Annotated in this window: 70 protein-coding genes, 1 rRNA gene, 1 pseudogene and 2 other annotated features (1 of these 74 only partly in view); of the genes and pseudogenes, 2 read left to right on the top strand and 70 right to left on the bottom strand. The window is 43.0% G+C overall.

What is annotated here, in order from left to right; translation table 11 throughout:
- The 3 genes and pseudogenes from ACY8D0_RS21560 to ACY8D0_RS21550 form a co-directional block, all read right to left on the bottom strand.
- A protein-coding gene (locus ACY8D0_RS21560; RefSeq protein ID WP_462412584.1) for a hypothetical protein crosses the window boundary here: on the bottom strand, positions 1-189 show its 5' portion. Its footprint begins 42 nt before the window's first position; only the first 189 of its 231 coding nucleotides appear in the window; it begins with the start codon at positions 187-189; its stop codon lies off the left edge, out of view.
- Between the two features lie 352 nt (positions 190-541).
- Positions 542-1,000 (bottom strand): annotated as a pseudogene (locus tag ACY8D0_RS21555) (ATP-dependent DNA ligase); the annotation flags it as partial.
- Between the two features lie 186 nt (positions 1,001-1,186).
- The gene (locus ACY8D0_RS21550; protein WP_462412583.1) at positions 1,187-1,441 is read right to left on the bottom strand and encodes a terminase small subunit; all 255 of its coding nucleotides are present in this window, start codon (positions 1,439-1,441) and stop codon (positions 1,187-1,189) included.
- 474 nt (positions 1,442-1,915) lie between these two features.
- Here ACY8D0_RS21550 and ACY8D0_RS21545 point away from each other — a divergent pair, with 474 nt between their 5' ends.
- Together ACY8D0_RS21545 and ACY8D0_RS21540 are read left to right on the top strand one after the other, a co-directional pair.
- Entirely contained in the window at positions 1,916-2,149 is a 234-nt protein-coding gene (locus ACY8D0_RS21545) for a tyrosine-type recombinase/integrase (RefSeq protein WP_462412582.1), read from the top strand.
- 73 nt (positions 2,150-2,222) lie between these two features.
- Positions 2,223-2,501, top strand: a complete 279-nt coding sequence (locus ACY8D0_RS21540; RefSeq protein WP_462413148.1) for a tyrosine-type recombinase/integrase — start codon at positions 2,223-2,225, stop codon at positions 2,499-2,501.
- A 115-nt stretch (positions 2,502-2,616) separates the two neighbouring features.
- Here ACY8D0_RS21540 and rpsI read toward each other — a convergent pair whose 3' ends face one another.
- The 67 genes from rpsI to rrf all read right to left on the bottom strand — a co-directional run.
- The gene (gene rpsI, locus ACY8D0_RS21535) at positions 2,617-3,009 is read right to left on the bottom strand and encodes a 30S ribosomal protein S9 (protein ID WP_462412581.1); all 393 of its coding nucleotides are present in this window, start codon (positions 3,007-3,009) and stop codon (positions 2,617-2,619) included.
- A gap of 19 nt (positions 3,010-3,028) precedes the next feature.
- A complete protein-coding gene (rplM, locus tag ACY8D0_RS21530; protein ID WP_042454011.1) occupies positions 3,029-3,466 on the bottom strand; it encodes a 50S ribosomal protein L13 in 438 nt (145 codons plus the stop codon).
- 393 nt (positions 3,467-3,859) lie between these two features.
- Positions 3,860-4,597: a tRNA pseudouridine(38-40) synthase TruA gene (gene truA / locus ACY8D0_RS21525; RefSeq protein WP_462412580.1), complete on the bottom strand. Its 738-nt coding sequence runs from the start codon at positions 4,595-4,597 to the stop codon at positions 3,860-3,862.
- Positions 4,598-4,609: 12 nt separating this feature from the next.
- Positions 4,610-5,407: an energy-coupling factor transporter transmembrane component T family protein gene (locus tag ACY8D0_RS21520; RefSeq protein ID WP_462412579.1), complete on the bottom strand. Its 798-nt coding sequence runs from the start codon at positions 5,405-5,407 to the stop codon at positions 4,610-4,612.
- A complete protein-coding gene (locus ACY8D0_RS21515) occupies positions 5,404-6,273 on the bottom strand; it encodes an energy-coupling factor ABC transporter ATP-binding protein (RefSeq protein ID WP_462412578.1) in 870 nt (289 codons plus the stop codon). The genes ACY8D0_RS21520 and ACY8D0_RS21515 overlap by 4 nt, the downstream gene beginning before the upstream one ends.
- Positions 6,249-7,088, bottom strand: a complete 840-nt coding sequence (locus ACY8D0_RS21510; RefSeq protein WP_462412577.1) for an energy-coupling factor ABC transporter ATP-binding protein — start codon at positions 7,086-7,088, stop codon at positions 6,249-6,251. The genes ACY8D0_RS21515 and ACY8D0_RS21510 overlap by 25 nt, the downstream gene beginning before the upstream one ends.
- Before the next feature lie 379 nt (positions 7,089-7,467).
- On the bottom strand, positions 7,468-7,830 hold the full coding sequence (gene rplQ, locus ACY8D0_RS21505; protein ID WP_462412576.1) for a 50S ribosomal protein L17: 363 nt from the start codon (positions 7,828-7,830) through the stop codon (positions 7,468-7,470).
- A 68-nt stretch (positions 7,831-7,898) separates the two neighbouring features.
- Positions 7,899-8,843 (bottom strand): DNA-directed RNA polymerase subunit alpha, encoded by a 945-nt coding sequence (locus ACY8D0_RS21500; RefSeq protein WP_462412575.1) that lies wholly within the window; start codon positions 8,841-8,843, stop codon positions 7,899-7,901.
- 168 nt (positions 8,844-9,011) lie between these two features.
- Entirely contained in the window at positions 9,012-9,401 is a 390-nt protein-coding gene (rpsK, locus tag ACY8D0_RS21495) for a 30S ribosomal protein S11 (RefSeq protein WP_042453998.1), read from the bottom strand.
- A 23-nt stretch (positions 9,402-9,424) separates the two neighbouring features.
- Entirely contained in the window at positions 9,425-9,790 is a 366-nt protein-coding gene (gene rpsM / locus ACY8D0_RS21490; RefSeq protein WP_462412574.1) for a 30S ribosomal protein S13, read from the bottom strand.
- Between the two features lie 20 nt (positions 9,791-9,810).
- Positions 9,811-9,924: a 50S ribosomal protein L36 gene (rpmJ, locus tag ACY8D0_RS21485; RefSeq protein ID WP_000868344.1), complete on the bottom strand. Its 114-nt coding sequence runs from the start codon at positions 9,922-9,924 to the stop codon at positions 9,811-9,813.
- 37 nt (positions 9,925-9,961) lie between these two features.
- On the bottom strand, positions 9,962-10,180 hold the full coding sequence (infA, locus tag ACY8D0_RS21480) for a translation initiation factor IF-1 (RefSeq protein ID WP_007085268.1): 219 nt from the start codon (positions 10,178-10,180) through the stop codon (positions 9,962-9,964).
- A gap of 277 nt (positions 10,181-10,457) precedes the next feature.
- Complete coding sequence (locus ACY8D0_RS21475) at positions 10,458-11,108, bottom strand: adenylate kinase (RefSeq protein WP_462412573.1); 651 nt, start codon at positions 11,106-11,108, stop codon at positions 10,458-10,460.
- 58 nt (positions 11,109-11,166) lie between these two features.
- Complete coding sequence (gene secY / locus ACY8D0_RS21470; RefSeq protein WP_462412572.1) at positions 11,167-12,462, bottom strand: preprotein translocase subunit SecY; 1,296 nt, start codon at positions 12,460-12,462, stop codon at positions 11,167-11,169.
- Complete coding sequence (gene rplO, locus ACY8D0_RS21465) at positions 12,462-12,902, bottom strand: 50S ribosomal protein L15 (protein WP_462412571.1); 441 nt, start codon at positions 12,900-12,902, stop codon at positions 12,462-12,464. The genes secY and rplO overlap by 1 nt, the downstream gene beginning before the upstream one ends.
- Positions 12,903-12,935: 33 nt before the next feature.
- Positions 12,936-13,118: a 50S ribosomal protein L30 gene (gene rpmD, locus ACY8D0_RS21460; protein ID WP_462412570.1), complete on the bottom strand. Its 183-nt coding sequence runs from the start codon at positions 13,116-13,118 to the stop codon at positions 12,936-12,938.
- 13 nt (positions 13,119-13,131) lie between these two features.
- On the bottom strand, positions 13,132-13,632 hold the full coding sequence (gene rpsE, locus ACY8D0_RS21455) for a 30S ribosomal protein S5 (RefSeq protein WP_101645945.1): 501 nt from the start codon (positions 13,630-13,632) through the stop codon (positions 13,132-13,134).
- Between the two features lie 25 nt (positions 13,633-13,657).
- Positions 13,658-14,020 carry a 50S ribosomal protein L18 gene (rplR, locus tag ACY8D0_RS21450; RefSeq protein WP_462412569.1) on the bottom strand — a complete coding sequence of 121 codons (363 nt, stop codon included), beginning with the start codon at positions 14,018-14,020 and terminating at the stop codon, positions 13,658-13,660.
- 32 nt (positions 14,021-14,052) lie between these two features.
- Positions 14,053-14,589, bottom strand: coding sequence for a 50S ribosomal protein L6 (gene rplF, locus ACY8D0_RS21445; RefSeq protein ID WP_462412568.1), 537 nt, complete (start codon positions 14,587-14,589; stop codon positions 14,053-14,055).
- Positions 14,590-14,621: 32 nt separating this feature from the next.
- Entirely contained in the window at positions 14,622-15,020 is a 399-nt protein-coding gene (rpsH, locus tag ACY8D0_RS21440) for a 30S ribosomal protein S8 (protein ID WP_462412567.1), read from the bottom strand.
- 30 nt (positions 15,021-15,050) lie between these two features.
- Positions 15,051-15,236, bottom strand: coding sequence for a 30S ribosomal protein S14 (gene rpsN / locus ACY8D0_RS21435; protein ID WP_009499044.1), 186 nt, complete (start codon positions 15,234-15,236; stop codon positions 15,051-15,053).
- 17 nt (positions 15,237-15,253) lie between these two features.
- A complete protein-coding gene (rplE, locus tag ACY8D0_RS21430; RefSeq protein ID WP_462412566.1) occupies positions 15,254-15,793 on the bottom strand; it encodes a 50S ribosomal protein L5 in 540 nt (179 codons plus the stop codon).
- 26 nt (positions 15,794-15,819) lie between these two features.
- Positions 15,820-16,128: a 50S ribosomal protein L24 gene (gene rplX, locus ACY8D0_RS21425; RefSeq protein WP_462412565.1), complete on the bottom strand. Its 309-nt coding sequence runs from the start codon at positions 16,126-16,128 to the stop codon at positions 15,820-15,822.
- A 40-nt stretch (positions 16,129-16,168) separates the two neighbouring features.
- Positions 16,169-16,537 carry a 50S ribosomal protein L14 gene (rplN, locus tag ACY8D0_RS21420; protein ID WP_462412564.1) on the bottom strand — a complete coding sequence of 123 codons (369 nt, stop codon included), beginning with the start codon at positions 16,535-16,537 and terminating at the stop codon, positions 16,169-16,171.
- Between the two features lie 39 nt (positions 16,538-16,576).
- On the bottom strand, positions 16,577-16,840 hold the full coding sequence (rpsQ, locus tag ACY8D0_RS21415; protein WP_462412563.1) for a 30S ribosomal protein S17: 264 nt from the start codon (positions 16,838-16,840) through the stop codon (positions 16,577-16,579).
- A gap of 23 nt (positions 16,841-16,863) precedes the next feature.
- The gene (rpmC, locus tag ACY8D0_RS21410) at positions 16,864-17,064 is read right to left on the bottom strand and encodes a 50S ribosomal protein L29 (protein ID WP_191275951.1); all 201 of its coding nucleotides are present in this window, start codon (positions 17,062-17,064) and stop codon (positions 16,864-16,866) included.
- Entirely contained in the window at positions 17,054-17,488 is a 435-nt protein-coding gene (gene rplP / locus ACY8D0_RS21405; protein ID WP_462412562.1) for a 50S ribosomal protein L16, read from the bottom strand. The genes rpmC and rplP overlap by 11 nt, the downstream gene beginning before the upstream one ends.
- Positions 17,489-17,490: 2 nt before the next feature.
- Entirely contained in the window at positions 17,491-18,147 is a 657-nt protein-coding gene (gene rpsC / locus ACY8D0_RS21400; RefSeq protein ID WP_042453966.1) for a 30S ribosomal protein S3, read from the bottom strand.
- A 3-nt stretch (positions 18,148-18,150) separates the two neighbouring features.
- Positions 18,151-18,492, bottom strand: coding sequence for a 50S ribosomal protein L22 (gene rplV / locus ACY8D0_RS21395; protein ID WP_042453964.1), 342 nt, complete (start codon positions 18,490-18,492; stop codon positions 18,151-18,153).
- 17 nt (positions 18,493-18,509) lie between these two features.
- Positions 18,510-18,788, bottom strand: coding sequence for a 30S ribosomal protein S19 (gene rpsS, locus ACY8D0_RS21390; protein WP_191275954.1), 279 nt, complete (start codon positions 18,786-18,788; stop codon positions 18,510-18,512).
- Between the two features lie 60 nt (positions 18,789-18,848).
- The gene (gene rplB, locus ACY8D0_RS21385) at positions 18,849-19,679 is read right to left on the bottom strand and encodes a 50S ribosomal protein L2 (protein WP_462412561.1); all 831 of its coding nucleotides are present in this window, start codon (positions 19,677-19,679) and stop codon (positions 18,849-18,851) included.
- 28 nt (positions 19,680-19,707) lie between these two features.
- Positions 19,708-19,992, bottom strand: a complete 285-nt coding sequence (gene rplW / locus ACY8D0_RS21380) for a 50S ribosomal protein L23 (RefSeq protein ID WP_462412560.1) — start codon at positions 19,990-19,992, stop codon at positions 19,708-19,710.
- Complete coding sequence (rplD, locus tag ACY8D0_RS21375; RefSeq protein ID WP_462412559.1) at positions 19,992-20,615, bottom strand: 50S ribosomal protein L4; 624 nt, start codon at positions 20,613-20,615, stop codon at positions 19,992-19,994. The genes rplW and rplD overlap by 1 nt, the downstream gene beginning before the upstream one ends.
- 28 nt (positions 20,616-20,643) lie before the next feature.
- A complete protein-coding gene (gene rplC / locus ACY8D0_RS21370; RefSeq protein ID WP_462412558.1) occupies positions 20,644-21,270 on the bottom strand; it encodes a 50S ribosomal protein L3 in 627 nt (208 codons plus the stop codon).
- A 39-nt stretch (positions 21,271-21,309) separates the two neighbouring features.
- Positions 21,310-21,618 carry a 30S ribosomal protein S10 gene (gene rpsJ, locus ACY8D0_RS21365; protein ID WP_007085291.1) on the bottom strand — a complete coding sequence of 103 codons (309 nt, stop codon included), beginning with the start codon at positions 21,616-21,618 and terminating at the stop codon, positions 21,310-21,312.
- A gap of 399 nt (positions 21,619-22,017) precedes the next feature.
- On the bottom strand, positions 22,018-23,205 hold the full coding sequence (gene tuf / locus ACY8D0_RS21360; protein WP_462412557.1) for an elongation factor Tu: 1,188 nt from the start codon (positions 23,203-23,205) through the stop codon (positions 22,018-22,020).
- 129 nt (positions 23,206-23,334) lie between these two features.
- Positions 23,335-25,416, bottom strand: a complete 2,082-nt coding sequence (gene fusA, locus ACY8D0_RS21355; RefSeq protein ID WP_462412556.1) for an elongation factor G — start codon at positions 25,414-25,416, stop codon at positions 23,335-23,337.
- 48 nt (positions 25,417-25,464) lie between these two features.
- Entirely contained in the window at positions 25,465-25,935 is a 471-nt protein-coding gene (rpsG, locus tag ACY8D0_RS21350) for a 30S ribosomal protein S7 (RefSeq protein ID WP_042453947.1), read from the bottom strand.
- Between the two features lie 41 nt (positions 25,936-25,976).
- Entirely contained in the window at positions 25,977-26,396 is a 420-nt protein-coding gene (gene rpsL / locus ACY8D0_RS21345) for a 30S ribosomal protein S12 (protein ID WP_462412555.1), read from the bottom strand.
- 101 nt (positions 26,397-26,497) lie between these two features.
- Positions 26,498-26,746, bottom strand: a complete 249-nt coding sequence (locus ACY8D0_RS21340) for a 50S ribosomal protein L7ae-like protein (RefSeq protein WP_462412554.1) — start codon at positions 26,744-26,746, stop codon at positions 26,498-26,500.
- Positions 26,747-27,058: 312 nt separating this feature from the next.
- Positions 27,059-30,658, bottom strand: coding sequence for a DNA-directed RNA polymerase subunit beta' (gene rpoC / locus ACY8D0_RS21335; RefSeq protein ID WP_462412553.1), 3,600 nt, complete (start codon positions 30,656-30,658; stop codon positions 27,059-27,061).
- A gap of 102 nt (positions 30,659-30,760) precedes the next feature.
- Positions 30,761-34,321, bottom strand: a complete 3,561-nt coding sequence (gene rpoB / locus ACY8D0_RS21330; RefSeq protein ID WP_462412552.1) for a DNA-directed RNA polymerase subunit beta — start codon at positions 34,319-34,321, stop codon at positions 30,761-30,763.
- Between the two features lie 254 nt (positions 34,322-34,575).
- Positions 34,576-35,175 carry a class I SAM-dependent methyltransferase gene (locus ACY8D0_RS21325; RefSeq protein WP_462412551.1) on the bottom strand — a complete coding sequence of 200 codons (600 nt, stop codon included), beginning with the start codon at positions 35,173-35,175 and terminating at the stop codon, positions 34,576-34,578.
- Between the two features lie 166 nt (positions 35,176-35,341).
- Positions 35,342-35,704: a 50S ribosomal protein L7/L12 gene (gene rplL, locus ACY8D0_RS21320; protein WP_462412550.1), complete on the bottom strand. Its 363-nt coding sequence runs from the start codon at positions 35,702-35,704 to the stop codon at positions 35,342-35,344.
- A gap of 48 nt (positions 35,705-35,752) precedes the next feature.
- On the bottom strand, positions 35,753-36,253 hold the full coding sequence (rplJ, locus tag ACY8D0_RS21315) for a 50S ribosomal protein L10 (protein WP_462412549.1): 501 nt from the start codon (positions 36,251-36,253) through the stop codon (positions 35,753-35,755).
- A 33-nt stretch (positions 36,254-36,286) separates the two neighbouring features.
- Positions 36,287-36,429 (bottom strand) — a sequence feature (ribosomal protein L10 leader region).
- Between the two features lie 59 nt (positions 36,430-36,488).
- The gene (gene rplA / locus ACY8D0_RS21310; protein WP_462412548.1) at positions 36,489-37,187 is read right to left on the bottom strand and encodes a 50S ribosomal protein L1; all 699 of its coding nucleotides are present in this window, start codon (positions 37,185-37,187) and stop codon (positions 36,489-36,491) included.
- A 115-nt stretch (positions 37,188-37,302) separates the two neighbouring features.
- Entirely contained in the window at positions 37,303-37,728 is a 426-nt protein-coding gene (rplK, locus tag ACY8D0_RS21305; protein ID WP_042453928.1) for a 50S ribosomal protein L11, read from the bottom strand.
- A 207-nt stretch (positions 37,729-37,935) separates the two neighbouring features.
- Positions 37,936-38,472: a transcription termination/antitermination protein NusG gene (nusG, locus tag ACY8D0_RS21300; RefSeq protein WP_462412547.1), complete on the bottom strand. Its 537-nt coding sequence runs from the start codon at positions 38,470-38,472 to the stop codon at positions 37,936-37,938.
- 142 nt (positions 38,473-38,614) lie between these two features.
- Positions 38,615-38,797, bottom strand: coding sequence for a preprotein translocase subunit SecE (secE, locus tag ACY8D0_RS21295; RefSeq protein WP_462412546.1), 183 nt, complete (start codon positions 38,795-38,797; stop codon positions 38,615-38,617).
- A gap of 45 nt (positions 38,798-38,842) precedes the next feature.
- A complete protein-coding gene (gene rpmG / locus ACY8D0_RS21290; protein ID WP_462412545.1) occupies positions 38,843-38,989 on the bottom strand; it encodes a 50S ribosomal protein L33 in 147 nt (48 codons plus the stop codon).
- A 112-nt stretch (positions 38,990-39,101) separates the two neighbouring features.
- Complete coding sequence (gene sigH, locus ACY8D0_RS21285) at positions 39,102-39,707, bottom strand: RNA polymerase sporulation sigma factor SigH (RefSeq protein WP_462413147.1); 606 nt, start codon at positions 39,705-39,707, stop codon at positions 39,102-39,104.
- Positions 39,708-39,821: 114 nt separating this feature from the next.
- Entirely contained in the window at positions 39,822-40,331 is a 510-nt protein-coding gene (locus ACY8D0_RS21280) for an NYN domain-containing protein (protein WP_462412544.1), read from the bottom strand.
- A gap of 2 nt (positions 40,332-40,333) precedes the next feature.
- On the bottom strand, positions 40,334-41,080 hold the full coding sequence (gene rlmB / locus ACY8D0_RS21275) for a 23S rRNA (guanosine(2251)-2'-O)-methyltransferase RlmB (protein ID WP_462412543.1): 747 nt from the start codon (positions 41,078-41,080) through the stop codon (positions 40,334-40,336).
- Positions 41,077-41,502, bottom strand: coding sequence for a Mini-ribonuclease 3 (locus ACY8D0_RS21270; RefSeq protein ID WP_462412542.1), 426 nt, complete (start codon positions 41,500-41,502; stop codon positions 41,077-41,079). The genes rlmB and ACY8D0_RS21270 overlap by 4 nt, the downstream gene beginning before the upstream one ends.
- Positions 41,503-41,505: 3 nt before the next feature.
- Complete coding sequence (gene cysS / locus ACY8D0_RS21265; RefSeq protein WP_462412541.1) at positions 41,506-42,903, bottom strand: cysteine--tRNA ligase; 1,398 nt, start codon at positions 42,901-42,903, stop codon at positions 41,506-41,508.
- The gene (gene cysE / locus ACY8D0_RS21260; protein ID WP_462412540.1) at positions 42,884-43,552 is read right to left on the bottom strand and encodes a serine O-acetyltransferase; all 669 of its coding nucleotides are present in this window, start codon (positions 43,550-43,552) and stop codon (positions 42,884-42,886) included. Before cysE ends, cysS begins: the two co-directional genes overlap by 20 nt.
- Positions 43,553-43,790: 238 nt before the next feature.
- Positions 43,791-44,052, bottom strand: a binding site (T-box leader).
- A gap of 44 nt (positions 44,053-44,096) precedes the next feature.
- A complete protein-coding gene (gene gltX, locus ACY8D0_RS21255) occupies positions 44,097-45,554 on the bottom strand; it encodes a glutamate--tRNA ligase (RefSeq protein WP_462412539.1) in 1,458 nt (485 codons plus the stop codon).
- Positions 45,555-45,647: 93 nt separating this feature from the next.
- Positions 45,648-46,127, bottom strand: a complete 480-nt coding sequence (gene ispF, locus ACY8D0_RS21250) for a 2-C-methyl-D-erythritol 2,4-cyclodiphosphate synthase (RefSeq protein ID WP_462412538.1) — start codon at positions 46,125-46,127, stop codon at positions 45,648-45,650.
- 130 nt (positions 46,128-46,257) lie between these two features.
- The gene (gene ispD, locus ACY8D0_RS21245; RefSeq protein ID WP_462412537.1) at positions 46,258-46,947 is read right to left on the bottom strand and encodes a 2-C-methyl-D-erythritol 4-phosphate cytidylyltransferase; all 690 of its coding nucleotides are present in this window, start codon (positions 46,945-46,947) and stop codon (positions 46,258-46,260) included.
- A gap of 27 nt (positions 46,948-46,974) precedes the next feature.
- Positions 46,975-48,063 (bottom strand): PIN/TRAM domain-containing protein, encoded by a 1,089-nt coding sequence (locus tag ACY8D0_RS21240; RefSeq protein WP_462412536.1) that lies wholly within the window; start codon positions 48,061-48,063, stop codon positions 46,975-46,977.
- A gap of 186 nt (positions 48,064-48,249) precedes the next feature.
- Positions 48,250-49,317, bottom strand: coding sequence for a DNA integrity scanning diadenylate cyclase DisA (gene disA / locus ACY8D0_RS21235; protein WP_462412535.1), 1,068 nt, complete (start codon positions 49,315-49,317; stop codon positions 48,250-48,252).
- A gap of 3 nt (positions 49,318-49,320) precedes the next feature.
- A complete protein-coding gene (gene radA / locus ACY8D0_RS21230) occupies positions 49,321-50,703 on the bottom strand; it encodes a DNA repair protein RadA (protein ID WP_462412534.1) in 1,383 nt (460 codons plus the stop codon).
- A gap of 137 nt (positions 50,704-50,840) precedes the next feature.
- The gene (gene clpC, locus ACY8D0_RS21225; protein ID WP_462412533.1) at positions 50,841-53,285 is read right to left on the bottom strand and encodes an ATP-dependent protease ATP-binding subunit ClpC; all 2,445 of its coding nucleotides are present in this window, start codon (positions 53,283-53,285) and stop codon (positions 50,841-50,843) included.
- A gap of 12 nt (positions 53,286-53,297) precedes the next feature.
- The gene (locus tag ACY8D0_RS21220) at positions 53,298-54,371 is read right to left on the bottom strand and encodes a protein-arginine kinase McsB (RefSeq protein WP_462412532.1); all 1,074 of its coding nucleotides are present in this window, start codon (positions 54,369-54,371) and stop codon (positions 53,298-53,300) included.
- Position 54,372: 1 nt separating this feature from the next.
- Positions 54,373-54,924 (bottom strand): protein-arginine kinase activator protein McsA, encoded by a 552-nt coding sequence (locus tag ACY8D0_RS21215; RefSeq protein WP_462412531.1) that lies wholly within the window; start codon positions 54,922-54,924, stop codon positions 54,373-54,375.
- Positions 54,925-54,949: 25 nt separating this feature from the next.
- The gene (locus tag ACY8D0_RS21210) at positions 54,950-55,411 is read right to left on the bottom strand and encodes a CtsR family transcriptional regulator (protein WP_462413146.1); all 462 of its coding nucleotides are present in this window, start codon (positions 55,409-55,411) and stop codon (positions 54,950-54,952) included.
- Positions 55,412-55,806: 395 nt separating this feature from the next.
- Positions 55,807-55,899, bottom strand: a 5S ribosomal RNA gene (gene rrf / locus ACY8D0_RS21205); the annotation flags it as partial.

The raw sequence follows: 55,899 nt of genomic DNA, 5'->3' as shown, positions 1-55,899 counted from the left end.
TCTTACTATGTCTCCAAACATACCCCAAATCTTTTTGGCACGCTCAAGATTTTTATTCTTCACTACCTCTTGTAACTGTGTAACATCATTCAAATCACCGTTTTTATCCTGACTCTCAGGAAGATTATTAATGAAGCCTTTTAATTCATAGATTTGCGTATCAGAATCTTTTACCTGTTCATCCGTCATATTTTTGGTTGTTGTTGCCAGTCTGTGTCAAGTCCTTACCAGCTTGTCCTACATACCCACTTACATCCCCATTAAAGGCGTTACCACTCATTATATTTGTATTATTACTTTGCAAAAAATTCCCTCCCGCTAAAAACTATTCCAAAAGTTGCTAAACGATTGATAGATGGGGACACACTAATAGTAACAAAGCTAGTTGTTTCGCCAGATCAGCAATCGACGGTATACTATGATAAAGCATCTTATCGAGCGTGGAATCGGGTTCATGTTCTTAACATGGGTGTTGTCGAAGATACCGCTCTTTCTTTCTTATGCTCATTTTGATTTTGCTTTTGTAGTAGAATATGAACTTTTATTCCTCCACTATGGACCGATTGTGGAACAAGTTAAGAACTTTTTCCACCTGGCATTTAATTGGCTCGATTAAATTAAGCTTATCATCCTCTGTAACAACATGATGCTGTTGGTATAAATTTTTCCTTTCAGCCGGTTGCATAAACTCCATAATTCCAGCTGGCCTTCCATCCAGAAAGCGCAATAGCAGCCCAAATTGACCTTTTCTAAACCCAGTGATCAATACATCTTCATACTGATAATTAATGACCTTCAGCCATGACTGGCTGCGTTTGCCGACCTCAAAGTGAGATTCTTTTCGCTTTAGCACTATTCCCTCTAAGCCTTGCTGCCAAACTAAATCAAAGTAAGCAGGACCATGGCCTTCTATATATTTAACTTTTGCAAGTAAACCCGTATCATAAGAAATAATCTCCTTCAGAAGCTGCTTCCTATCCGTAAATGGCAACCGTGTAACCGACTTTCCGCTGTATTAAAGAACGTCAAAAAGTACCAATCTATTCCTCATTCATTTCTACAAAACCAAATTGAATTTTACCTAAATCCTATTTTTCTGTTCTAATCTATTAACCGCTTTAAAATCACTGCAATCCAGTATGTCCTTAATGGCAGATAAGCAGACATTCATTCTCAGCATCCATGGCTAACTCGAACAACATGGTAACCACTTTTTCTGCATTGCCGCCAAGCGATCCTGAATACATTCACGCCGTTCTTTTTGGGGTTTATCTAAATACGCCCTGACCTTAACGTTTTTCAACTGTCTCGAGGCCTCTGGATAAGCGCCTTTTTCTGCATATCCCGCCTGTATAGCTGCTTTACCATTGTTAGGTTCTAAATAGATTTTGGCAAATTTCTTTTGCTTTTCGGTGAGATCGTCAACCATCTTCTTAGCCAACCCGTTCACCTCTTTCATCATTCCCCATTATTACATTATCCACCGACCAAGAGCTTTCTGGTGTAAACTAGCATGGTAACCGTTCCGATGTCTTGTTGTATGGTGTGTTTATTTACATTCTAACAATATCACTAAACCTCTCTTGTAGTATTAATAAAGTGATTTTTTTAACTCCCGCTTTGATGAGGGAATTTTTTATCCTCAAAATAATTAATTAAACGAATGTAGATTAACATCTCCTTTGACCCGTCCTGATTGAAATAATCTTGTGTCCAAATTAGGCTGTGAATTACTTCTAAGTTAAATAAGTGCTCTGCAGGATAGTCACCTTGAGGAATGTATGGCAATTTTACAACCAGCTCATCGTAGGTTATCCAATAAGATCTTTGTTCCCTTACCACTTTGTGGATTGCCATTAATGTTCCAGCAGGGAACTCGTCTTGTGACATTATATTGCAGACATAAGGAAATTCCTTGATATTACCAAAAAAAGAATCACTATTCCGAGATTATGTACTTTTTCATCTATTAATATATACGGGTGCCCGTAAAGGTGGATTATTAGCACTTAGTTGGAATGATATTGATTTTGAGAAAGGTTCAATTCGATTATGGAAAACCCTTTTTCAAACTAATGGTATACACCTATTCCAAACACCCAAAACAAAGGAATCAAAGCGTATAATCAGTTTGGATACCCAAATCTAACTTTACTTAAAAAGTGGCGTATAAGCCAAATAGAAGAGAACTTAGCACAAGGAGACATGGCTGGAAATGAGAAATAGTTTTCACAAGAGAAGACGGTACGCCACTTCGCATAGCCTATCTTAATGAAAAGCTCAATATTTTAATTAAGAAGCATAACCTCCATCCTATAACCATCCATGGTTTCCGACATACACATGCATCCCTTTTATTTGAAGCAGGTGCTAGTATAAAGGAAGTTCAGGAACGATTAGGGCATTCTGATTTTCAAATGACAATGAATATCTATACTCACGTAACAGACACCTTAAAAGAGCAAACTGCAAACAAGTTTCAAAAGTACATTGAGCTATGATCAGTGGTCAGAAGTGGTCAAAAAATTTTTCGTGGTCAAAATGTGATCAAAACCACTTTTCAATCATAAAAAAAACCCCCAACCAAATCGGTTGAGAGCCTTTGAAACGTAATAATTAACGTTTTGAGAACTGAGGTGCACGACGAGCGCCTTTAAGACCGTATTTCTTACGCTCTTTCATACGTGGGTCACGAGTTAATAGACCAGCACGCTTTAATGTTGGACGGTACTCAGGGTCAGCTTGCAATAATGCACGAGCAACACCATGACGGATTGCGCCAGCTTGACCAGTGTAACCACCACCGCTTACGTTTACAAGAACATCATAGCTGCTTACAGTTTCAGTAGCAACTAGTGGTTGTCTTACAACAACACGTAATGCTTCGAATGGGATATATTCTTCAATGTCACGACCATTAATAACAATTTTACCTGTACCTGGAACTAAGCGCACACGTGCGACAGAGCTCTTACGACGGCCAGTACCAATGTATTGAACTTGTGCCAAGTTAATTCCCTCCTCTTAATTAACCGCGAAGTTCGTAAACTTCAGGTTTTTGTGCTTGATGTGGATGCTCTGCTCCAGCATACACGTGTAATTTTTTGAACTGTTGACGACCAAGAGAATTCTTTGGAAGCATGCCTTTAACAGCAAGCTCAATCATTTTCTCAGCGTAGTTTGTACGCATTTCAAGAGCCGTTCTTTGTTTTAAACCGCCTGGATGTAAGCTGTGACGGTAGTAGATTTTATCAGTTAATTTTTTACCAGTCAGTTCTACCTTAGAAGCATTAAGAATGATTACATGATCACCAGTATCAACATGTGGTGTAAAAGTTGGTTTGTTCTTACCGCGCAAAATGGATGCTACTTCAGAAGCAAGACGGCCAAGAGTTTTGCCCTCAGCATCGATTACATACCATTTACGCTCGATATTATTGGCATTAGCCATAAATGTTGAACGCATGAGTTTCCCTCCTAGATTTTCAATCCGTAAAGATTATTAGTTCGCACTTTCAAAGCGGTTAGCATTCAAACCTGTTCCGGGGAGTGATCGCTAATGCCCTTGTGCGCTTTGATTTCACTTCAAATATGTTTAATCACGATGAAGACTTTCCGGGGCTTTATCGTGGGATTTAAAACACACACATATAATATAATAAAACCTTTATGCCCTATTGTCAAGAAGATGTTACACCAGGGACAGTTGTTTTTCATTTTCCGCTCGTAATTAGTAGTCCGCTGCAAATTTTATGGCTGGATTCTACAAAATACCGGACGCATTCAACAAAATACATTGGTTATTCAACAAATTTGACGAGTCACCCTACAAATATTGTATATATTTACCAGGTGGTTATTAGTAAAATACCCGCCAAAGATACAGCCCGTGGGCTGGAGCAGTTTTTCCGGCAAATCGACGGTCCTTTTTCTCCAATATGGAAGGAATATCCGACGGCTTCCGTTCGCCCGCCCCAACCTCCAAGAGTGTCCCCACCAGGATTCTTACCATGTTATACAAAAACCCGTTTCCGACAAAGCGCAGCGTCAGCATTTCCCCATCTAATGAAAAATCAATCGTTTCAATGGTGCGAATCTTATCTTCCACCTCTGTCTTAGCAGAACAAAAGCTGGTAAAGTCATAGGTTCCAAGGAAATGGCCCGCTGCCTGTTTCATCGCCTGCAAATCCAGCGGGTAACGGTATAGGTACGCATAGTTGCGCAAAAATGGGTCCCGCTTGCCGGATAAGAGCAGCATGTAGCGATACTCTTTTCCTACCGCATCAAACCTGGCGTGAAACGAAGGGGCAGCCACTTCGACAGAAAGAACCGACAGGTCATCAGGAAGCAAGGAATTCATGGCAGCAGCCCACTTTTCCGGAGGAATCGACAGCGGGGAGTCAAAATGAATCACTTGCCCCTTGGCATGGACTCCCGCATCCGTTCGTCCAGATGCCGATACCTTGACCTCATGGCCTTTATGAATTTTGCTTAACACGTTTTCAAGTTCAGCCTGTACGGTCCGTTGATTCGGCTGGACCTGGTAACCGGAAAAACGGGTGCCATCATAGGTGATAATTCCTTTATACCTTTGCATGAATTTACCTCTTTACGAACGAAATAGGATTAACAGGACGGTTAAAGCGGCGAGAATCAGAATCTGAATCGTATCGGCTGAGCTCCAGCTTAGCTGGCGGTATTTTGTGCGGCCTTCCCCGCCACGGTAACCCCTTGCCTCCATCGCAATCGCCAGCTCTTCAGCACGCTTAAACGAGCTGACAAACAATGGGATTAATAAAGGAATAACCGCCTTAATCCTTTCCTTAAACGGACCGCTGGAAAATTCCACTCCCCGGGCCGCTTGGGCCTTCATAATTTTATCTGTTTCCTGCATCAGGGTTGGAATAAACCGTAACGAAATTGAGAGCATTAACGCCATTTCATGAACAGGAAACCGGACCTTTTTCAATGGGTTCAGCAGCGACTCAAGACCATCGGTAATTTCAATCGGAGTGGTGGTCAACGTCAATAAGGAAGTCATCAGAATCAGGAAGAAAAAGCGGAGTGAAATGAATACCCCCATCCTGATTCCATCTTCATAAATTTTGATGGGTCCCCATTGGTACACCAGGCTGCCTTCCTTCGTGAATAACACCTGCAATAAAAAGGTTAGGACAACAAGCCATAAAACGGGCTTCAGGCCGCCATATAAAAATTTGGCCGGCACCTTTGACAATCCCAATAAGAAAAAAGTATAAATCCCAATAAGTGCATAGGTAATCCAATTATTTGCCAAAAAGATGATACATACAAACAAGAATATGATGATTAATTTCGAACGGGGGTCCATTTTGTGGACAAGGGAATCCGCCGGAACATAACGGCCAAATATCATCTTTTCCATCATGGGCGGACACCTCCGCTTACCATATCTGAAACAGCTGCCGCCAGTTCATCAATCGTCAGGCAAATTTTGCCGAGTTTTCGCCCGGACTTATTCTCAAGATTTAATTGAAACCTGACCACTTCGGGAACATCTAATCCCATCTGCAAAAGTTCTTCCGGTGAAGAGAAAATCTCCGCCGGTGTGCCCTGTTTTTTAACCCTGCCTTGCTGCATGATCACGATTTGATCTGCGTACCTTGCTGCATCTTCCATGCTGTGTGTCACCAGGATCGTCGACAGTTGCCGTTCCTTATGGAGCGAATAAAACATGTCCATAATTTCTTTGCGGCCGCGCGGGTCAAGTCCTGCAGTAGGCTCATCGAGGACAATCACATCCGGGTCCATCGCTAACACACCGGCAATAGCAACACGGCGCATTTGACCGCCTGAAAGGTCAAACGGTGATTTTTCCAGAATTTCTTCAGCCAGCCCTACTTGATTAAGTGCTGTTCTTGCCCGTTCCCTTGCTTCTGCTTCTGATACGCCGAAGTTCATCGGTCCGAACATAATATCCTTTTCAACCGTTTCTTCAAATAGCTGGTGTTCAGGAAACTGGAAAACGATTCCGACCCGTTTGCGGACCGGTTTCAAGTTTTTATTTTTCTGATGGGCTTTGACTTCATATTCACCAATCTTGACCATTCCTTCGGTCGGCTGCAGGAGTGCATTTAAATGCTGCAAAACAGTGGATTTGCCGGAGCCAGTATGGCCAATCAGAGCCAAATACAACCCCGATGGTATATGAATCGTTACATCGGAGATTGCCAAACGTTCAAACGGCGTTCCTGCCTGATAGCGATATTCTACCTTTTCGAGTGAGATGTCCATATCTCTGTCACCAACTCTTCCTCCGATAAATAACGCTTCGGTAAATTTACACCCTGCTGTCTGAGAGCTTTGCCCATTTTAACGGAAAAGGGGATATCCAGCCCTAATTGAACGAGTTCCTCATCCATCGAGAAAATCTCCTCAGGAGTCCCTTCACGATAGACTTTCCCTTTATTCATCACAATCATCCGGTTTGCTTTGGCGGCTTCCTCCAAATCATGGGTAATGGAAATAACCGTCAGCAATTTTTCATCCTGTAAGGCCCTTACCGTTTCCAGTACTTCCTCTCTGCCTCTCGGGTCAAGCATTGATGTGGCTTCGTCAAGTATAATGATGGCTGGCCTTAGGGCAAGGACACCGGCAATGGCAACTCGCTGTTTTTGTCCTCCAGACAGATGGTGGGGCTCTTGATCTAGAAATGCATCCATTTTAACCTTTTTCAAGGAATCTTTTACCCGCTCGACCATTTCCTCTCTCGGAATCCCCATGTTTTCTAAACCAAAAGCCACATCATCCTGAACCGTGGTACCGACAAACTGATTATCAGGATTTTGAAAAACCATGCCGATTTTGCTGCGAATTTCCCAAATCGTCTCTTCATTCAGTTTTGTACCGGAAACAATGATTTCACCCTGCTCCGGAAATTGCAAACCGTTCAGCAACTTGGCCATAGTCGATTTTCCGGACCCATTATGGCCGACAATCGCTAGCCATTCCCCTTCGAATATATCAAAGGAGACATGATCGAGTGCCTTCCTTTGTTGTTCTTCATATTGGAAGGACACTTCTTTCAGTGATACAATCGGCTGTCTCATTGCGGAATTACCTCCCTGCGCTATAGCTCTGCTCTGCTCTACTAATCCTTAAAATACAAAAAAAGCCTGCACCTCTTCCCAGGGCAGTGCTCGTTGGATAATCAACTGCATGAATTTAAAATTTAAATGTTGGGAGAGGTGCATAAGCTAGACGAGACGCAAAACATTTACGAGTAAAAAGGGATTGGGCAGTAAATGTCAAACTTCAAAAGATAAAATCAAAGCCTGATATCTTTAAAAAGTTTCTCCTTCCCTTTGGAGTTACGCTCATCATAACGCTCTTTTTGGCTGCTTTAAATCGACGGATTCTACAGAAAAAGGGCAGAGAACAAGTTTTTGTAACCAAACTGTCCAGTACCCTTGTTGTCTGTTCAAGTTATTAAACTAACTCGATAATAACCATTGGCGCACCGTCACCACGACGAGGTCCAAGTTTCATAATGCGAGTATAACCGCCTTGGCGCTCTTGGTAACGAGGAGCAATATCAGAGAATAGCTTTTGCAAAGCATCTTGACCGTTTTCTGCATTCGCAACTTCATTACGAACGTAAGCAGCTGCTTGACGGCGTGCATGAAGGTCTCCGCGTTTTCCTAGAGTGATCATTTTTTCAACAGTAGAGCGAAGTTCTTTCGCACGAGTTTCTGTTGTTTCAATGCGCTCGTTGATGATTAAATCTGTTGTTAAGTCACGAAGCATAGCTTTACGCTGTGCGCTTGTACGTCCTAACTTTCTGTATGCCATGAAGGGTTCCCTCCTTTTTGAAATCTTTATATGTTTTGGTAAGGCCAGCTACGACTGTTTATTTACAACTAGTCGTCTTTACGTAAGCCTAACCCTAGCTCTTCTAGTTTTGCCTTCACTTCTTCAAGTGATTTACGGCCTAAGTTACGCACCTTCATCATATCTTCTTCAGTTTTATTAGCTAATTCCTGAACAGTGTTGATGCCTGCACGCTTTAAGCAATTGTAAGAACGTACCGAAAGATCGAGTTCTTCAATAGTCATTTCCAGAACTTTTTCTTTTTGGTCTTCTTCTTTTTCAATCATGATTTCAGCATTTTGTGCTTCATCAGTCAGACCGACAAAGATATTTAAATGCTCAGTTAAGATTTTCGAACCAAGTGCAATGGCTTCTTTCGGGCCAGTACTGCCATCTGTCCAAACATCAAGCGTCAGTTTGTCAAAGTTGGCTAATTGACCCACACGGGTGTTTTCAACTTGGTAAGATACGCGAGAAACTGGCGTATAAATTGAATCAATTGGAATAACACCAATTGGCTGGTCTTCACGCTTGTTTTGTTCAGCAGGTGTATATCCCCGGCCGCGTTTAGCAGTTAAACGCATATGAAGATGTCCATTTGCTCCCAAAGTAGCAATATGAAGATCAGGGTTCAAAATTTCCACGTCACTATCATGAGTAATATTATCAGCTGTAACAGGTCCTTCACCTTGAACATCAATCTCAAGAGTTTTCTCTTCGTCAGAGTAAATCTTTAATGCGATTTTTTTAATGTTTAGTATGACGGATGTTACATCTTCCACAACACCTTCAATTGTTGAGAACTCATGAAGCACCCCATCGACCTGAATCGCGGTAACAGCGGCACCTGGGAGTGAAGATAATAGGATACGACGTAAGGAGTTACCCAAAGTGGTACCATATCCACGCTCAAGCGGCTCTACTACGAACTTACCGTACTTGGCATCATCGCTGATCTCAATCGTTTCGATTTTTGGTTTTTCTATTTCGATCATCAAATAACCCTCCTTCAAAACGTCGAAACCTCGACTAGTATTGGACTAATCGAAATTCCCCCATGTATACGTTCCCGTTCTGTGCACAACAACTGGAATAAATAATTTCTGGAAAAATTCATATCATATCCCATTATAGACACATGATAGAAATCTTATACAGAAAAATTACACACGACGACGTTTTGGCGGACGGCAACCGTTATGAGGAACAGGTGTAACATCTTTAATAGCTGTTACTTCAAGACCTGCAGCTTGAAGAGCACGGATTGCAGCCTCACGTCCAGCACCAGGACCTTTAACTGTAACTTCCAAAGTTTTCATGCCATGGTCCATTGAAGCTTTAGCAGCAGTTTCTGCAGCCATTTGAGCTGCGAATGGAGTGGATTTACGAGAGCCTTTGAATCCAAGCGCACCTGCACTTGACCAAGAAATCGCATTACCATGTACATCAGTGATTGTTACGATCGTATTGTTAAAAGTTGAACGGATGTGAGCAACACCAGCTTCAATATTCTTTTTCACACGACGTTTACGTGTATTTGTTTTACGTGCCATTTTTAATTAACCTCCTTTACCGATTACTTCTTCTTGTTCGCAACAGTCTTACGAGGACCTTTGCGTGTACGGGCGTTGTTTTTCGTATTTTGACCACGAACAGGCAAGCCACGACGATGACGAAGACCGCGGTAGCAGCCGATTTCCATTAGACGCTTAATGTTAAGAGAAATTTCGCGACGAAGGTCACCCTCAACTTTTAGCTTGTCGATGATATCACGGATTTTGTTTAACTCGTCTTCTGTTAAATCACGTACACGAGTATCTTCAGAAACACCAGCTTCAGCTAGGACTTTCTGAGCAGTTGGTTTACCAATACCATAAATATAAGTTAAAGAGATAACTACACGTTTTTCACGTGGAATATCTACACCAGCAATACGTGCCATTAAAGTGCACCTCCTATCAATTAACCTTGTTTTTGTTTATGCTTAGGGTTTTCACAGATAACCATTACTTTACCGCGGCGGCGAATTACTTTACATTTTTCGCAGATCGGTTTAACAGATGGTCTTACTTTCATTATCCTAACCTCCTTAATAGTACGGAGCGCAAACAGATTATTTAAAGCGGTAAGTAATTCTTCCGCGAGTTAAGTCATATGGGGAAAGCTCGACAGTTACCTTATCACCTGGCAGGATACGAATGAAGTGCATTCGAATTTTGCCAGAGACATGAGCCAGCACAGTATGACCATTTTCTAATTCTACCTTAAACATGGCATTAGGCAAAGTTTCAATGACTTTACCTTCAATTTCAATAACATCATCTTTGGCCATCGGTCTTTAGCTCCCTTCTCTTATCAGACTAGCGTTTCTGTAACATCATGTAGTGCAAAGCGGGCCATCTTGTGTATGGATGAGCTTGCAACTTTACAATTCTACCATATAACAAGAGTTCTGTCCGCTAGTAACAATTAGAAATTATATACTTTTTGCGGATGAAAAGCCAATTTGCTCCCCACTACATTTTGAAGCGCTGGGAGTGTCCTCAAGATCCGCTCACCAGGTTTTCCGCATGATACCTGCTGCCCTTTAACTAGACTGCAAACAATCATTAACGCAAACCCTCAAGTAATTGCTGAACATCAGCAAAAACCTTTTTAATATCCTGCTGGCCGTCAATTGTACGCAGATAACCTTTTGTCTCGTAAAAAGTCAACAATGGTTCCTGCTGCTTAATATTAACGTCTAATCTGTTTTGGACAGTTTCAGCATTATCATCCGCGCGCTGGTACAATTCACCGCCGCAACGGTCACAAACGCCCTCTTTTGCAGGAGGATTAAACACGAGATGATAGGTTGAACCGCAATCTTTACAGATACGGCGTCCAGTAAGACGCTCCATTAAGATACTTTTATCAACAGTAATATTGATCACATAATCAATCTTCTTAGTTAACTCTTCAAGTAAATTTTCGAGCGCTTCCGCCTGAGGCACCGTTCTTGGAAAACCATCAAGCAAGAATCCTGTTTGGCAGTCATCTTTACTTAGACGTTCACGGACAATGCCAATCGTCACATCATCTGGTACAAGCTCGCCGCTATCCATAAAGGATTTGGCTTTCAATCCCAGTTCTGTACCTTCTTTCATTGCTGCACGGAACATATCTCCAGTTGAGATATGAGGGATGCCGTACTTTTCAACAATTCTTTCAGCCTGAGTGCCTTTACCCGCACCCGGAAGCCCCATTAATACTAAGTTCACACGTGTTCCCCCTCGTGCTAAGAATGGGTTTTAGGGGGCCTTGTGGTCCCCAAAACCTCTATTTTATAAACCCTTTATAGTGACGCTTCACTAATTGCGCTTCAAGCTGTTTATACGTATCAAGGGCAACACCAACAACAATCAATAAGCTGGTTCCTCCGATTTGCGCTGATTGCGGCAGGTTCGCTACTTTTATAAATATCGTAGGAAGAATCGCAATGACCGTCAGAAAGATGGATCCCACAAAGGTTAAACGGTAAAGGACACGGGTTAAATACTCCTGTGTACTTTTCCCTGGACGAATACCAGGAATATATCCGCTTTGCTTTTGCAGGTTCTCTGCAGCTTGTTCAGGATTGACTTGAATAAACGCATAAAAATAAGTAAACGCAATGATAAGTGCCGCATACAGGGCCATCCCGATCGGATGTGTATAATCAAAAACTTTTGTAATCCACAGGGTCACATCATTTGTCGGGAAAAATGATGCAATCGTTCTTGGGGTTACAATAAACGAAATCGCAAAGATAACTGGAATAACACCAGCAGCATTCACTTTCAACGGCATATGCGTCGATTGTCCGCCGACTGGGGTACGTCCTACTGCCACCCGTTTTGCATATTGAATAGGAATTTTACGTACCGCTTGTTGGATAAAAATAACCCCAACAACGATTGCGATGATTGCCAAGACGATTAGAACCATTGTTACAATACGTAAGAATAACTGCTCGCCTGCATTTTCAAACTGCTGCACATAGATCTGATTGAAGGTTGTTGGCATTCCAGCCACAATCCCAGCAAAAATGATAATGGAAATTCCATTACCAACACCGTGTGACGTGATTTGTTCACCCAACCATAATAAGAACGCTGTGCCTGCAGTCAATACAACAGCAATCAAGAAGTACGTTGTAATTCCTGGATTTTCAATCAATTGTCCGTTAGCCAAATTATTAAAGCCATAAGACATACCTAATGCTTGAATGAAGCCAAGAATAACCGTGAAGTAGCGTGTAAATTGCGCCAGCTTACGACGGCCGGCATCCCCTTGTTTGGACCATTCGGTAAACTTAGGTACTACATCCATTTGTAATAACTGGATGATAATCGATGCCGTAATGTATGGCATAATACCCATGGCAAAGATGGAGAATTGTTTTAATGCTCCACCGCCAAAAGTATTAAGAATACCAAACACACTTAATTCATCCTGTGATGCAAGGATATCTGCATTTACATTTGGTACGGGAATAAATGTCCCCAACCGATAAACGACTAACATTAAAAGGGTGAAAATGACCTTTCGACGTATTTCACCCACACGCATAAAATTGGAGAGAGTCTGGAACATTAGATCACCTCAGTAGTTCCACCAGCAGCTTCGATCGCTTCCTTAGCAGCAGAGGAGAATTTATGAGCCTTAACAGTCAGCTTTTTCTCTACGTTCCCTTTTGCAAGAATCTTGATTCCTGCTTTTTCTTTGCTTACCACGCCTGACTCGATTAGAAGTTCTGGAGTAACTTCTGTTCCGTCTTCAAAGCGGTTTAAAGCATCTAGATTAACTACTGCAAACTCTTTACGGTTAATGTTAGTGAAACCGCGTTTTGGCAGACGGCGGAATAAAGGTGTTTGACCACCTTCAAAGCCTACACGTACACCACCGCCAGAACGGGCATTTTGACCCTTATGGCCTTTACCGGCTGTCTTACCTTGACCGGAACCAATACCACGTCCTAAACGTTTGCGTTCACTACGAGAACCTTCTGCAGGTTTTAATTCATGAAGTTTCATTTTGGCACCTCCTTATTCAAGAAAAACAACCTTTTATTGTTCTTTAACAGTTACAAGGTGAGACACTTTGTTAATCATGCCACGAATGGCTGCATTATCTTGGTGCTCAACTGTTTGGTTTAATTTACGTAAGCCCAGCGCTTCAACTGTTGCACGTTGATCTTGTGGGCGACCAATTAGGCTTCGGCTGAGGGTAATTAAAAGTTTGTTTGCCATTTGATTTCCCCCCTTATCCTAATAGTTCTTCTACTGATTTACCACGTAATTTCGCTACGTCTTCAGCACGTTTTAATTGTTTTAAACCATCAATAGTGGCACGAACCATATTGATTGGAGTGTTGGTTCCTAGAGATTTAGAAAGGATATCAGCTACCCCTGCTAATTCTAGTACCGCACGAACAGGGCCGCCAGCGATAACTCCTGTACCTTCAGAAGCTGGCTTTAATAGGATTTCACCAGCACCAAAACGTCCGATTACTTGGTGTGGTACAGTTGTACCAACCATTGGTACTTCCACTAAGTTTTTCTTAGCATCTTCAATTGCTTTACGAATAGCATCAGGAACTTCCTGTGCTTTACCAGTACCGAAACCTACATGACCGTTTTTATCTCCGACTACAACCAGTGCAGAGAAACGGAAACGACGTCCACCTTTAACAACCTTAGCAACACGGTTAACGGTAACTACGCGTTCTTCAAGTTCAAGTTTGTTTGGATCAATACGACGCATCTTGATTTTGTCCCTCCTTTATCTATTAGAATTGTAAGCCGTTCTCACGAGCTGCATCAGCTAATGCTTGAATGCGGCCATGGTATAGGTATCCTCCACGGTCAAATACAACTGCAGAGACCCCTTTTTCAACTGCACGTTTTGCAACTAATTCTCCGACCTTCTGTGCAGCTTCAATATTGCTTGTAGACTCAAGACCTAGGTCTTTTTCGACTGTTGAAGCACTAGCTAGAGTAACTCCATTCATATCGTCGATAATCTGAGCATAAATATGTTTGTTAGAACGAAACACATTTAGACGTGGACGAGCAGAAGTACCGCTTAGTTTCGCACGGACACGAGCATGTCTTTTACGGCGAACTGCGTTTTTATCTTGCTTCGTAATCATTTACGTCACTCCTTTCGTTTACCTACGCGGCATTACTTACCAGTTTTACCTTCTTTACGACGTACATATTCGCCTTCGTAACGGATTCCTTTGCCTTTATATGGCTCTGGAGGACGAACTCCGCGGATATTGGCAGCTAAAGCACCAACACGCTCTTTATCCGTACCTTTAACGGAAATTTTTGTATTGGCAGGCACTTCAATTTCAAGGCCTTCTTCTGGCTCAATTTCAACCGGATGAGAGTAACCAACGTTCAATACAAGCTTTTTGCCTTGTTTTTGAGCACGGTATCCAACCCCGATTAATTCTAGGTTCTTTTCGAAACCTTTGGAAACACCTTCTACCATATTGGCGATCACGGCACGAGTCGTTCCGTGCAGCGCGCGGTGTTCTTTATTATCAGAAGGACGTGTTACGTTCACAACGTTCTCTTCAAGGTTAATTGTGATGTCAGGATTAAAAGTGCGAGTAAGTTCGCCTTTTGGTCCTTTTACAGTAACTGTGCTGTTATTCACAGTCACTGTAACTCCTGCTGGAATTTCAATAGGTTTTTTTCCTACGCGAGACATTTAGTTGCACCTCCATTCATTGAAAAACTCGATTACCAAACGTATGCTAGTACTTCTCCACCGATTTGTTTTGCACGTGCCTCTTTATCTGTTACAACACCTTGAGATGTTGAAACTAGTGCAATACCAAGTCCGTTAAGAACTTTAGGCACTTCTTCGGATTTTGCGTAAACACGAAGACCAGGCTTGCTTATGCGTTTAAGACCAGTGATAACACGTTCGTTATTTGCACCGTATTTTAAGAAGATACGGATAATACCTTGTTTATTATCTTCGATAAATTCAACGTCACGTACGAAACCTTCGCGCTTTAAGATTTCAGCGATTTCTTTTTTGATATTAGAAGCAGGCACTTCTAACTTTTCGTGACGCACCATGTTCGCATTACGAATGCGAGTAAGCATATCAGCAATTGGATCTGTCATGACCATTATTTTTACCTCCTTCCACAAGCTCTAGTTTTACCAGCTAGCTTTTTTAACACCAGGAATTTGTCCTTTGTATGCTAATTCACGGAAACAAATACGGCAAAGCTTAAATTTACGGTATACAGAGTGTGGACGTCCGCAGCGTTCGCAGCGAGTGTACTCTTGTACTTTGTATTTAGGCGTGCGTTTTTGTTTCGCAATCATTGACTTTTTAGCCACGTTTTCGCCTCCCTTATTTACTTTTGGAATGGCATTCCGATTTGAGTTAATAATTCACGAGCCTCTTCATCAGTATTTGCAGTAGTTACAATTACGATGTCCATACCGCGAACTTTGCTGACTTTATCGTAATCAATTTCAGGGAAGATTAGCTGTTCTTTAATACCTAAAGTGTAGTTACCGCGACCATCAAATGCTTTTTTAGAAACACCACGGAAGTCACGAACACGAGGTAAAGAAACAGAAACTAATTTGTCCAAGAATTGATACATGCGCTCGCCGCGAAGGGTAACTTTTGCGCCGATTGGCATACCTTCACGAAGACGGAAGCCTGCGATTGATTTTTTCGCACGTGTAACAAGTGGTTTTTGACCAGTGATAAGTGCTAATTCATCAACAGCATTATCTAATGCTTTTGCGTTTTGAACAGCATCACCAACACCCATGTTGACAACGATTTTTTCAATTTTAGGAACCTGCATTACAGAATTATAATTGAACTTGCTCACTAGAGCAGGAGTAATTTCTTTAACATATTTTTCTTTTAGGCGGTTCATTTAGTGTACCTCCCTTCTTCTTTGAACTATTTATCTAAAACTTCACCGGATTTTGCTACGCGTACTTTTTTGCCATCAACCTCTTTGTATGCTACCCGAGATGGGTTACCGGTTTTAGGATCGATAGGCATAACATTAGATACATGGATTGGAGCCTCAAAGCTAACAATTCCGCCTTGTGGATTTACTTGAGAAGGTTTAGAGTGTTTTTTCACAATGTTTACACCTTCTACAATGACACGGTTATCTTTTGGATAAGCCGACAGGATCACGCCTGTTTTGCCTTTATCCTTACCAGAGATAACTCTGACCTTATCACCTTTTTTTACATGCATCCTTAAAGCACCTCCTTAAAGGCCATTTGGATTATATATATTATAGAACTTCTGGAGCTAGAGAAACGATTTTCATAAAGTTGTTGTCGCGAAGTTCACGGGCAACAGGTCCGAAGATACGAGTTCCACGAGGGCTCTTATCGTCTTTGATAATAACACATGCGTTTTCATCAAAACGAATGTAGGAACCATCCTGACGGCGAACACCACTCTTTGTCCGTACTACAACGGCTTTAACAACGTCACCTTTTTTAACAACGCCACCTGGTGTTGCTTGTTTTACTGCACAAACAATTACATCGCCAATATTAGCAGTCTTGCGGCCTGAACCACCAAGAACTTTAATCGCTAGTACTTCACGAGCACCGGAGTTGTCAGCAACTTTTAAACGTGATTCTTGTTGAATCATGTGTGTAACCTCCCTTCGGAATAAAGCTAATCCGAACCATTAAATAATGACTGCTTTTTCTACAACTTCTACTAAACGGAAGCGTTTGGTAGCTGAAAGCGGACGAGTTTCCATGATACGAACGATATCGCCGACTTTTGCAGCGTTTTGCTCATCATGAGCTTTGAACTTTTTAGAGTACTTAACGCGTTTACCGTAAAGTGCATGCTTTTTATATGTTTCGACTAGAACAGTAACGGTTTTATCCATTTTGTCAGAAACGACGCGTCCAGTATAAACCTTGCGTTGGTTGCGTTCACTCATCAACGTGAACCTCCCTTCATTGATCACTTGTTAAAACTGATTTCTCTCTCACGAACAACAGTTTTCATACGGGCAATCGCTTTACGAACTTCACGAATGCGTGCGGTGTTTTCTAGTTGTCCAGTCGCCAATTGAAAGCGAAGGTTGAAAAGCTCTTCCTTAAGAGATTTTACTTTTTGTTCAATTTCAGCAGTGGTAAGGTCACGAATTTCATTAGCTTTCATTTGATTCACCACCAATTTCTTCACGTTTTACAAACTTACATTTGATTGGAAGTTTGTGCATAGCAAGACGAAGAGCTTCACGGGCAACTTCCTCAGGTACACCAGCAATTTCAAACATGATTCTGCCTGGTTTTACTACAGCAACCCAGCCTTCAGGTGCCCCTTTACCGGAACCCATCCGAACTTCTAACGGTTTTGCTGTATAAGCTTTATGCGGGAAAATTTTAATCCAAACTTTACCGCCACGTTTCATGTAACGTGTCATTGCAATACGAGCTGCTTCAATTTGACGGTTTGTAATCCAGGAAGCCTCTAATGCTTGTAAGCCATATTCACCGAAAGTAATTTCAGTGCCGCCTTTTGAAGTGCCTTTCATGCTTCCACGGTGTGGACGGCGATATTTAACGCGTTTTGGCAATAACATGATTATTTGCCTCCTTCCTCAGATTTCTTCTTAGTAGGAAGGACCTCTCCACGATAGATCCATACTTTAACACCGAGCTTACCATAAGTAGTGTCAGCTTCAGCTGTAGCATAGTCAATGTCAGCGCGAAGTGTATGAAGTGGAACTGTGCCTTCGCTATAGTGTTCTGCACGAGCGATATCTGCACCGCCTAAACGTCCAGATACCTGTGTTTTAATACCTTTAGCACCTGCACGCATTGAACGTTGAATTGCTTGCTTTTGCGCACGACGGAAAGAAACACGGTTTTCTAATTGACGAGCGATGTTTTCAGCAACCAATTTTGCATCAATGTCAGCTTTCTTGATTTCAAGAATGTTGATATGAACACGTTTGCCAGTTAATTGATTTAAAGCTTTACGAAGTGCTTCAACTTCAGTACCGCCTTTACCGATAACCATACCAGGTTTAGCTGTATGGACAGTAACGTTAACACGGTTTGCTGCACGTTCGATTTCGACTTTAGAAACAGAGGCATCTTTTAAGCGCTTTGTGATATATTCACGAACTTTAATATCTTCGTGTAAAAGATCAGCAAAGTCTTTGCCTGCATACCATTTAGATTCCCAATCACGGATGATTCCAATACGCAGTCCGACTGGATTTACTTTTTGACCCACAGATTATCCCTCCTTCTTCTCTGATAGTACGATAGTAATATGACTAGTACGTTTATTGATTTGGCTTGCACGTCCCATAGCGCGTGGGCGGAAACGTTTCAATGTTGGTCCTTCGTCAACGAATGCTTGTGCAACAACTAGATTATTTACGTCCATTTCGTAGTTGTGCTCAGCATTTGCCATAGCAGATTTTAATACTTTTTCTACGATTGGAGAAGCAGCCTTAGGTGTGAGATTTAAAATCGCCACCGCTTCACCAACTTGCTTTCCTCGGATTAAATCAACGACTAAACGTGCTTTACGAGGAGCAATACGGACTGTTCTAGCAACAGCTTTAGCTTGCATTTGGATGCCCTCCTCTCTTAACGTCTTGTTTTCTTATCATCAGCGGCGTGGCCTTTGTAAGTACGACTTGGAGCGAATTCTCCAAGCTTATGACCTACCATATCTTCTGTAACATATACAGGCACATGTTTGCGTCCATCATAAACAGCAATCGTATGACCGATAAATTGTGGGAAGATCGTAGAACGGCGTGACCAAGTTTTAATTACTTGCTTTTTTTCAGTCTCATTTAACTTTTCAACTTTAACCATTAAATGATCATCAACAAATGGTCCTTTTTTTAAGCTGCGACCCATGAAGGAACCTCCCTTCGTGATTGCTCTACGGCTCTTGTCTCGAACCGTAGTACAATCCCGTTATTTTTTACGACGGTTAACAATAAGTTTATCCGATTTATTTTTCTTCTTACGAGTTTTGAAACCAAGAGTTGGTTTACCCCATGGTGACATTGGTGATTTACGTCCGATTGGAGCGCGTCCTTCACCACCACCGTGTGGGTGATCATTAGGGTTCATAACAGAACCACGAACTGTTGGACGTTTGCCTAACCAGCGAGAACGACCAGCTTTACCAATTTTGATAAGTTCATGCTGCTCATTACCAACTTGACCGATAGAAGCACGGCATTCAGAAAGAATGTAACGAGTTTCTCCGGAAGTCAAACGAACTAATACGTACTTGCCCTCTTTACCAAGAACTTGTGCGCTAGTGCCGGCAGAACGTACTAATTGACCGCCCTTACCAGGTTTTAACTCGATGTTGTGTACAACAGTACCGACTGGAATGTTTAATAGTGGAAGTGCATTACCCACTTTAATATCAGCCTCAGGGCCAGACATAACAGTCATTCCAACTTCAAGATTTTTAGGTGCTAGGATATAACGCTTTTCACCATCAGCATAATTGATTAACGCAATATTTGCAGAACGGTTTGGATCATATTCAATAGTGGCAACGCGTCCTGGAATGCCATCTTTAGTACGTTTAAAATCGATGATCCGATATTGACGCTTATGGCCGCCACCTTGATGACGAACAGTTAACTTACCTTGGTTATTACGGCCGCCTCTGCTCTTTAAAGGAGCTAATAGAGATTTCTCAGGAGTGCTAGTTGTGATTTCTGCGAAATCAGATACTGTCATTCCACGACGACCATTAGAGGTAGGTTTGTACTTTTTAATCGCCATTTTGTTTCCCTCCTCTTCTTGTTAGTTTTTAGCTTTCAAAGAATTCGATTTCTTTGCTGTCAGCTGTTAATTTCACAATTGCTTTACGACGTTTGTTTGTATAACCGCCGAATTTACCCATACGCTTAAATTTACCTTTGTAGTTCATGATGTTAACTTTCTCAACATCAACGCCGAAAATTTCTACTACAGCATCTTTTACTTGAGTTTTGTTAGCTCTCACATCTACTTCAAAAGTATATTTTTTTTCAGCAATTAGGTCAGTAGAACGTTCAGTGATAACGGGGCGCTTAATGATATCGCGTGCATCCATTATGCAAGCACCTCCTCTACTTTTTCAACCGCTGCTTTAGTCATGATCAATTTCTCATGATTTACAACGTCTAATACGTTGATTCCATCAGCCGTTACAACCGTTACACCAGGGATATTACGAGCAGATAATGCTACGTTCTCATCAAGGTCTGCAGTAACGATTAATGCTTTTTTCTCAACAGAAAGACCATTTAAAACAGCTTTGAAGTCTTTTGTTTTTGGAGTTTCTACGTTTAAGCTCTCTAACACTAAGATGTTCTCTTCTAGAACTTTAGAAGATAGTGCAGATTTAATAGCTAAACGACGAACTTTTTTAGGCAATTTATAGCTGTAGCTGCGTGGCGTAGGACCAAATACGACACCGCCTCCGCGCCATTGTGGTGAACGGATCGAACCTTGACGTGCACGACCTGTTCCTTTTTGACGCCATGGCTTTTTACCACCGCCGCTTACATCAGAACGATTTTTTACGCTGTGAGTACCTTGACGTAAAGAAGCGCGTTGCATAACGATTGCTTCAAATAATACGTGTTGGTTAGGCTCAATTCCAAACACTGACTCGTTTAGTTCGATTTCACCAACTTGAGAACCAGTTTGGTTTAATAATGCTACTTTAGGCATTCCTTTTTCCTCCTTTCCGAAAAATTAATTATGCTTTAACCGCACCTTTAATTTTTAGTAATGCTTTTTTAGCTCCTGGAACGTTACCTTTGATTAAAAGCAAGTTGCGTTCAGCGTCAACTTTAACAATTTCAAGGTTTTGTACAGTTACTTGTTCTCCACCCATACGTCCAGGCAACAATTTGCCTTTGAATACACGGTTTGGAGCAACAGGTCCCATTGAACCAGGACGACGATGATAACGAGAACCGTGTGCCATTGGGCCGCGTGATTGTCCGTGGCGCTTAATTGAGCCTTGGAAACCTTTACCCTTTGAGATTCCTGTAACATCTACTAAATCGCCAGCAGCGAAAATATCAACTTTGACTTCTTGACCAACTTCATAGCCTGCTAAGTCATCTTCGCGGAATTCGCGAACGAAGCGCTTAGGAGCAGTATTTGCTTTTGCAGCATGCCCTTTTTCTGGCTTATTGGATAACTTTTCACGTTTGTCTTCGAAACCAACTTGAATAGCACTATAGCCATCAGTTTCAACAGATTTCTTTTGAAGAACAACGTTTGGAGCTATCTCAACAACAGTTACCGGGATTAAATTGCCATTCTCTGCAAATACTTGAGTCATACCAATCTTTCTTCCTAAGATTCCTTTGGTCATGTAAGTCACACCTCCTGTAGGTTTAAATGTTTATTTTGATTAAAGTTTGATTTCAATATCAACACCAGATGGTAAATCTAAACGCATCAAAGCATCAACTGTTTGTGGAGTTGGGTTAACGATGTCGATTAGACGCTTATGTGTCCGCATTTCAAATTGTTCACGAGAATCTTTGTACTTATGGACCGCACGAAGGATCGTATAAACAGATTTTTCAGTTGGAAGCGGAATCGGACCTGACACAGCTGCACCTGAACGTTTTGCTGTTTCAACGATTTTTTCTGCAGACTGATCAAGAATTCTGTGATCATATGCTTTCAAGCGGATACGAATTTTTTGTTTTGCCATTATTTTCCCTCCTTTATTCGCCTATTTTTAAAATAGACATACTCTGTGGAAATATCCTTACACACGCGCCATGGCAAAGCGGCCGGGTGTGTCAGCAACCTCCCACATCATCGCAGTCAAAGACCAACATTGTCTATTATACATAAAACACTGGGTAAATGCAACATAAAATTGATTTACATTGTGTTTTAACACTTTTCCTATTATAACGGGTCAGATAAACAATTTCAATAGGGTTATGCATTCTCCAATAATATCCTAATTTATTGGTTTTTATCATACAATTTGGATTACTTATTATATAGAAGAAACACAGTTCACCTTATTAGGGCCATTGTCTTTTTAGCATAAAAAAAAGCAGATGGATCGTCACCCATCTGCTTTTGAAACATTGTTTTATTATTTAATAACAGTTGTGATTGAACCTGAACCAACTGTACGTCCGCCTTCACGAATAGAGAACTTTGTTCCTTCTTCGATCGCAACTGGAGCGATTAGTTCAACAGTCATTTCAGTGTTATCGCCAGGCATTACCATTTCAGTACCTTCTGGAAGAGTAATGATTCCAGTAATATCAGATGTACGGAAATAGAATTGTGGACGGTAGTTTGAGAAGAATGGAGTATGACGTCCACCTTCTTCTTTTGACAATACATAAACTTGAGCTTTGAAAGAAGTGTGTGGGTTAATAGTTTTTGGCTTAGCCAAAACTTGTCCACGCTCAACATCGTCACGAGCCACACCACGAAGAAGGGCACCGATGTTGTCACCAGCTTCTGCAAAGTCAAGAAGCTTACGGAACATTTCAACACCTGTTACAGTAGTTGATTTTGGCTCTTCAGTGAAACCAACGATTTCAACAACGTCGCCAACTTTTACTTGTCCACGCTCTACACGGCCAGTAGCAACAGTACCACGACCAGTGATAGAGAATACGTCCTCAACTGGCATCATGAACGGTTTGTCAGTGTCACGAGTTGGAGTTGGGATGTAGCTATCAACAGCTTCCATAAGTTCATGGATTTTTGCTTCCCATTGTGCATCGCCTTCAAGAGCTTTAAGAGCAGAACCTTTGATAACTGGTACATCGTCACCAGGGAAGTCATACTCAGTAAGAAGGTCACGTACTTCCATTTCTACTAATTCAAGTAATTCTTCGTCGTCTACCATGTCGCATTTGTTCATGAATACTACAAGGTAAGGAACGCCTACCTGACGAGAAAGAAGAATGTGCTCACGAGTTTGTGGCATTGGGCCGTCAGCAGCAGATACTACTAAGATAGCTCCGTCCATTTGAGCAGCACCAGTGATCATGTTTTTAACATAGTCAGCGTGTCCTGGGCAGTCTACGTGTGCATAGTGACGAGCATCAGTTTCATACTCAACGTGTGCAGTAGAGATTGTGATACCACGTTCTCTTTCTTCTGGAGCACCGTCGATTTGATCGTATGCACGAGCTTCTGCTTTACCTTGTTTAGCAAGTACAGATGTGATTGCAGCAGTTAGGGTAGTTTTACCATGGTCAACGTGGCCAATTGTTCCAACGTTAACGTGTGGTTTAGAGCGGTCAAATTTAGCTTTTCCCATTTGAAAAATCCTCCTTTGGATTATAAAGTTTATAAGTATATTTTTAGTGGAAACTGCTATATTGAGGATTCAAAATAACAGTTTCCATTAATACATAGTAGTTATACTTGATAGAAAGCCGAAGGTCAATTATTGGCCTTTATTTTTTTTAATTATTTCTTCAGAAACTGATTTTGGCACTTCTTCGTAGTGATCGAAGTGCATGGAGAATACTCCACGACCTTGAGTACTTGAACGAAGGGCAGTTGCATAACCAAACATTTCTGAAAGTGGAACCATTGAACGTACCACTTGTGCGTTACCACGAGCTTCCATTCCCTCTACCCGACCACGACGAGCTGTAATTTGTCCCATGATATCACCTAGATATTCTTCAGGGATTACCACTTCAACTCTCATCATCGGTTCTAGGATAACAGGCTGACATTTTGAAGCAGCGTTTTTAAGTGCTAAAGAAGCAGCAATTTTAAACGCCATTTCAGAGGAGTCAACATCATGGTAAGAACCATCAAATAGTCTTGCTTTAATATCAACTAACGGATAACCGGCAAGTACACCACGATCTAAAGCATCTCTTAAGCCAGCTTCAACCGCTGGGATGTATTCACGAGGAACAACACCACCGACGATACCGTTTTCGAATTCAAAGCCTTTACCTTCATCGTTTGGAGCGAATTCAATCCAAACGTGACCGTATTGTCCACGGCCACCAGACTGACGGGCAAATTTACCTTCAACTTGTGCGGAAGCACGGAAAGTTTCACGGTAAGCAACCTGCGGTGCACCAACATTTGCTTCAACTTTAAATTCACGGCGCATACGATCAACAATGATATCTAGGTGAAGTTCACCCATACCAGCGATGATAACCTGTCCAGTTTCCTGGTCAGTATGTGCACGGAAAGTTGGATCTTCTTCTTGAAGCTTTTGCAGGGCAGTTGTCATTTTGTCTTGGTCAGCTTTTGACTTAGGTTCTACGGAAAGTTGGATTACAGGCTCTGGGAATTGCATAGACTCTAGGATTACAGGGTTTTTGTCATCACATAGAGTGTCGCCTGTTGTTGTATCTTTTAAACCTACAGCTGCTGCAATGTCACCGGCAAAAACCTTAGAGATTTCTTGACGGCTGTTTGCGTGCATTTGCAGGATACGTCCGATACGCTCACGCTTTCCTTTTGTAGAGTTCTGAACGTATGATCCAGACTCTAAAGTACCAGAGTAAACACGGAAGAACGTTAATTTACCAACATATGGGTCGGTCATAACTTTGAATGCTAGAGCTGAGAATGGCTCTTCATCGTTTGAGTGACGCTCAAGAACTTCATCCGGATCATCCACATCATGACCTTTGATTGAAGGTACATCGAGTGGAGATGGAAGATAGTCGATAACTGCATCCAACATTAATTGAACACCTTTGTTTTTGAAAGCAGAACCACAGATAACTGGATAGAATTCAACATTAACTGTACCTTTACGGATGGCAGCTTTTAACTCCTCAATAGAGATTTCTTCTCCGCCAAGATACTTTTCCATTAATTCTTCATCAAGTTCTGCTACTGCTTCAACAAGCTTTTCATGGTATTCATCAGCTTGTGCGCGGTATTCTTCTGGAATTTCCTTTACTTCAATATCAGTACCAAGGTCATTGGTGTAGAAATGAGCTTTCATTTCTACTAAGTCAATGATGGCTTCGAACTGATCTTCAGCACCGATAGGTAACTGAATTGGGTGGGCATTCGCTTGCAAACGATCATGTATTGTTTTTACAGAATACAAGAAGTCTGCACCGATTTTGTCCATTTTGTTAACGAACACAACACGTGGTACTCCGTAAGTTGTTGCTTGGCGCCAAACTGTTTCAGTTTGTGGTTCTACACCAGACTGCGCATCAAGTACAGCAACTGCACCATCAAGTACACGAAGGGAACGTTCAACTTCTACTGTGAAGTCTACGTGTCCTGGGGTGTCGATGATGTTTACACGGTGACCTTTCCATTGTGCTGTTGTAGCAGCGGAAGTGATTGTGATTCCGCGCTCTTGTTCCTGCTCCATCCAGTCCATCTGGGACGCGCCTTCGTGAGTTTCACCGATTTTATGAATTTTACCGGTGTAATAAAGGACACGTTCAGTGGTGGTCGTTTTACCGGCATCAATGTGAGCCATGATGCCGATATTACGAGTGTTTTCTAAGGAGAACTCTCTTGCCATTTGGTTTTTCTCCTTCCTAGTATGAAAGTATTGGGATTGAAGATGAAATTACCAACGATAGTGAGCAAACGCTTTGTTTGCTTCTGCCATTTTGTGTGTATCTTCACGTTTCTTAACAGATGCACCAGTGTTATTAGCTGCATCCATGATTTCGTTAGCTAAACGCTCTTCCATGGTTTTTTCACCACGAAGACGTGAATAGTTCACTAACCAACGAAGACCAAGAGTTGTACGGCGGTCAGGACGCACCTCAACTGGAACTTGGTAGTTAGCACCACCTACACGGCGTGCTCTAACTTCAAGTACAGGCATAATGTTTTTAAGTGCTGCTTCGAACACTTCCATTGGTTCTTTGCCAGTGCGTTCGCGAATAATATCAAAAGATGAGTAAAGAATAGCTTGAGATTTACCTCTCTTACCGTCAACCATCATTTTGTTGATTAAACGGGTAACCAGCTTTGAATTGTAAAGCGGATCTGGCAATACATCTCTCTTTGCTACAGGACCTTTACGTGGCATCGTATTTCCTCCTTTCAAACAAGCTCTATATTTTTATGATTTTATTTTTTTGCTTTTGGTCGTTTAGTACCGTATTTTGAACGGCCTTGCATACGGTTATTTACACCGGCAGTGTCAAGTGCACCACGAACGATATGATAACGTACCCCTGGTAAGTCTTTTACACGTCCGCCACGGATTAGAACAACACTGTGCTCTTGAAGGTTGTGGCCGATACCAGGAATGTACGCAGTCACCTCAATACCATTTGTCAAACGTACACGTGCATATTTACGTAACGCTGAGTTTGGTTTCTTAGGAGTCATTGTACCAACACGAGTACATACCCCGCGTTTTTGTGGTGAAGATACATTTGTTTGAGATTTTTTAAAGCTGTTATAACCTTTGTTTAGCGCTGGTGATTTTGATTTCTCAGTCACTGATTGACGAGGCTTGCGCACTAATTGGTTAATTGTAGGCATGTTTTTTCCTCCTTTCACGATTTGTTGACCCACACATCCAGGTGGTTCATTTTTTTGCAAAAACAAAGTTCTTGCAGACTATACTACTGCAAAAACAGTTTTTAACGAATAATTGCAACAGCTGCAGCACCTACTTGTATTCCACATGCTTTTCCTAATTTTTTCATTGAATCGCAATATTGGACAGGAATATCATGTGCAAGAGCTTCGTGTATTGCTTTTTCGATGAGTTTTGGTTCAGCATCGCCAGCAACGATCAACTCTTTTACAATACCTTCCTTAAGTGCTTTGACTGTTTGTTTTGTTCCTATAATAATTTCATTGGCCTTCAATACTTTTTCATAAGACATAATTTCATATCCTCCAAAGTATCACTTATAGGAGCACCTTTGATATAGTACCATCTTCTAAAAAAGATGTCAAATAGATTTTTTACTTTTTTTGTTAGCTATAATAAATATGGCTGTTGATTGCAGCATAAGAAGCTCAGCAAATCCGCGGGGGTGACAGGTAGTTTCCCCCTATTCCGCAGCAGTTGAGCCTATCCGCTCCAATCAACAGAATAAAAAAACTGCATTATCGTTTAACAGAGTCCTTTTGTTGAAAAGTAAATAATTCTATAAAATGCGGTGCCAGTTTAGACTGGGCACCGCATTTTTAGTTTATTCAACGGTAATCGGATCTTCTGATGTGGTGTCCCTTAGAACCGGTTCTGCTTTGCGATAGCGCTGCATTCCTGTTCCAGCAGGTACAAGCTTACCGATAATGACATTTTCTTTCAAGCCGAGCAATTCATCGCGCTTGCCTTTAATTGCTGCATCTGTAAGAACCCTTGTGGTTTCTTGGAACGATGCGGCTGACAAGAAGGAATCCGTCTCAAGTGATGCTTTGGTGATACCAAGCAATACCGGACGTCCTGTTGCAGGCATTTTGCCACTAAGTAATGCTTTTTCGTTTGCATCCGTAAATTGGTGAATATCAAGAAGTGTTCCAGGCAATACCTCGGTTTCGCCCGCATCACTGACACGTACTTTACGAAGCATCTGACGTACCATTACCTCTACGTGTTTATCGCCAATTTCAACCCCCTGCATGCGGTATACCTTCTGAACCTCACGCAATAGATACTCTTGGACAGATTTGACGTCTTTTACCTTAATTAGTTCCTTCGGATCGATAGAACCCTCGGTTAACTCTTCACCGCGTTCTACCTTATCTCCAATAGCCACTTTCAGACGGGCCGTATATGGAGCATTGTAGGTGCGGGACTCCACTTCGCCCTGAACGACGATTTCGTGTTGACGGTCACGTCCCTCGTTAATGCCCACAACGGTTCCTTCAATTTCTGAAATTACCGCTTGACCTTTAGGGTTACGGGCTTCAAAGATTTCTTGAATACGCGGTAAACCTTGAGTGATATCGTCTCCAGCCACACCGCCTGTATGGAAGGTACGCATGGTTAACTGTGTACCAGGCTCACCAATGGACTGGGCGGCAATAATACCAACTGCTTCGCCGACTTCCACTTCTTGGCCCGTTGCCAAGTTGCGACCATAACATTTTTTACATACGCCGTGGCGGGTATTACATGTGAACGCAGAGCGAATCCTAACTTCCTCGATACCTGCCCCAACGATCACTTCAGCAAGGTCTTCGGTAATGAGTTCATTTTCTTTCACAATGATTTCATTGGTTTTTGGATGTTTAATATTATTACGGGCATAACGGCCAATTAACCGCTCTTCCAACGTTTCAATAATTTCTGTACCGTCTTTTAAGGCACTAATTGAAAATCCGCGGTCCGTACCACAGTCATCTTCCCTGACAATAACATCCTGGGCAACATCAACCAGACGACGTGTTAAGTAACCAGAGTCGGCCGTTTTAAGGGCTGTATCCGCAAGACCTTTACGGGCACCGTGAGTCGAGATAAAGTACTCTAATACGGTTAATCCTTCACGGAAACTTGATTTGATTGGGAGCTCGATAATCCGGCCGGCCGGGTTCGCCATCAAGCCGCGCATACCTGCTAACTGGGTAAAGTTAGAGGCGTTACCACGGGCACCCGAGTCACTCATCATAAAGATTGGGTTTGTTTTAGCCAATGATTTCATCAATTTCCCCTGGATGGTATCCTTTGCACCGCTCCAAATGGAAATGACGCGTTCATAACGTTCGTCCTCGGTAATTAAACCGCGTCTGAACTGCTTCATGACATTATCCACTTTTCCTTGGGCTTCATGAAGAATCTGCTGTTTTTCACCTAATACGACGATATCCGCTACCCCAACCGTAATACCGGCTTTGGTTGAATATTTAAATCCGAGATCCTTCATACGGTCAAGCATTTTGGATGTTTCGGTGATTTTGAACCGTTTAAATACTTCGGCAATGACATTACCAAGAATTTTCTTCTTGAACGGATCTACCAATGGCATGGATTGAATTTTCGCTTTGATGTCCTCGCCTTTTGCAACAAAATATTTTTCAGGAGTTTTCACTTCAAGATTATCTCTTGTTGGTTCGTTAATGTATGGGAAAGATTTTGGCAGAATCTGATTGAAAATCATTTTACCAACAGTGGTTATCAACATCATTTGGTTCTGCTCTTCTGTAAAGGTCTCATTCCCTAATGAACCAGCGAAAACGGCAACGCGGCTGTGCAAATGAACATACCCATTTTGGTAAGCTAGTTCAGCTTCTGCGGTGTCGTTAAAAATCATACCTTCACCGATAGCGCCGTCCCTTTCCAATGTTAAGTAATAGTTTCCTAATACCATGTCCTGAGAAGGTGTAACAACCGGCTTACCATCTTTAGGGTTCAAGATGTTTTGAGCCGCTAGCATTAATAGACGAGCTTCTGCTTGTGCTTCAGCAGACAGTGGCACGTGAACGGCCATCTGGTCACCGTCGAAATCCGCATTGTATGCTGTACATACGAGCGGGTGAAGACGGATTGCACGTCCTTCAACAAGTGTTGGTTCAAAAGCCTGAATCCCCAGTCTATGCAGCGTTGGGGCACGGTTAAGTAATACCGGATGTTCTTTAATGACGTCTTCTAAGACATCCCAAACCTCAGGGGACACTCGTTCAATTTTCCGTTTTGCAGACTTAATGTTGTGGGCTAGCCCTTTTTCAACAAGCTCTTTCATAATAAACGGCTTAAATAGTTCAAGTGCCATTTCCTTCGGAAGGCCACATTGGTACATTTTCAAGTTAGGGCCCACGACGATAACAGAACGGCCAGAGTAGTCAACCCGTTTACCAAGCAAGTTTTGGCGGAAACGGCCTTGCTTCCCTTTTAACATATGGGATAGTGATTTTAATGGACGGTTACCAGGACCTGTTACCGGACGTCCGCGGCGGCCGTTATCAATTAGCGCATCTACCGCTTCCTGAAGCATCCGCTTTTCGTTTTGAACGATAATACTCGGAGCTCCTAGGTCTAATAAACGCTTTAACCGGTTATTACGGTTGATTACACGGCGGTATAGGTCGTTTAGATCAGATGTAGCGAATCTTCCGCCATCCAATTGTACCATCGGGCGAAGCTCCGGAGGTATGACTGGAAGGACATCGAGAATCATCCAAGATGGTTCGTTTCCTGAGTTACGGAAGGCTTCCAATACCTCAAGGCGCTTTATGGCTCGTGTACGGCGCTGTCCTTGGGCTGTTTTTAATTCTTCTTTCAGGGCGTCTACGTCTTTATCTAAGTCGATATCGGATAATAGCTTTTTGATGGCCTCAGCACCCATGGATGCTTGGAATTTGTTTCCGTATTTTTCGCGATAGGTACGGTATTCTTTTTCGGATAATAGTTGCTTCTTCTCCAACGCTGTGTCGCCAGATTCTGTTACAACATACGATGCAAAATAGATCACTTCTTCTAATGCACGAGGGGACATATCCAAGACAAGTCCCATACGGCTTGGAATTCCTTTAAAGTACCAAATGTGGGAAACAGGTGCAGCAAGCTCAATATGGCCCATGCGTTCACGGCGGACTTTGGCGCGCGTTACTTCTACTCCGCATCGGTCACACACTACACCTTTATAGCGGACACGCTTGTATTTGCCACAGTGGCACTCCCAGTCTTTTGTCGGACCGAAAATTCTTTCACAGAATAATCCGTCTTTCTCAGGCTTTAACGTACGATAGTTAATCGTTTCTGGCTTCTTGACTTCTCCGAATGACCATGAACGGATTTTATCCGGTGAAGCAAGGCCAATCTTCATGTATTCAAAATTATTAACGTCCAACAAGGGGCCTACCTCCCTTTTGATCTCCAGGTTTTACCCGCTTTTTAATTCATGCTGGCAGCTTATCCCCCTATCACAAGGGGGATAATGCTGTTCTATTTTCCATTATTCTTTTGTACCAACCTTTTCAGATTCAAAGCTTGGTGTTTCAGAAACAATATTCAACGTGTCAACCTGCTGCAGGTCATCATCGTCATCGGTATCCCGCATTTCAATTTCTTCTTCATCGCCAGAAAGAATCTTAACATCCAATCCAAGACTTTGAAGTTCTTTAATTAATACTTTGAATGATTCAGGAACGCCTGGTTCTGGTACATTTTCACCCTTGACAATGGCTTCGTATGTTTTCACACGGCCAACCACGTCGTCGGACTTGACTGTAAGAATTTCTTGCAGTGTATAGGCAGCACCATAAGCTTCGAGCGCCCAAACCTCCATCTCACCGAAGCGCTGTCCGCCGAATTGAGCTTTACCACCCAATGGCTGCTGTGTAACAAGTGAGTATGGTCCTGTGGAACGGGCATGCAATTTATCATCAACCATGTGTGCAAGTTTAATCATATACATGATACCAACTGATACACGGTTATCAAACGGTTCTCCCGTACGTCCATCATATAGGAGAGTTTTCGCATCACGGGACATGCCGGCTTCTTCGATAGTTGACCAAACATCTTCCTCACGGGCTCCGTCAAATACCGGTGTTGCCACATGAATGCCGAGGTATCTTGCAGCCATACCTAAATGAAGTTCCAGCACCTGACCGATATTCATACGTGATGGCACCCCTAATGGGTTTAACATGATATCAACCGGTGTGCCATCTGGCAGGAACGGCATGTCTTCTTCCGGAAGGATGCGGGAAATTACCCCTTTGTTACCATGGCGTCCGGCCATCTTATCACCCTGATGGATTTTACGTTTTTGAACAATATAAACGCGGACAAGCTGATTGACTCCTGGAGGGAGTTCATCGCCATCTTCGCGGTTAAATACTTTTACATCATGGATTATTCCGCCGCCGCCATGTGGTACCCTTAGTGACGTATCACGGACTTCACGTGCCTTTTCACCGAAAATAGCATGCAATAGACGTTCTTCCGCCGTCAGTTCCGTTACCCCTTTTGGCGTTACTTTACCGACAAGCAAATCGCCGTCTTTTACTTCGGCACCAATTCGGATAATACCACGCTCATCCAAGTTGCGAAGTGCATCTTCGCCGACGTTTGGAATATCGCGTGTGATTTCTTCAGGTCCTAGCTTCGTATCACGGGATTCTGATTCATATTCCTCGATATGAATCGAAGTATAAACGTCATCTTTAACCAAACGTTCACTCATGATGATGGCATCCTCATAGTTATAGCCATCCCAAGTCATGAAAGCAACAAGGACATTTCGTCCTAACGCGAGTTCACCCAATTCCATGGATGGTCCGTCACCAAGTACCTCACCTTTTACCACACGGTCACCAACCGCAACGATTGGTCTTTGGTTATAGCACATTCCTTGGTTAGAACGAACAAATTTCAACAGGCGGTATTTATCAAGGTCACCCTTTACTTCTTGACCATCAATTTGTTTTACGCGGCGAACCCAAATTTCACGGGCCTCTACATGTTCGACAATACCTTCATGCTTACAAATAACAGCTGCACCTGAGTCTTTCGCTGATACATATTCCATACCAGTACCGACACGTGGCGCTTCTGGCTGCATAAGCGGAACTGCCTGCCGTTGCATGTTTGCTCCCATCAAGGCACGGTTGGAGTCATCGTTTTCTAGGAATGGAATACAAGCGGTGGCTGCGGATACAACCTGCTTTGGTGATACATCCATATAGTCAATCCGTTCACGTTTTACAGTGGTGTTCTCACCGCGGAAACGAGCGACTACTTCCTCATCAAGGAATGAACCATCCTCATCTAGACGAGAGTTTGCTTGGGCAACAACATAGTTATCTTCTTCATCAGCCGTCAGATAATCAATCCGATCCGTTATTTTACCTGTATCAGGATCAACTCTACGGTACGGTGTTTCAATAAAGCCGAAACGATTGACCTTCGCATAGGTTGATAACGAGTTAATAAGACCGATATTCGGACCTTCCGGCGTCTCAATCGGACACATACGGCCATAGTGGGAATAGTGAACGTCACGAACTTCCATTCCTGCGCGCTCACGTGTTAATCCACCAGGTCCTAGTGCTGATAAACGGCGTTTATGGGTCAATTCCGCAAGCGGGTTGGTTTGGTCCATAAACTGAGACAGCTGGGAACTTCCGAAAAATTCCTTGATTGACGCAATGACCGGACGAATATTGATTAGCTGCTGCGGTGTAATGGTCGCCGTATCTTGAATGGACATTCTTTCACGGACAACACGTTCCATCCGTGACAAACCAATACGGAATTGATTTTGCAGCAATTCGCCTACAGAACGAAGACGTCTGTTACCTAAATGGTCGATATCATCGGTATCGCCTACACCATGCAATAAATTGAAGAAGTAGCTGATAGAAGCGATAATATCTGCCGGAGTAATATTTTTAATTGGCTCTGCTACATAAGCATTACCCATTACATTGATCATTTTTTCGTTTTCATCGCCAGGGGCATAAATCTTAATCCCTTGCAAAACGATATCTTCTTCCACTACTCCTCCTACTGGACTATAGCTTCGGAAATTAATGTTTTTCTCAAGGGCAGGCAAAATACGATCGAGATTTCTTCTATCAAGAAGAGTTCCCTTTTCAGCAATAATTTCACCTGTTTCCGGGTCAGCCAGCGTTTCAGCTAAGCGTTGGTTAAATAAGCGATTTTTAATATGAAGCTTTTTATTGATTTTATATCGGCCTACATTAGCCAAGTCGTATCGCTTTGGATCGAAGAAACGTGATATTAGTAAATTCTTCGCATTTTCAACTGTTGGCGGTTCACCTGGACGCAGGCGTTCGTAGATTTCAAGCAGCGCTTTATCTACGCCTTCCGTATTGTCCTTTTCCAGTGTATTGCGAATGTACTCATTATCACCAATCAAGTCAATAATCTCTTGATCGGAACCAAATCCAAGCGAACGCAGCAATACTGTTACAGGCAGCTTCCGTGTGCGGTCGATTCTGACATAAACGACATCTTTGGCATCTGTCTCATATTCAAGCCAGGCACCCCGGTTCGGAATAACCGTAGCAGTGAACCCTTTTTTACCGTTTTTGTCGACCTTTGCATTGAAGTACACACTCGGTGAGCGCACTAGCTGCGATACGATAACGCGCTCTGCACCATTAATGACAAATGTGCCTGTTTCTGTCATAAGCGGGAAATCGCCCATGAATACATCTTGGTCTTTAACCTCGCCTGTTTCTTTGTTTACAAGACGCACTTTCACCCGGAGTGGAGCAGAATATGTAACGTCCCGTTCTTTCGATTCCTCAACAGAGTACTTTGGCTCGCCAAGGCTGTAATCAATAAATTCAAGTGATAGGTTACCAGTAAAGTCTTCAATTGGCGAAATATCCTGGAACATTTCACGCAATCCTTCATCTAAGAACCATTGATAGGAAGATGTTTGGATTTCGATAAGATTTGGTAATTCCAACACTTCACTGATTCGCGCGTAACTCCTACGTTGGCGGTGTCGTCCATACTGAACTAGTTGACCTGTCAACTGATTCACCCCTCAAATCAAGCGTTATTTAAATAATCTATTAGCCCTTCAAGAAAGAAGCGGATGCTCTTCCTATCAGACAAAAAGAAAAAGGGTTTTTTGCTCAAAAACCACATTTTCACATTTTGACTATTATTTTGTCATCATTTCCTTCTTATGCCGATTTTATACTAAAAATAAGTATTTAAAGGAATAATTCGGAAATTATTATGATGGCATTTTATAATGCTATCACAACGGCATATTCGAGTCAACTATTTTGTTGCTTTAATAATAAAATAACCTTTCGACTTATCAACGGTTTCTACCCGTGAAAATAATTCTTTTAGTTTTTCTAGAGCCGATGGAGCTCCCTGTTTCTTTTGAATGACGACCCACAGTTCACCAGAAGAGGCCAAGCGGTCAAAGCTTTGTTCAAAGATATCATGAACTGTCTTTTTTCCGGCCCGAATGGGCGGGTTTGTCAGAATGGCTGCAAAAGCCATTTCCATCACATTCTCCAGCCGATCACTTTCGTATATCTTTACGTTAGAAATACCGTTTTTTTCTGCATTTTCCTTAGCCAGCTCAATAGCCCGCTCATTCACATCCACCATATGTACAGTACTTCTAGAATATTCTTTTGCAATCGCCAAACCAATCGGTCCATAGCCGCAGCCAACATCAAGGATATCTCCCTCTATATCCGGCATTCGGAACGTTTCAATCAGCAAGCGTGAGCCAAAGTCTACTTCTCTTTTGGAAAAAACGCCATTGTCCGTTTTAAACCGGAACAAATGGTTTCGCAAAGTATACTCCCAATATTTTGGGTTACTTTCAACGTTTTGGGTACGGGAATAATAGTGTTCTGACACGAGATCACCTCCGGAGAGCAGATATGTGAAGAATAGATGTGGAATATTATATAGTATTACCAAAAGTAAAAAAATCTTTTGAATCCAGGCATACGCCGCTGACTGAATCCTTCACTTTTAAATCAAAAAAGCCCGCTATGCAGCGAGCTTTTCTTCATTAGTAGAATTACTTAACTTCGACGTTAGCTCCAACTTCTTCAAGTTTAGCTTTGATTTCTTCAGCTTCTTCTTTAGAAGCGCCTTCTTTAACTGCTTTTGGAGTGTTGTCAACAAGTTCTTTTGCTTCTTTAAGACCAAGGCCAGTGATTTCACGAACAACCTTGATAACTTTAATTTTTTGATCGCCAGCGCCAGCTAGGATTACATCAAACTCAGTTTTTTCTTCAGCAGCAGCAGCGCCTGCACCGCCAACTACAGCTACAGGAGCAGCAGCAGTTACGCCGAATTCTTCTTCAATTGCTTTTACTAAATCGTTAAGTTCTAAAACAGTCATGTTTTTAACTGCTTCAATGATTTGTTCTTTAGTCATTTTAAAGTTCCTCCTTAAATTTTCGATATGTTTTAGTTATAGGCTAGCTTACGCGCCTTGTTCTTCTTTTTGATCTGCCACAGCTTTTGCAGCAAGAGCAAGATTACGGATTGGAGCTTGAAGTACGCTAAGCAACATAGAAAGCAAGCCTTCGCGTGAAGGAAGTTCAGCAAGAGCTTTAACCTCTTCAGCTGAAGCGACATTACCTTCGATAACACCTGCTTTAAGTTCAAGTGCCTCGTTCTTTTTTGCAAAATCGTTTAAGATTTTAGCTGGTGCTACTACATCTTCTGTACTGAACGCAATTGCGTTAGGACCAGTTAATGCAGCGTTTAAGCCTTCAAGACCTGCAGCTTCAGCGGCACGGCGAGTCATTGTGTTTTTGTAAACTTTGAAATCAACGCCTGCTTCGCGAAGTTGTTTACGAAGTTCAGTTACTTCTGCAACTGAAAGACCACGGTAATCAACAACGATCGTTGAAACACTTGATTTTAACTTCTCAGCAATCTCGTCAACGACTTGTTTTTTAGCTTCGATTGCACTGCTCATCTTAACACCTCCTGTAGATTCTCTACATTCATACCAGGCAAAGTAAAGCCTCCATATCGAGCAAAAGACATGGAGGCTGCAAGAATAGCTTTAATCAGCTAATATATCGCATTACCTCGGCAGGAAATTAAGCGTATTTACGCACCTGCTGTCTACGGTACAAATGTTTATTAAATTTAACAACAAAATATATTCTATTCAATATCCTGTTGTTTGTCAAATGGTAAAATTTATATTATCTTGCTGCAGCAGTTGAAGGGTCAACTTTGATTCCAGGTCCCATTGTTGAAGCAACAGTTACGTTCTTCATATAAGTACCTTTAGCTGCAGAAGGTTTTACTTTTAACATTGTGTCGAACACAGTAGTGAAGTTCTCAACAAGTTTTTGATCTTCGAAAGAAGTTTTACCGATAGGCACATGGATGTTACCAGCTTTGTCTACACGGTATTCTACTTTACCAGCTTTGATTTCAGCAATTGCTCTTGCTACATCAAAAGTAACAGTACCAGTCTTAGGGTTTGGCATTAAGCCTTTTGGTCCTAATGTACGTCCTAGTTTACCAACTTCACCCATCATGTCAGGAGTTGCAACGATAACATCGAAGTCAAACCAGCCTTGTTGGATTTTGTTGATATACTCCGAATCGCCTACATAGTCTGCACCGGCAGCTTCTGCTTCTTTCACTTTTTCACCCTTCGCAAATACTAATACGCGTTGAGTTTTACCAGTACCGTTTGGAAGTACAACTGCTCCACGGATTTGCTGGTCAGCTTTCTTAGGATCAACGCCCAAACGGAAAGCAACTTCAACTGTTGCATCAAATTTTGCAACGTTTGTTTTTTTAGCAAGTTCAATTGCTTCTGCAATTGGGTAAGCTTTTGTGCGATCTACAAGCTTAGCAGCTTCTAAATACTTCTTACCTTTTTTAGCCATTATTTTTTCCTCCTCAAAATTGTGGTTTTAACGTTGAATAACTCCCACGAAAAAGGTTGCGAGCATTTTAAAACTACGCAACCCCTTCATTACATTCAAACAGTATTCACATGGATTAGTCTTCGATAACGATACCCATGCTGCGTGCAGTACCTTCAACCATGCGCATTGCTGCTTCAACGCTAGCTGCGTTAAGGTCAGGCATTTTTTGTTCCGCAATCTCGCGTACTTTATCACGCTTTACTGTTGCTACTTTATTACGGTTAGGCTGGCCTGAACCAGACTGAATTCCAGCTGCTACTTTCAAAAGAACGGCAGCAGGAGGAGTTTTCGTAATAAATGTAAATGAACGGTCTTCAAATACCGTGATTTCAACAGGAATAATCAATCCAGCTTGATCTGCTGTACGTGCGTTAAATTCTTTACAGAATCCCATGATGTTTACACCGGCTTGACCAAGTGCAGGACCAACTGGCGGTGCAGGGTTTGCTTTACCAGCAGGGATTTGTAATTTAACAACTTTAATTACTTTTTTAGCCACGAGACACACCTCCTTAAAGTCCGTGATGTGGTTAACAGGGTGTTACCCCTCCCACTCATCTCTAGTCTTTATATAAATACAAAGAACTTACAAAAGTCTTAGTCCAGTAAATACTAGACATACTGACCTATGAAATATTAACATTTTTTATCATCGATTTCAAGTTTTTTTACAATATCTGATGATAAATGTTCAATTTCCTATAAACTAGTCCATTTTTTCAATCTGTGAGAAGTCCAATTCCACCGGAGTGTCACGGCCGAACATATTGACAAGAACTTTCAATTTCGCCTTATCCTTATCCATTTCCTCTATGTTACCAGTAAAGTTGGCAAACGGGCCTTCCTTCACGCGGACGGTTTCGCCAATTTCAAAATTAACATCAGCCCGCTTTTCTTCTACACCCATGCGTTTTAGTATGAACGTCACTTCTTCCGGCAGCAAAGGAGTCGGCTTAGAACCCGACCCCGCTGAGCCGACAAATCCTGTTACTCCAGGAGTATTCCGTACTACGTACCATGAATCATCGGTCATGACAAGTTCCACTAGGACATACCCAGGGAAAACCTTGCGCTTGACCACTTTTTTCTTGCCATTTTTTAATTCTGTTTCTTCTTCTTCAGGAACAATAACTCGAAATATTTTATCCGTCATTCCCATTGATTCTACACGTTTCTCTAAATTGGCTTTTACTTTATTTTCATAGCCGGAGTAAGTATGCACAACATACCAATTCTTTTCCATTTAAGAGGACTAGAGCGTCCGTCCCTCCTTACAATTTGGTCGGAGACTTTATCATTTTTTTCCAATTAAAAAACCCGCGGGAACGGGTTTTTTAGATAAAATGTCCTTTATTAATCATCATTATACCATGAATGATACCGTATTATTCAAGAATTAAGCGAATCAATTTTGAAAAACCCATATCCAACACGGTGAAGAAAAGACCAAAAAACACAACAGTGGTGATAACCGTAACCGTGGAACGAGTCAATTCTCCACGTTTAGGCCAGCTTACTTTTCTCATCTCACGTGCGATGTCACTGAAGAACTTTGTTATGCGTTTCATGTCGTTAAACCCCCATTGCATTTCTATTCCAAACTCTTAAGTCTATTATTTTGTTTCCCGATGCAGTGTTTGAACTCCGCAGGTTTTGCAGAATTTTTTCAATTCCAATCTATCTGTCTGCACTTCCTTGCCGGGTGTGGAATAGTTCCGGGAGCCGCAGACAGTGCAAGCAAGCACTCTTCTTTTACTCATGGTTGCCACCTTCTATAATTTCCATAAAACTGTAACATGCTCCCTAATTAATGTCAACAGCCAGAGGAACGAGATTCATATAAACTACAAATTCATGGGAGCGTATTCAAAATCACAAAGAAAATTCTCGGATTTCGAGATACCGTTCCAATTTCCTTTTTACGCGCTGGAGGGCATTATCGATTGATTTTACATGACGGTTAAGTTCCTCAGAAATCTCTTGATAGGATTGGCCATCTAAATACAGGGCTAAAACCTTCCTCTCTAAATCACTTAATAACTCCGCCATTTTGACCTCAATATGGTCAAATTCTTCTTGGTTAATAATTAATTCTTCAGGATCTAACACCTTTGCACCTGACAACACATCCATTAAAGTACGGTCTGACTCTTCATCGTAAATGGGCTTGTCCAAGGAAACATAGGAATTTAACGGGATATGCTTTTGCCTTGTGGCAGTTTTGATTGCCGTGATAATTTGCCTGGTAATGCACAGCTCGGCAAAAGCTTTAAAGGAGGTGAGCTTGTCCTCACGGAAATCACGAATTGCCTTATAAAGGCCGATCATTCCCTCTTGGACTATGTCCTCTTTGTCCGCCCCGATTAAAAAATAGGATCTTGCTTTTGCACGTACAAAATTACGATACTTGTAAATTAAATAGTCCAATGCCTCACTGTCACCCTGGTGTACCAAATCAACTAGTTCTTCATCTTCCATCACGAAGTATTGTTCGTTGATTCTTATTCCGAAGTCCGCACTCAATGTAGATCCCCTCCACCGAACAAGCATAGATACTATTATTATACATTACTAATTTTTTCAAGTCGAGGCTCATTTCTCTCCTCTGCGCCATTTTTCAAAAATTTCTGCTAGTTCTTTGCTTATCGGGATTTTTGCGACTGGCCTTTTTTCCTGAATCGTTTTTACGTTTTTTTGGATGCCTTTTTCAATGGACTCCATTTCAATCATGAGCTCACGTGCGGACATGCGAAGTGCCCCCTGTCCAAAAATCGCCCACTGTTCGGTATAATCAGAAGTGGCGACATGGATTTGGGTTTTGCGGTTGCTTAAGCTAATCGCCATTTTCTCAATTCTCTGGTCTGCTGTTTCGTTTTCTTTTGTAAAAATAACCTCTACATTATGATTTTTGTACTTTTTTTCTGTTCCTTGCACATACTGGGCATCGAAGACAACGATCACCCGATACCCAGAGAATGCTTGGTACTCGGCCATCTTCTCGACCAGCCGGTCCCTCGCAGCCGGCAGGTCACGATCCTTAAGGACCTTCAGTTCGGGCCATGCCCCTATTATGTTGTAACCATCAACGAGCAGGATGTCCATTTTTACCCCTCAAGCGCATGCCGTTTCCGGTATACCTCATACATTAATATAGCGGCGGCAACCGATGCGTTTAACGATGTGACTTTCCCAGCCATTGGCAAATGAATGAGAAAATCACATTTATCACGAATTAATCGTCCCATTCCTTTTCCTTCGCTTCCAATGACCAATCCAAGCGGCAAGGTCCCATCCAGCCTGCGATAATCGGCCTCACCCTTGGCGTCTGTACCGGCAATCCATACCCCTCGCTCTTTTAACTCATCAATCGTTTGGGCAATGTTTGTCACGCGGGCAACGGGGATATACTCAATCGCTCCGGTTGAGGCCTTGGCCACGGTGGCTGTCAGTCCCACTGCCCTTCTCTTTGGAATGATAATCCCATGGGCCCCAACAGCATCAGCCGTCCTCATAATCGAGCCAAGGTTATGCGGGTCTTCAATTTCATCCAAGATCAAAAAGAAAGGAGGCTCGTTTTTGGCTTCGGCAGCCTGGAATAAATCGTCCAATTCGGCATACTGGTAAGCGGCGACGTAGGCTAAGACTCCTTGATGATTTTGATCCGTTATTTGATCGATCTTTTTCTTTGGGACGAATTGAACAAGCACATTCGCTTCTTTTGCCAACCGGGTTACCTGCTGCATTTGTCCCCGCTGGGAGCCCTCGGCAATCAAAATTTTATTAATGTCCCGCTTTGACTTTAATGCTTCAATAACCGGGTTTTTCCCGACGATGTAGTCTTCTTGGTTCATGTTAACGTTCCTCCTTTCTTCGTTTCCACATAATCAAACGCCTGACGAATTAGCTCCTCGAGCCGTTGTTTGCGGCCTGTCAGGAATAAATATCCCATCAATGCCTCAAAGGCGGTGCTGTACCGATAGGTTTGCACATCGGTATTTTTCGGGACGGTCCCGGATTTGGCGTTCCGACCCCGCATGACCACTGCCAGCTCTTCCTCGTCCAGAATCCCATCATCCATCATGTTAAACAGGACCTGGCATTGGGCTTTGGCAGAAACATACCTGGTGCCTTCACGATGGAGCCGGTTCGGCCGTACCTGCCCGCTGTAGAGCAGGTGACGCCGCACATAGGTTTCGTAAATGGCGTCACCCATATAGGCTAGAGCAAGGCTATTCAGTTGGCTGGCATCCACTTTATTGTCGTATTCAAGCATGCATTAGCCTCTTTTCCATCTTGTACCTTGCGGTGTGTCTTCTAAGATAATATTCATGTCCTTTAATTGGTTTCGGATTTGGTCAGAAAGTTGGAAATTGCGGTCTTTTCGCGCTTGGTTCCGCTTCTCAATCAACGCATCAATTTCCTCATCCAGCATTTCTTCTTTTTCTAGTTTTAATCCTAATACGGCAAAAAGCTCTTCGAATTGGCCGGTGAAACGGTCAATCACTTCCACCGCCGTATTCTTTTCCAAAAGATAATAGTTCGCCAGTTTCGACAGGTCAAATAGTACGGAGATGGCCTTGGCAGTGTTAAAGTCATCATCCATGGCTTCGATAAATTCATTTTGCAATGCAGCGATTTTATCCAGCCACTCTTGATTATTGTCGGTTAAGTTGGTGCTAGCCCCTCTCCGGTGTTTCAAGTTTTGATAGGAAGTCTCCAGCCGTTCAAAAGCCGCTTTGGTGCTCTCTAGCAGCTCTTGGCTATAGTTAATCGGATTGCGGTAATGGACCGATAGCATAAACAACCGGAGTACCTGTGGATCGTGCTGTTTGATAATATCGTGAACGAGCACAAAGTTTCCAAGTGATTTGGACATTTTTTCGTTATCAATATTAATATAACCATTATGCATCCAATATCGTGCGAATGTTTTCCCGGTCAAGGCCTCCGATTGGGCAATCTCATTTTCGTGGTGCGGGAACGTTAAATCCTGCCCGCCAGCATGAATATCAATCGTGTCGCCCAAGTATTTCTTTGCCATCGCGGAGCATTCGATATGCCAGCCCGGTCTTCCAGGTCCCCATGGGCTCTCCCAGTAGATTTCCCCTTCCTTGGCTGCTTTCCACAGGGCGAAGTCCAAGTCATCCTGTTTCTTGTCGCCGACTTCAATTCTCGCACCTACTCGCAGCTCATCAATCGATTGATGCGACAACTTGCCGTATTCATCAAAGCTGCGGGTATGGAAATACACGTCCCCCTCGGATTCATAGGCATACCCCTTTTCCACGAGTTGGCGGATAAATTCAATGATAATATCCATATTTTCCATAACTCGTGGATGGATATCTGCATGCCGGCAGCCCAAGGCGGTCACATCTTCAAAATAGGCCCCGATAAACCGGTTGGCGATGGTTGGAACGTCCTCACCCAACTGGTTTGCGGCACGGATCAGCTTATCATCGACGTCGGTAAAGTTAGACACATACTTAACGTCATAGCCGCGGTACTCCAGATAGCGTCGGACCGTATCAAACACAATGGCTGGTCGAGCATTGCCGATATGAATGTAGTTATAAACCGTCGGACCGCATACATACATCTTCACTTTCCCCTCTTCCAGCGGGACAAACTGTTCCTTCTGTCGGGTAAGTGTATTATAAAGTTGAATGCTCATTGACTTTTTTCCCTTCTTCCTTGCATTTTTCCAGTTCTATTCTCAATTCGTTCAGTTCATTTTGCATTTGGTTGATCCTGTCGGCAATCGGGTCAGGGAGGTTGTTATGGTTTAAGTCATTATTAATCCGTTTTCCATCCTGAATTACAACCCTGCCGGGGATTCCCACTACGGTGGAGTTTGGCGGCACTTCTTTTAAAACAACAGAGCCCCCGCCGATTTTTGAGTTTTCCCCTATGGTAATGGATCCAAGTACCTTAGCTCCTGTGGCTATCAAGACATTATCCTTTACCGTCGGATGGCGTTTGCCTTTTTCCTTGCCGGTTCCCCCAAGTGTGACCCCTTGATAAACGGTGACATTATCCCCAATTTCACATGTTTCCCCTATGACCACGCCCATCCCGTGGTCAATAAAGAATCTCCTTCCTATTTTGGCGCCTGGGTGTATTTCAATTCCCGTAAAAAAACGGCTTGCTTGCGAAATGACCCGTGCCAGGAAAAAAAATTTCCGTTTATAAAGGGCGTGAGCGACTCGGTGTGCCCATATCGCATGTAATCCTGAATAAGTTAAGACGACCTCCAGCTTCGTTCTAGCTGCCGGGTCCTGTTCAAAAACAACTTCAATATCTTCCTTCATTAGCTTAAACATGTGATATCCCCCCTGTTCCCCTTTGTAATAAGAAAAGCGCAAGCACCCTGGTCAGCGCCGTTTGGCCTAGAGCTCTCCAACTGAGATAAAGGAAACACGATGAGCCGGAGGCGAATCGATGTTGACTTATCCTAGAGCGGAGAGCGAAGGACACTAGGCGCTAGGGTGCTGGAGCTGGACAATTCTCAAAGACAAGATTTTAAATACTGATAGTATAAAAAAACGTCCCTGTCATGACGACAGAGACGCATTTTGCGTGGTTCCACTCTGATTAGACTCATTGCTGCCACCATTTTCAAAAAGGGAAAATGTGATCCAGCTGACCAGTCTCACTCTGTTTGATAACGGAAATCTCCGCCCATATCTACTAAATCCATTGTTCTTTCGATATGGGGCTCAGAGGCGCATTTCAAAAAACGAGAGGCCTAAACCACTTTCAGCCGATGATGGTTCTCTCTTTAAGGCTTCATTTTCCTACTTTTCCTCTTCTACGCTGTAACTCATATTTTTATATCACTTATCATATTACATTTTCTAGCTATTGTTAACTAATAAATTTCTGAATTCGATTTTGCACTGTTTTTTTGCCTAAAAGTTCGATTGTTTCTGGAAGGTCCGGTCCATGGGTTTGGCCTGTTACGGCTGCACGAATCGGCATAAATAAATTCTTTCCTTTTTGGCCGGTTGACTTCTGTACGGCCTTCATCGCCGCTTTAATGCCTTCAGGTTGGAAAGATTCCAGGTGGTCCAGCTCTTGGGAAAAGGCCTTTAACACTTCGGGTACCGTTTCTCCCGCTAAAACCTCTTTCGCTTCCGGTTCATATTCGGCCTCTTCCTGGAAGAACAAATCCGAAAGACCGATAATTTCCGCTCCATAGCTCATTTTTTCTTGAAGCAGCGAAATTAATTTGCGGGCCCATTCCCTATCCTCAGCCGTCATTGTTTCACTTAAACGGCCTGCCTTGATTAAATGCGGCAATGCCAATTCGAGAACGCGGTCAACCTCTACTTTTTTCACGTATTGGTTGTTCATCCATTCCAGCTTTTGTTTATCGAACAAAGCCGGCGATTTAGACAGTCGGCTCGCATCAAAGTTTTTAATGAATTCTTCCCTTGAGAAGATTTCTTCTTCTCCAGCAGGTGACCAGCCGAGCAATGCGATAAAGTTGAACAATGCTTCCGGTAAATACCCCAGTTCTTCGTATTGTTCAATAAATTGGATGATGGATTCATCCCGTTTGCTCAGCTTTTTGCGGCTTTCATTGACAATCAACGTCATATGGCCAAAAATGGGCGGCTCCCAGCCAAACGCTTGATAAATCATTAACTGCTTCGGCGTATTGGAGATATGGTCGTCCCCCCGAAGGACATGAGAGATTTCCATCAGATGGTCATCGATGACAACCGCATAGTTATAAGTTGGCATTCCGTCCTTTTTGACAATGACCCAGTCTCCCATTCCTTCCGATTCGAAGGAAACGTGGCCTTTAACAATATCATCGAAGGTATAGGTCTGGTCTTGGGAGACGACAAACCGAATGCTTGGCTTGCGGCCTTCTTTTTCCAGACGTTCCCGGTCTTCAGCGGTCAAATGACGGCATTGGCCGGAATAGTGCGGGGTTTCCCCTTTTGCCATCTGGGCTTCCCGTTCTTCTTCCAATTCCTCTTCCGTACAATAGCATTTATAGGCTAATCCCTTTTCCATCAACTGATTGGTATAGGTTTGATAAATATCATTTCTTTCGGATTGCCGGTAAGGGCCGTACTCACCGCCGACATCGACACTTTCATCCCAATCCATGCCCAGCCATTTTAAATATTTGAGCTGGCTTTGCTCGCCGCCCTCAATATTGCGTTTTGTATCCGTATCTTCAATCCGGATAATAAACTTTCCGCCTTGACTGCGGGCAAATAAATAATTAAATAGGGCGGTCCGGGCGTTTCCGATATGTAAATGTCCTGTTGGACTTGGGGCGTACCGTACACGAATTTCGTTTGACATTTTAATGCCTCCACTTTGCTTTTTTACATCCCGAATTATTTTACCACTATAGGTTTTCGCAAGAAAGTCCTAAGTCCGGGCAAATTTGGTTACTTATGATGATTTTGTTAATAAAACGACGGCCTGCGAAGCAATTCCCTCGCCCCTGCCAGTAAAGCCAAGCTTTTCGGTTGTCGTGGCCTTGACATTAATTTGTTCAGGTGACGCCTCGAGCAGTTCCGCAATCCGTTGTTTCATTTGCTCAATATAGGGAGCCATTTTGGGCTTTTGGGCAATAATGGTGCAATCGGCATTGACCAGTTGGTAGCCTTTTGATTTGACCAGCTGCCACACATGCTCCATTAATTTGGCAGAATCGGCATCCTTAAACGCCGGATCGGTATCGGGAAAATGCTTGCCGATATCCCCTTCTCCAATCGCACCGAGACAGGCATCAGCAACTGTATGTAACAGGACGTCGGCATCGGAGTGACCGAGAAGTCCTTTTTCATATGGAATCGTAATACCGCCAATGATGAGCGGGCGGCCTTCCGTTAATTGATGGACATCAAAGCCCTGTCCAATACGAAACATCAGCAAAACTCCTTTTGTCTTTTCTTCATCAAACCAAAATAAATTCTCACAAATTGGGTAGCACCATTGCTTAGGGGCTCTTGAGTCTCCAGCCAATCCGTCAAGAAGGCTCGTCTAATGCTTACCGCCCCTAAACAAGGCGCTTCCGCTTTTCTAGTATCGCTTCCGCAAAGTATAGATCTTCCGGGGTTGTGATTTTAATATTGTCATAATCGCCTTCCACCATGGCCACGGTGTGTCCTGTTCGCTCGACAAGACTGGAATCATCTGTCCCTAAAAAACAATCCTTTTCTGCTTGTTCGTAAGCTTCTAGCAAAAGCGAAACACGAAAAGCTTGCGGGGTATGAACAGCCCACAAGCTTGAACGTTCGACAGTTTCTGCCACTAACCCATCTTGAACTTTTTTCATCGTGTCTTTTGCGGGGACTCCAATAATGGCAGCACCCTTTTGTTCCGCTGTTTCAACCAACCGATGAATCTGTTTTGTGGTGATAAAGGGCCTGGCGGCATCGTGGACAAGGATTACCCCGTCAGAATTGATGGTTTTTAGCCCATTATAAATGCTGTACTGGCGTTCCTTGCCGCCCGATACTAGACGAATGACCTTGTTAATTTGGTATTCACTCAGTAACCGTGTGAATTCCTCTTCATCCTGTGGGTGGATGGCCAAAATCATTCCCTCACAGAATTCGTCCTCTTCAAAAACCTTTAACGTGTGAATGAGGATTGGTACTCCATTCAATGCAAGCAACAGCTTGTTTTTTCCCGCTCCCATTCTTTTTCCCTGGCCGGCAGCCGGGATAATGACTTGGTAAGTCATAAAAATACCTCTATTCATCTTGTCTAGCTATAATGCTTTTTCCAGTAATTTCGGTTTGGCAAATATCATTCTGCCTGCAGACGTTTGCAGCACGCTTGTGACCAAAACTTCGATGCGTTTACCGATATACTCTCTTCCCTCTTCTACTACAATCATGGTTCCGTCATCCAGGTAAGCAACGCCTTGATGATATTCTTTACCGTCCTTAATCACGTGCACAGTTAATTCCTCACCTGGAAGAACGACTGGCTTGACGGCATTCGCCAAGTCATTGATATTTAAAACTTGGACATTTTGCAATTCAGAAACCTTATTTAAATTAAAATCATTGGTGACGAGGGCGCCGTTTGTCAATTTCGCCAGCTTGACTAGTTTCGAATCAACCTCTTGTATTTCGTCAAAATCACCTTCGTAAATTTCCACTTTGATGGCAAGTTCTTTTTGAATCCGGTTAAGGATATCCAAACCCCTTCTGCCGCGATTGCGTTTCAATACATCGGAAGAGTCCGCAATATGCTGAAGCTCCTCTAGAACGAATCGGGGAATCACGATGGTCCCTTCTAAAAATCCAGTCTGGCAGATATCCGCAACACGGCCATCAATAATCACACTAGTATCCAATATTTTCAGTGTTTCACGATCCGCCTTTTCAGGTTCCTCTTCAGCTGATTTTTTCTTGCCGCTTCCTTTGCCAAACAATCCAAGCAGTTCATCGCGCTTTTTAAATCCGACCTGGAAGCCAAGGTAACCAAATAGTAGTGTCAGTAAAATCGGGGCAACCGCATTCAAAACGGGGACTTTAACCGCATTAAGGGCAAATCCGATTAAAAAGGCAACCAGTAGTCCAAATATCAAACCGACACTGCCGAACAGGACATCGGTAACGGGGACTTTCACTAACGAGTCCTCCGTCCATTTAATAAAATTAAACACGTAATCTACTGCCCAAAAGGTTATAAAATAAAAAATAATAGCACCCAAAATAGCAGTGACATATGAATTATTGACGATTGGAATGTCATTAATATGAAGTAAATTGAACAGTTCCGGCAATAACAAGATTCCAAGCGTACCACCCATTATGAGGAAGCAAGCCTGCACAATTCGTCTTAACATTCCTTCACCTCCTCTACTCATTATAAACATATTCGTCAAAATGAAACCTTGATTTGGCGATTATTTTTTCAAAATGTAATCATTTTGAAATATCCGCTTAGAGGACAATCTTTACTTCCCATAGGGTAGCATTGAATAAAACAGACTGTCAAATAATTGGAAACTTTTATCCAAATAATGACTCGGCTACAAATGGCGGTCGGTATAAAGCCGCTCTTTTATCAATTTGAACCCTTCTCTGATTTTCTTGGCCCGGACTTCGCCAATCCCCTCCACATCATCCAATTCTTCAACCGTTGCCGACAGGACATTGGCCAAGTGGTCAAAACGATTAATAAGATTTTCAATGATTACTTGTGGCAGTCTTGGAATTTTGTTTAGGATGCGGTAACCGCGCGGATATTTAACTTCCTCAAGGTGGACGTAACCCAGATAGCCCAGTAATTTAAGCAGTGACGTATCCTCGAGAGCCCCATTCTGCGCTAAGACCTGCATTCGCTGTAATGCCTCGTCCGGAGTGATTTCCCGATTATAGGCGTAATCTTTGATGATCAGTTTGATTTCATTTTCCAGCTCTATCAATATCTCATTCATTTGCAGCCGGATCAGCCGTCCCTCAGTGCCCAGCTCGTAAAGGAAGGCAAGCAATTCATTTTTAATTTTTAACACCATCTCAAATCGGTGCAGAACCAACAGAAAATCATTGTAGGTGACAGATTCCTCAAATTCCAGCACACTCAGGTTGGTGATGCTTTGTTCGACAACGGCCTTATATTTCTCCAGTGTTTGGATGGCTTGATTGGCTTTTGTCAGGATTACTGCAATGTCCTTTAGGGCATAGCGGATATTCCCTTGGTATATGGTGATGACATTTCTCCGTTGAGATATGGCAATCACCAAGGCTTTGGTTTGTTTGGCGGTTCTTTCCGCCGTGCGGTGGCGCATGCCTGTTTCGGAGGATGGTACTTCAGGATCCGGTGCCAGCTGGGCATTGGCTATGAGGATCTTATTTCCTGTCTCATTTAAAATAATGGCCCCGTCCATCTTGGCCAACTCATATAAAAAGCTTGGTGAAAAGGAACAATTAATTGCAAACCCGCCGTCGACTATACTTTTTACTTTCTCGTTATACCCTATTACAATAAGTCCTCCTGTATTAGCACGGAGGACATTGTCCAACCCCTCACGAATCGGTGTTCCTGGCGCCACTAATTGTAAAATGTCATTGATGGATTGTTCCCGTTTATGTTCCATCGATCATCCCCCTAATGCCGCTTGAAGTGCCTCCCTAACGGAGGAAACTCCGATTAATTGAATCCCTTCCGGTCCTTTCCAGCCGCCTAAGTTATTGGCAGGAAGAATCACCCGTTCAAAGCCCATTTTTGCGGCTTCCTGCACACGCTGGTCAATTCTTGATACCCGCCTTACTTCGCCTGTTAGGCCGACTTCCCCAATGATACAGTCTGTTGGTCTCGTGGGACTATCCTGGAAACTAGAAGCAATACTAACCGCTATCGCCAAATCTATAGCCGGTTCATCCAATTTTACGCCGCCGGCAACTTTCAAGTAGGCATCCTGGTTGGCAAGGAGCATTCCCACCCGTTTTTCAAGGACAGCCATTAACAGCGGCACGCGGTTATGGTCAATCCCTGTTGCCATTCGCCTTGGATTTCCAAAGGCTGTTGGTGAAATCAGAGCCTGGATTTCTACCAACACGGGCCGTGTACCTTCCATGGAGGCAACAACCGTAGAGCCCGCTGCACCCCGCGAACGTTCTTCTAAGAAAATTTCGGAAGGATTCTCAACTTCCTCCAAACCGATTTCCTTCATTTCGAAAATACCCATTTCATTGGTGGACCCAAACCGGTTCTTAACCGCCCGTAAAATCCGGTACGTATGGTGGCGCTCCCCTTCAAAATAGAGGACAGTATCCACCATATGCTCAAGCAGCCTTGGGCCGGCAATCGAGCCTTCTTTAGTCACATGCCCGACAATGAAAATAGCAATCCCCTTGGTCTTGCCAATTCTCATTAACTCAGCAGTACATTCCCGTACTTGTGACACACTTCCAGGTGCGGATGTCACATCCGGATGGAATACGGTTTGGATGGAGTCGATAATGACAAAACTCGGGTTCGTCCGCTCAATGGTGAGGTTGATTTCTTCCAAGTTGGTTTCCGCATATACCAAAAGATTTTCTGAGGCAATCTGGAGCCGCTCCGCCCGCAGCTTTGTTTGCCGCAATGATTCTTCTCCGGATATATATAAAACTTGATGGCCTTTATTGGCTAATTGAGAGGATACTTGCAACAGCAGCGTGGACTTGCCGATTCCAGGGTCGCCCCCAATTAATACTAATGACCCTTTCACCACCCCGCCGCCTAAAACCCGATTTAATTCTGTCAAGTCGGTTAAAATCCTCGGCTCACTTACCGATTCGATGCGGGTAATGGGAGTTGGTTTGGAGACTAAGCCTGAGCCGCCTTGCGAGTGGGCGAATGCCCCTCTTCGTGCAGGACCGGCTGCCTCCACTTCTTCAGTCATTTTATTCCACTGTCCGCAGCCAGGGCATTTTCCCATCCATTTTGGCGATTCATAGCCGCATTCCTGGCAGACAAACTTTGTTTTTCGTTTGACCATAGGTCTGTATTCCTTTCTTAACGGGTTTTCCATTTTTAGATAAATAAAAAAGAGGTACACGGATATAATTTTATTCACGTGTACCTCGAGCAGGTTGATGGCTGCAGGCTGATTAGATTCAGCCCCCTTCAACCGAATTAACTGGAGACGCCTGTTTTTTCAGCAGTTTTAACGACAAACTCGCCGTTTTCGACATCGATAACCGCTTGCTGGCCCGTTAGCAATGTACCTTTAAGCAGTTCTTCAGAAAGCATGTCTTCCACATTCTTTTGAATTGAGCGTCTTAATGGCCTTGCGCCATATTCCGGGTCGTAGCCTTCCTCGGAAATTTTACTCTTGGCTGCCGGAGTCAATTCGATATAGATATTTTGCTCTTTTAACCGTTTGACCAGCTGGTCAGATAGCAAAGTAACAATTTCTTCTAAATGTTTCTTCTCTAATGCATGGAAGACAATAATCTCGTCAATCCGGTTAAGGAATTCAGGGCGGAAGGCTTTTTTCAGTTCTTCCATGACTTTGCCTTTCATGTCCTTATAGTCCTGTGCCGCCGTATCCTGAATATTGAAGCCCACATATTTATTCCGTTTTAAGGTGTCGGCCCCAACGTTCGACGTCATAATCAATACCGTATTACGGAAATCCACAGTCCTTCCTTTGGAATCCGTTAGACGGCCATCCTCAAGGACCTGAAGTAAAATGTTAAAGACATCCGGATGCGCTTTTTCGATTTCATCCAGCAGGATGACCGAGTATGGCTTCCTGCGCACTTTTTCCGTTAACTGTCCGCCCTCTTCATAGCCTACATAGCCTGGAGGCGAACCAACCAGTCGGGAAGTGGAATGTTTCTCCATGTATTCAGACATATCAATCCGAATCATGGCATCCTCATCACCGAACATCGCTTCAGCAAGCGCACGTGCCAATTCCGTTTTACCGACACCTGTCGGGCCAAGGAAGATAAATGAACCAATCGGACGTTTTGGATCCTTCAATCCCGCACGCGCTCTTCTCACAGCTTTGGAAACTGCTTTAACGGCTTCCTCTTGCCCGATGAGACGGGAGTGTAAAATTTCTTCCAGGTTCAACAATTTTTCCGTTTCCGTTTGGGCAAGCCTGGAGACCGGTATTCCTGTCCAGCTGGAGACAACCGCCGCGATATCTTCTACCGTCACTTGATTGTTCTCTTTGCCCTGCTTTTCTTTCCAGCTTTTCTTCGTTTCTTCCAGCTGCTCGCGCAGGCGCTGTTCCGAATCCCTTAAAGACGCTGCTTTTTCGAATTCCTGGCTTTGGACAGCGGCGTCTTTTTCTTTACGGACTTCCTCGAGCTTCACTTCAAGTTCTTTTAAATTAGGCGGTGTCGTATATGAGCGAAGCCGTACTTTGGAACCGGCCTCATCAATTAGGTCAATGGCTTTATCCGGCAAGAATCGGTCCGAGATATAACGGTCCGATAGTTTGACGGCGGCGTCAATTGCTTCATCGGTAATTGAAACACGATGGTGTGCTTCATAGCGGTCACGCAACCCCTGCAGGATTTGAACTGATTCTTCCGCTGTTGGCTCATCAACGCGAATCGGCTGAAAACGCCGTTCCAATGCGGCATCTTTTTCAATGTATTTGCGGTATTCGTCAAGTGTCGTGGCACCAATGCATTGTAATTCACCACGGGCAAGGGACGGTTTTAGGATATTTGAAGCATCGATTGCGCCTTCTGCCCCACCGGCGCCAATTAATGTATGAAGCTCATCAATGAACAGAATGATATTTCCAGCTTGGCGGATTTCATCCATGACCTTTTTCAAACGGTCTTCAAATTCACCGCGATATTTCGTTCCGGCAACCACCGTGCCCATATCCAAAGTCATAACGCGTTTATCGCGAAGGATTTCCGGCACTTCATTGTTTACAATCTGCTGGGCGAGGCCCTCTGCGATAGCTGTTTTCCCGACACCAGGCTCGCCGATTAAGACCGGATTGTTCTTCGTGCGGCGGCTTAGAACCTCAATCACACGCTGGATTTCTTTGCTGCGGCCAATAACAGGGTCAAGGCTGCCTTCTCGTGCAATTGCCGTTAAATCTCTTGCCAAACTGTCTAGTGTTGGGGTATTGGCATTAGCTGACGCACCACCTTGGTGGCCGCCCGATTCATTGCTTCCCAACAGTTGAAGCACTTGCTGGCGTGCTTTATTTAAGCTGACACCCAAGTTATTCAACACCCTGGCAGCCACACCTTCTCCCTCACGGATTAGACCAAGGAGAATATGCTCGGTGCCAACATACGAATGACCAAGTTTGCGTGCTTCGTCCATTGATAATTCAATTACTTTTTTAGCTCTCGGGGTGTAGTGAATAATCTGGGATGATTCTTGGCCTTTGCCAATTAGGTTTTCTACTTCTTTTTGGATCTTATCGGATCCGAGACCGAGTCCATAAAGCGCTTTGGCAGCAATTCCTTCCCCTTCGCGGGTTAGTCCTAGCAGGATGTGTTCAGTTCCAATATTATTATGGCCAAGGCGAATGGCCTCTTCCTGGGCTAATGCCAAGACTTTCTGTGCTCTTTCAGTAAAACGGCCAAACATCATATCACTCACTCCTTAACTTTTTTCTGTTTCCATTTGAATTCTTTCCCGGATTAATGCAGCCCGTCTGATATCCCTTTCATATGGTCTTAATGGACCCCCGGCATACTGTTGAAGAAATCCCGGCTGGGTTAATATCATCAGTTCATTCAGAATGGTTTTAGACATATTATGAATATAGCCCATATCGATTCCTAGCCTTACATCGGATAGGCATTTGGCGGCTTCTTTGGATTCAATGATCCGGCTATGGGTTAAAACACCTAACGAACGGAAAACCCTATCTTCCAATTGTATGTTCGAACTTTTCCGTAATGCTTCCCGCGCTGACCTTTCTTGTGAAATAATCTGGCTGACAACCCCCATTAAATCACGACAAATGTCCTCTTCTGACTTTCCAAGAGTAATCTGATTGGAAATTTGAAAAATGTTCCCCAGCGCTTCACTTCCCTCACCATAAATTCCTCTGACGACGAATCCTAACTGGTTAATCGCCGGGATGATCCGATTGATTTGCTGCGTCAGGACCAATCCAGGCAAATGCATCATCAATGATGCGCGGAGTCCTGTCCCTACATTGGTTGGGCAGCTTGTCAGGTAGCCGTACTTCTCATCGAAGGCATAATGGACATGATGCTCCAGCCAATCATCAATTTCATTTGCTGCACTTAAAGCTTCTTCCAATTGCAATCCAGGAAACAAACATTGGATGCGGATATGATCCTCTTCATTAATCATTATACTAACTTCCTCATTTTCGGATAATAAAACCGCACCATGCGGGGCATCATCCGATAATAGAGGACTGATTAAATGTTTTTCAACCAGCACACGCTTTTGGAGCGGCTGCAAACAATCGACTTTCAGCAATTCCATCTGCCCAAATTTTCCAAAGGGAGATTGCAGTAAAAGATTCTCGATATCTTGAATAATTTGTTTTGCTTCTTCATGTGAAAAGACGGTTGGAAACGAATAATTCTCAAAATTTCGTGCCAGACGGATTCGGGAGCTTAAGACAATATCGGAGTCAGGTCCCTCCATGCTCATCCATGAGCTCACTGCTTGACTTAAAAAACGCTCGAGCGACATGTCATTTTCCTCCCTCTTGCTGGCCGGCTGTCAGCTTTCTTTCCAAATCGCGGATTTCATCGCGAATTTTTGCTGCTTTTTCAAATTCCTCCTGCATAATAGACTCCCGTAATGCACTTTTTAATTCTTCGATTTGTTTTCTTAAGGAAATTCCCCCACCAATCCGTTTAGGAATTTTCCCGCTGTGTGTCCAATTCCCTCCATGCAGCCGTCTCAACACCGGCTTTAATTGGTCTTGGAAGGTTTCGTAGCAATGGGCACAACCGAACCTGCCAATCTTTAAAAATTGCGGGAAGGTCATCGAACAGTGCGGGCACTGAAGTATTTCTTCCTGCTGGAAAGGGCTCTGGTCCTGCTTATGAAAAGTAGGGTCTATGTTTAATAGTCCAGCTAATAGGTCATTGAAGGAAAAGCCAGATCCTCCGCTAAACATAAACATTTCACCCTTCTCCTGGGCGCATTTTTCACATAGATGCACTTCGGTTTTTTCACCATTCACGATTTTTGTAAAATGAACAGCAGCAGGCCGTTGGTTACACTCCTGACAGTTCATACTTTCACCTCTTCGGCAGCTAAATTTAGTTGTATTTTAATGAGGTTAGCATTGCTTTTAACATTCTGGCTCTTAATTCATCTCGATAGGGAAGGTCAATATATAAAACGGAGCGGTCTATCACACTGAGCATGATTTTTGCTTCCCGCTTAGTAATGACTTCCTCTTGCACGAGACGCATAATCACATCTTCGGCACTTGCCTGGCTAATCCGGTTATGGAAAAGCGATTGCAGATGCTCAATCAATTGAGCGGAGCTATGGGACTGCACCTTCATAATGCGAATATAGCCTCCGCCACCCCGTTTACTTTCGACAAGATAGCCTCTTTCGATTGTAAAACGGGTATTGATAACATAATTTATTTGAGAAGGGACACACTGAAACTTATCGGCTATCTCGCTGCGTTTGATTTCAACAAGGTCCTCATCACTCAATTCCAATACTTGCTTCAAGTAGTTCTCGATAATATCGGAGATGTTCCGCATCATTTCACCCCCCTGTCATCATCTGACTTTGACTATCTTTGACTATGATTATAATCAATTTTACCTTGAGATGCAACGATTCACTACTATTAGATTTTCTCCAAATTTCGCAGTTGGGAAACGTGGAAACGAAGGATATTTGGTTTTTATTGGGGAAATTGTAGGGAGTGGGATTAAAGGACTCTATCTTTGTCTGCAAAGTTATCTTTCATTTTATCCTGCAAACACTTAAAAATATGGAATAGGGTCTTGCATAGATCTATCTTTACACGAGTTGGTCTCAGGACTGTTTTTTGGGGGTTAAAATGGTTTTTTATAGCACCCGTATTTTGTTTACCGGCACTTTGCCATTTATGCACAAAAAAGGCAACCGTTTCAGGTTGCCTTTTATAATTGCCTGGCAGCGTCCTACTCTCACAGGGACTTTCGTCCCAACTACCATCGGCGCTGAGAAGCTTAACTTCCGTGTTCGGTATGGGAACGGGTGT

Source organism: Neobacillus camarae (genome assembly GCF_054950115.1).
This window is presented reverse-complemented; position numbering and strand designations above follow the sequence as displayed.

Excerpts from the sequence above, each read along its gene's own strand:
- rplM (WP_042454011.1), bottom strand. The coding sequence starts at position 3,466 with ATGCGTTCAACATTTATGGCTAATGCCAATAATATCGAGCGTAAATGG.
- truA (WP_462412580.1), bottom strand. The coding sequence starts at position 4,597 with ATGCAAAGGTATAAAGGAATTATCACCTATGATGGCACCCGTTTTTCC.
- ACY8D0_RS21520 (WP_462412579.1), bottom strand. The coding sequence starts at position 5,407 with ATGATGGAAAAGATGATATTTGGCCGTTATGTTCCGGCGGATTCCCTT.
- ACY8D0_RS21515 (WP_462412578.1), bottom strand. The coding sequence starts at position 6,273 with ATGGACATCTCACTCGAAAAGGTAGAATATCGCTATCAGGCAGGAACG.
- ACY8D0_RS21510 (WP_462412577.1), bottom strand. The coding sequence starts at position 7,088 with ATGAGACAGCCGATTGTATCACTGAAAGAAGTGTCCTTCCAATATGAA.
- rplQ (WP_462412576.1), bottom strand. The coding sequence starts at position 7,830 with ATGGCATACAGAAAGTTAGGACGTACAAGCGCACAGCGTAAAGCTATG.
- ACY8D0_RS21500 (WP_462412575.1), bottom strand. The coding sequence starts at position 8,843 with ATGATCGAAATAGAAAAACCAAAAATCGAAACGATTGAGATCAGCGAT.
- rpsK (WP_042453998.1), bottom strand. The coding sequence starts at position 9,401 with ATGGCACGTAAAACAAATACACGTAAACGTCGTGTGAAAAAGAATATT.
- rpsM (WP_462412574.1), bottom strand. The coding sequence starts at position 9,790 with ATGGCACGTATTGCTGGTGTAGATATTCCACGTGAAAAACGTGTAGTT.
- rpmJ (WP_000868344.1), bottom strand. The coding sequence starts at position 9,924 with ATGAAAGTAAGACCATCTGTTAAACCGATCTGCGAAAAATGTAAAGTA.
- infA (WP_007085268.1), bottom strand. The coding sequence starts at position 10,180 with ATGGCCAAAGATGATGTTATTGAAATTGAAGGTAAAGTCATTGAAACT.
- secY (WP_462412572.1), bottom strand. The coding sequence starts at position 12,462 with ATGTTCCAGACTCTCTCCAATTTTATGCGTGTGGGTGAAATACGTCGA.
- rplO (WP_462412571.1), bottom strand. The coding sequence starts at position 12,902 with ATGAAACTTCATGAATTAAAACCTGCAGAAGGTTCTCGTAGTGAACGC.
- rpmD (WP_462412570.1), bottom strand. The coding sequence starts at position 13,118 with ATGGCAAACAAACTTTTAATTACCCTCAGCCGAAGCCTAATTGGTCGC.
- rpsE (WP_101645945.1), bottom strand. The coding sequence starts at position 13,632 with ATGCGTCGTATTGATCCAAACAAACTTGAACTTGAAGAACGCGTAGTT.
- rplR (WP_462412569.1), bottom strand. The coding sequence starts at position 14,020 with ATGATTACGAAGCAAGATAAAAACGCAGTTCGCCGTAAAAGACATGCT.
- rplF (WP_462412568.1), bottom strand. The coding sequence starts at position 14,589 with ATGTCTCGCGTAGGAAAAAAACCTATTGAAATTCCAGCAGGAGTTACA.
- rpsH (WP_462412567.1), bottom strand. The coding sequence starts at position 15,020 with ATGGTCATGACAGATCCAATTGCTGATATGCTTACTCGCATTCGTAAT.
- rplE (WP_462412566.1), bottom strand. The coding sequence starts at position 15,793 with ATGAACCGCCTAAAAGAAAAATATGTTAAAGAAATTACTCCTGCTCTA.
- rplX (WP_462412565.1), bottom strand. The coding sequence starts at position 16,128 with ATGCATGTAAAAAAAGGTGATAAGGTCAGAGTTATCTCTGGTAAGGAT.
- rplN (WP_462412564.1), bottom strand. The coding sequence starts at position 16,537 with ATGATTCAACAAGAATCACGTTTAAAAGTTGCTGACAACTCCGGTGCT.
- rpsQ (WP_462412563.1), bottom strand. The coding sequence starts at position 16,840 with ATGAGTGAACGCAACCAACGCAAGGTTTATACTGGACGCGTCGTTTCT.
- rpmC (WP_191275951.1), bottom strand. The coding sequence starts at position 17,064 with ATGAAAGCTAATGAAATTCGTGACCTTACCACTGCTGAAATTGAACAA.
- rplP (WP_462412562.1), bottom strand. The coding sequence starts at position 17,488 with ATGTTATTGCCAAAACGCGTTAAATATCGCCGTCCACACCGTGGAAGC.
- rplV (WP_042453964.1), bottom strand. The coding sequence starts at position 18,492 with ATGCAAGCTAAAGCTGTTGCTAGAACAGTCCGTATTGCTCCTCGTAAA.
- rpsS (WP_191275954.1), bottom strand. The coding sequence starts at position 18,788 with ATGGGTCGCAGCTTAAAAAAAGGACCATTTGTTGATGATCATTTAATG.
- rplB (WP_462412561.1), bottom strand. The coding sequence starts at position 19,679 with ATGGCGATTAAAAAGTACAAACCTACCTCTAATGGTCGTCGTGGAATG.
- rplW (WP_462412560.1), bottom strand. The coding sequence starts at position 19,992 with ATGGATGCACGCGATATCATTAAGCGCCCCGTTATCACTGAACGTTCT.
- rplD (WP_462412559.1), bottom strand. The coding sequence starts at position 20,615 with ATGCCTAAAGTAGCATTATTAAACCAAACTGGTTCTCAAGTTGGTGAA.
- rplC (WP_462412558.1), bottom strand. The coding sequence starts at position 21,270 with ATGACCAAAGGAATCTTAGGAAGAAAGATTGGTATGACTCAAGTATTT.
- rpsJ (WP_007085291.1), bottom strand. The coding sequence starts at position 21,618 with ATGGCAAAACAAAAAATTCGTATCCGCTTGAAAGCATATGATCACAGA.
- tuf (WP_462412557.1), bottom strand. The coding sequence starts at position 23,205 with ATGGGAAAAGCTAAATTTGACCGCTCTAAACCACACGTTAACGTTGGA.
- fusA (WP_462412556.1), bottom strand. The coding sequence starts at position 25,416 with ATGGCAAGAGAGTTCTCCTTAGAAAACACTCGTAATATCGGCATCATG.
- rpsG (WP_042453947.1), bottom strand. The coding sequence starts at position 25,935 with ATGCCACGTAAAGGTCCTGTAGCAAAGAGAGATGTATTGCCAGATCCG.
- rpsL (WP_462412555.1), bottom strand. The coding sequence starts at position 26,396 with ATGCCTACAATTAACCAATTAGTGCGCAAGCCTCGTCAATCAGTGACT.
- ACY8D0_RS21340 (WP_462412554.1), bottom strand. The coding sequence starts at position 26,746 with ATGTCTTATGAAAAAGTATTGAAGGCCAATGAAATTATTATAGGAACA.
- rplL (WP_462412550.1), bottom strand. The coding sequence starts at position 35,704 with ATGACTAAAGAACAAATCATTGAAGCAGTTAAAAACATGACTGTTTTA.
- rplJ (WP_462412549.1), bottom strand. The coding sequence starts at position 36,253 with ATGAGCAGTGCAATCGAAGCTAAAAAACAAGTCGTTGACGAGATTGCT.
- rplA (WP_462412548.1), bottom strand. The coding sequence starts at position 37,187 with ATGGCTAAAAAAGGTAAGAAGTATTTAGAAGCTGCTAAGCTTGTAGAT.
- nusG (WP_462412547.1), bottom strand. The coding sequence starts at position 38,472 with ATGGAAAAGAATTGGTATGTTGTGCATACTTACTCCGGCTATGAAAAT.
- secE (WP_462412546.1), bottom strand. The coding sequence starts at position 38,797 with ATGAAACGCATAACAAAGTTCTTCAGTGACATCGCACGTGAGATGAGA.
- rpmG (WP_462412545.1), bottom strand. The coding sequence starts at position 38,989 with ATGAGTAAAAGAAGAGTGCTTGCTTGCACTGTCTGCGGCTCCCGGAAC.
- sigH (WP_462413147.1), bottom strand. The coding sequence starts at position 39,707 with ATGGAAGATGAAGAACTAGTTGATTTGGTACACCAGGGTGACAGTGAG.
- ACY8D0_RS21280 (WP_462412544.1), bottom strand. The coding sequence starts at position 40,331 with ATGGACATCCTGCTCGTTGATGGTTACAACATAATAGGGGCATGGCCC.
- rlmB (WP_462412543.1), bottom strand. The coding sequence starts at position 41,080 with ATGAACCAAGAAGACTACATCGTCGGGAAAAACCCGGTTATTGAAGCA.
- ACY8D0_RS21270 (WP_462412542.1), bottom strand. The coding sequence starts at position 41,502 with ATGCTTGAATACGACAATAAAGTGGATGCCAGCCAACTGAATAGCCTT.
- cysS (WP_462412541.1), bottom strand. The coding sequence starts at position 42,903 with ATGAGCATTCAACTTTATAATACACTTACCCGACAGAAGGAACAGTTT.
- cysE (WP_462412540.1), bottom strand. The coding sequence starts at position 43,552 with ATGTTTAAGCTAATGAAGGAAGATATTGAAGTTGTTTTTGAACAGGAC.
- gltX (WP_462412539.1), bottom strand. The coding sequence starts at position 45,554 with ATGTCAAACGAAATTCGTGTACGGTACGCCCCAAGTCCAACAGGACAT.
- ispF (WP_462412538.1), bottom strand. The coding sequence starts at position 46,127 with ATGTTTCGTATTGGACAGGGCTTTGATGTCCATCAATTAACGGAAGGC.
- ispD (WP_462412537.1), bottom strand. The coding sequence starts at position 46,947 with ATGACTTACCAAGTCATTATCCCGGCTGCCGGCCAGGGAAAAAGAATG.
- ACY8D0_RS21240 (WP_462412536.1), bottom strand. The coding sequence starts at position 48,063 with ATGTTAAGACGAATTGTGCAGGCTTGCTTCCTCATAATGGGTGGTACG.
- disA (WP_462412535.1), bottom strand. The coding sequence starts at position 49,317 with ATGGAACATAAACGGGAACAATCCATCAATGACATTTTACAATTAGTG.
- radA (WP_462412534.1), bottom strand. The coding sequence starts at position 50,703 with ATGGTCAAACGAAAAACAAAGTTTGTCTGCCAGGAATGCGGCTATGAA.
- clpC (WP_462412533.1), bottom strand. The coding sequence starts at position 53,285 with ATGATGTTTGGCCGTTTTACTGAAAGAGCACAGAAAGTCTTGGCATTA.
- ACY8D0_RS21220 (WP_462412532.1), bottom strand. The coding sequence starts at position 54,371 with ATGTCGCTCGAGCGTTTTTTAAGTCAAGCAGTGAGCTCATGGATGAGC.
- ACY8D0_RS21215 (WP_462412531.1), bottom strand. The coding sequence starts at position 54,924 with ATGAACTGTCAGGAGTGTAACCAACGGCCTGCTGCTGTTCATTTTACA.
- ACY8D0_RS21210 (WP_462413146.1), bottom strand. The coding sequence starts at position 55,411 with ATGCGGAACATCTCCGATATTATCGAGAACTACTTGAAGCAAGTATTG.